A 55042-nucleotide genomic window follows, 5' to 3' on the forward strand; every position below is an offset into this window, starting at 1 on the left:
CGCATGGTTGAGAAAATCCACGCACTGACGGACCGAACGGGGACATGGCAAGAAACCACAAAGCTGGTGGGCAAGGTGAACCGCACGCTGCGCGGATGGGCGAACTACTTCAAGGTAGGCACCGTCAGCAAGGCGTATCGGGCACTCGACAGCTACGCAGCGATGCGGTTGCGCCGGTGGTTGCAGTTCAAGCACAAAACCAGGCGTCGCAAGGGCGGGACCTATCCACTCCCGCACCTTTACGGGCACTTTGGGCTCGTACGCCTGAGCAGGCTTGGGCACGACGTGCCGTGGGTGAAGGCGTGAAGTTTTGTCCGAGAGCTGGATGCGGGAAATCTGCCTGTCCAGTTCGATGAGCGGGGTGTGAAAACGGGGCCATGGTCGAACCAGTGAGGCACCGCCAAACGAAAGGGGCGGAAACAGATATGTTCGAACCTAAAGCTACCGCGTCACACCTCGACTCTACCCATCGCTTCATTTCGCTGCTGCACAGCGACCGAGTCGTGTCAGGAGCAAAGCAGACTCCAACATCGATGCGTCATGCCGCCAAGTTTATGAGTTCGGCGTCAGCACCGTCATCCTGAACGGCCCGCCATTGGCGGCGGCGTGCGCCACCGCGTTGTTGGCGTGGTCGAGGTCGAATGTCGTCACCTCGAACTGATCGAGCTGCAACAGTCCGGCCCGGATCAGATTGACCATGCCGAAGGTCGCCTCCGACGGACACATCCAGACGCCGTGGATGGTGATGCATTGGCGCATGATCCAGGGGTAGGGCAGGTCGAGCCCAGCGCCGCCCAGCATCCCGACACCGCCCATCAGCACGACGCGTCCGTAAGGCCGCACCGCCATCACGGCGGCGCGCACCGTCGTGGTCGTGACCGACGGCGGCATCAGGTCGAGTACGAGGTCGATCGGGCCTGGGGCTGCCTGCCGCATGCGCTGCCGATCATCCTCTTCGTTACCGCTGAGTTTCACCGGACGAACGCGCGGGCCGAAACGCCGGACAAGATCGGCCAGCATCTTTTCGTTGCGGCCCGGCGCGACCACGCAGGCCGCTCCCATCGCGAGCGCGACCGCGACCGCCGCGCTGCCGAAATGGCCCGTCGCGCCGGAGACCAGCACCGTTTCGCCGGGTTGCAACCGCGCCACGAGAAAGCCGCCATAGGGCACGAGGCAGGCGTTGAGCGCGCACCAGGCTGGCGCGTCGGCGGCGTCGATTGCGCCGATCCGCTTGACGTTCTCGGTCGGCAGCAAGGTCTGCTCGGCGAACGAACCGTGGCGGAAGTGCCGCTGCAATTTGAGGCCGCCTTCGCCGCGTGCGCTCCAGCCCTGCAGCGTGATGTCGGGCGAGATGCTGTCGTCACGCGAGCGGAAGGTCGGATCGCAGAACACCCAGTCGCCGACGGCCAGATGGGTCGCGTCGGGACCTGTGGCACGCACCCGCCCGATGCCGCCGGGGCCGGGCACTGCTGGCAGCTCGAGCAGATATTTGCGTGCGCCGCTGAACACCTCGTCGGTGTAGGACAGCACCGGCGCCGCCATCACGTCGACGATGACCTCACCCGTGCCGATGCGAGGGGCGGGCACGTCCTCGATCGCGAGCGCCGAACCGAATGACTTCAAGACTGCTGCTTTCATGGGTCTCATCCCTGGTTGAGACCAGATGATCGTCAGCGCGGTTGCGGTCAGCAAGACCTGGTATTATCCTAGGATTACTGGACCCACGTTTGATGGCAGGATCGCGATGGCGGGCACGCAGCAACGCGAGCTTCAAACTGAACTTGGCGATTTCCTCCGCTCGCGACGGCAGAAACTGACGCCGAAGCAGATGGGCATCGCCGCAGGCCGGCGCCGGCGCACGCCGGGCCTGCGCCGCGAGGAAGTCGCCGAGCTCGCCGGCATCGGCGTCGACTGGTACATCCGGCTCGAGCAGGGCCGCTCGGTCAGCCCCTCCGTCACCACGATCGACGCACTGGCGCGGGCGCTGCGCCTGAGCAAGGCCGAGCATGCCCATCTGCGCGCGCTGACCCGCGACGGTGATCGCCGGCCGTTCGCGCCGGAGGTTGTCCCGCCGGCGATCTGGCGGACCGTCGAGAGCCTGAACCAGCCGGCCTATGTCACCGGCCGGCGCTGGGACGTTCTCGTCTGGAACGCAGCCGCCGAGGACATCTTTGGCTTTGGCAAGCTGCCGGAGCCGGATCGCAACGTGCTGATCTGTGTGCTGGCCAACCCGGCGACACGGCGTCTGTTCGGCGCCGGCTGGGCCGACGAGGCGCGGCGGATGGTGGCCCAGTTCCGCGCCACCCACGACCTCTGGGCCGGGGATCCGGCGTTCCGCGAGCTTTTGGCGCGTTTGCGAGCCGGCTGTCCGGAATTCGAGGGCTGGTGGGGGGCGCACGATGTCCGCGGCGTCAGCGCCGGGTACAAGCTCATAAAGCACCCCCGGCGTGGCCAGCTCCGGCTGGAATATGCCAGCTTCCAGGCCAACGACGATCCGGCACTGAAGCTCGTCATTTACACAGAAGCTCCGGCAAAGCCCGTAGTCGCACGGTGATTTCGGTCACGGAGTTGTCAAAAAAGCGGAACAAAGCTGCCCCCGACAGGGTTTTCCCTCTACTTTTAGCGACAGGTCGAACCCAACGTTGAGAGCCTGCGTCGTAGGTTCCAGGAGGTACGATTTTCCGGAAACGTGTGCGATTGCACAATGTATGGGTGCATCGCACAATGAACATGCTGCGGAGTCACAACATTTAGACTTCCTGTCACGTCGCTGTGACCTATATGCTGAAGAAGGAGACCGAAGAGTCTCCGGGCGAAAAATAGCCCTTGGTTGGCGGGCGCCTTGAGGACGTCATGAAACGTGGAATTGCCGTTCTGCTTTCTCTCTCCGTGGTGGTCACTGCCGCGTACTTCACCGCGAGCAAGTGGGCGATCCGTCACGAGACCTTCACATTCAAGGATCCGACTCGCGATGAGCGCGTGGTCGCGGTCGACGTGGCGGTGCGCCGCGACAAGGTGATGCAGGCCGACGCCGGCATGATCACGCTGCCGGTGGCGATCCTCAATCATGGTAATACCGTCAAATTCACCGAATATTCCTTCCTCGCGAACGTGTTCGCGGCGCGCGGCTATCTGGCGGTCAGCATCCAGAACGACTTGCCCTCGGATGGGCCGATGGTGACCAAGGTCGGCGAGATCTTTGTCGGCCGGTTGCCGCAATATCAGCGCGGCATCACCAACATCAAATTCGCCATCGAAGAAATGAAGAAGGTCGAGCCGAACGCGGACTACAGCAAGCTGACGATGGTCGGCCATTCGAATGGCGGCGACATCGCAATGTATTTCGCCAAGCAGTATCCGGACGAGATCAAGAAGGTCGTGACGCTCGACAATCTGCGCGTGCCGTTCATGACCGACGGCAAGTTCAAGATCCTGTCGTTCCGCTCCCACGACTCGCAGTTCAAGCCCGATCCCGGGGTCGTGCCGGACGCGGAGGAATGCGAGAAGGCGGGTATCACCGTTGTGAACACCAACTTTCAGCATAACGACATGCGCGACACCGGCCCGGACGCTGCCAAGAACTCGATCCAGGCCATGCTCGATAAATTCCTCGCCGACACCGACAGCGATGTCGCGCCGGTCGACACCAGGAACGCGCCGCCGAAGATTTTGGAGCCGGGGCCGGTTTCGCTCTACGTGCCGGTCGAGAAGCCACAGACCTTGACCGACAAGGTCAAGAAGGCGCTGACCGTGAAGAAGACCGAGAAGGATCCATCCTCGGCGACGAATTGATTTTGGCTGCCCGGCGTCGGTCCGGGCAGGTCCGCCGGTTGCATTGACCAATCCAATATCCCGGCCCACATAAGGCTTGCTGAAACAAGCGAGCAGTGATGGCTGGCGAGCCAACCAAACCAACATCGGGAAACAGCGGGCGCGCGGCGGATGCGGCTGACGCGCGTAAGGCCGGTGCGTTACCGGAGGCGCGGACGTCAACGGCTGACGACATCGCCGCGTTCGTGGCGAAGGCGCACGCGATGTCGCCGCACCGTGCCGGCGCGCGCGGCAGGCTGGTGTTTGCGCTCGACGCCACCATGAGCCGGCAGCCGACCTGGGACATGGCCTGCGCGCTGCAGGCGGACATGTTCCGCGAGGCCGCCTCGCTCGGAAGCCTCGATATCCGTCTGGTCTACTATCGCGGCTTCAACGAGTGCCGTGCGACGGGGTGGATTTCCGATAGCGCGCAGCTGGCGAAGCTGATGGGCAAGATCGACTGCCAGGGCGGCAATACCCAGATCGGCAAGGTGCTCTCGGAAGCGCGGCGCGAAGCGGTCGCCGCCGGCGTGCGTGCGGTCGTGTTCGTCGGCGATGCGATGGAGGAACGCCTCGACGATCTCTGCACCAAGGCCGGCGAACTCGGCCTGCTCAAGGTCCCGGTTTTCATGTTCCAGGAGGGCGAGGACGCCGTCGCCGAGCAGGCATTTCGCGAGATCGCGCGGCTGACCGGCGGGGCATGGTGCAGGTTCGATCCCGGCGCCTCGGCTCAGCTCCGCGAGCTGCTGCGCGCCGCCGCGGCCTACGCCGCCGGCGGTCGTGACGCGCTCCTGCAACTGGCGAAGCGCACGCGCGGCGCGGCCACGCTGATCGGCCAGATGAAGTGAGCGATGCGCTGCGTCACGCGGTTGATGACGTCACGACTTTCGCAAGCGCCCTCAGCATTCCCGACATGTTGGCCGCCACGGTCTTGGTCTGCTCCGTGATGCCGTGCCGCTGCGCAAGCCAGGCAGGGTCATTGTAGGAAAGCCAGGTGTCGCCGGCTTCATCCTGCCAGACCAGCGCCTTCAACGGCAAGTCGATGCCGATCGTCTGCGCGGCTTGCATCAGCGGCGTGCCACCCTTCGCGTTGCCGAAGATCAACACCGCGGTGGGGCGGAGCGCAAGGCCCACGCTGGCCGCGCCCGCGGCGTGATCGATCTGCGCGAACACGGTGAGCCCGCTCGCCTGCAACTCGGCCTTCAGCCGATCAGTGGTTTCGTTCAGCCCGAAGCCGCTGCGTAGGCTGACCAGTCCCTCAACTGCCATAGCGTTCTCCCTCGGCTCCCGTCCCGCAGGCGACCTGGAGCGAATTATCTTACTGCGACGCTTCACGCTGCAGTGAGGCGAAGCTTCGCATGCTTTTTATCTCCGGGACGCCTATATTCCGCGCATGCCAACCCTGATCGTCGGCGTCGTCGCCGTTGTCGTCATTTATTCCGCGCTGCAGATGTTTCGTGCGGCCAATCCGGCTGCGCTTGCGCGCATGGTCAAGATCGGGGGCGGCGTGCTCGCGCTCGCGGTCGCGGCCTTCACCGGCGTCAAGGGCGAGCTTGCGGTCGCCATTCCGCTCGGCATCTTCGGCGCGGGATTGCTCGGCTGGTCGCCGTTCGGGAGCACAGGCTTTCCCAATCTCGGCGGCATCTTCGGCGGCGCGCAGCGTTCGTCGGGACAGAGCTCGCGGGTGCGCTCGCAATATCTCGACATGAGCCTCGATCACAACAGCGGCGTGCTTAAGGGCCAGATCGTGGACGGGCCGAACGCCGGGCGGATGCTCGACGAGTTCGATCTGCCGCGATTGCTGGCGATGGTCCCGAGCTTCGATGCCGAGAGCGTCGCGCTACTTGAAAGCTATCTGGACCGCCGGTTTCCCGCCTGGCGTCAGGACGCGCAGGGCGACCGGGCAGGGGGGCAACGCCGTGCGACGGCGACCGGCAAAATGACTGATGAGGAGGCCTATCAGATCCTTGGCCTGCAACCGGGAGCGACCCGCGACGAGATCGGCCGCGCCCACCGCGCCCTCATGAAGAAACTGCATCCCGACCAGGGGGGGTCGACGTACCTCGCTGCCCGGGTAAACGAGGCCAAGGATACTCTGCTTCGCACGCATCTCTAACTCGCTCCGCAACGCCACATACGCCACAAGCCGAGAGCTGCTTCCGTCTCTGATCGAACGCCCGGTGTCGCCTGCCGTTGTCCGGCATGGTCGATCGTCCCTTGGTGAGAACTTAACCGTAAAAGCTTGACGAGAAGTTTTCGCCGGCGCGCGACGCACGGCGACGGCTGATCAATTTTCTGGACCGTGCGCCAAAAGCAACAAGGCCGGCGCTTGCGGCGCCGGCCTTGTTGCTTTGAAATCTTGCAGATTTCAGATGATGTGGAAGCTCAGTTGCGAACGGTGATGCAGGAGATGTCGGCGCGCTTCAGCGCCTTGCATACCGCTTCGGCCTGGTCGCGCTCGAGGCCGGCGAAGCGGGCGCGGTAGAGCTTGCGATCGCCCTTCGAGACCACCGGCTCGGTGAACGGATCGGCCTTGCTGAGCAGGCCGCGGGCCGAATTGCGGGCAAGGTCGATGCGCTGCTTGGCCTGGTCCTCGGACTCCAGCGCGCCGACCTGAATGATCCAGCCGGTATGGGCGCCGGCCGCAGCCGACCTGATTGCGGTGTCCTGCTGGACGACGGGCTGGCTACGGGCGGGTTCGATCGACGCCATGGCCTGCGATGTGGCCGGCGCGGGCGCCTGCACGGCCGAGGCCGGCAGCACGCCGAGGATGCCCTTGCCGGTGCCGAAATTGGCCGGCTGCGGCGGCATCTCAGGCCTGGAGGTCTCGGTGGCCCGCGCCATCATCGCATTGGAGGTCTCGGCGACTTCGGCGCGTGGCGGGATGGTGCTGGTGATCGGCGGCGCCGACTGCGCCGGGCCGGCGGCGGCGAGTTTGATCTGGCCGGCCTTGACCTGCACGGTCTTCACCTTGACCGGCTTCATCGGCTCAGCCGAGCCTGGGATCGCTGCGATCGGCTGGGTCTGGATCACGCCTGAGGTCAACGGCGCCGGTTCGGGCTTGGCCTGCGGCTCCGGCCTTGCAGGCAGCGGCGGCAGGGAGGCGGCGGCCGCCGCGATCAGCGAGGGCTTGTTGGCCGGGCGCGGCGCGGGGGCCGGCATGGTGGCCACAGCAGGTTCGGAAGCGGCGGCCATGCTGTCGGACGCGCGCGGAGCGTCGTCGGCGTCGGCGACTTCGACGTTCGCGTCAGCCGGGTTGCGCTCTGTGATCGCGATAGCGGTGCGGGTCGTCGCGCCCTTGACGATATTCTCTGCGAGCAAATTGCGCATGATGGCGTCGCGCGAACCGCCGCTTCGGCCGCCGAGCACCACGCCGACCAGGAATCGGTTGCCGCGGTGGATCGAGGTCACGAGGTTGAAGCCGGAAGCGCGGGTGTAGCCGGTCTTGATGCCGTCGACGCCCTCGACGCTGCCGAGCAGATGATTGTGGCCGGTGATGGTGTGGCCGCGGAAATTGAACGCCGTGGTCGAGAAGTAGCGGTAGTAGCGCGGGAAGCGATCCTGGAGCGCGCGGCCCAGTGTCGACTGGTCGCGCGCCGTCGTCAGTTGCTCGTCGTTGGGCAGGCCTGAGGCGTTGCGATAGACGGTCTTGCTCATGCCGAGCGCGCGCGCCTTGCGCGTCATCATCCTGGCGAAGTCGTCCTCGTTGCCGCCGATCGCCTCTGAAATCACCACCGCGGCGTCGTTGGCCGAGCGGGTGATGAGGCCCTTGATGGCGTCTTCGACCCTGATGGTCTGGCCGGGCCGCAGGCCGAGCTTGGTCGGATCCTGTTCGGAGGCATGCTCGGAGACCGGCATCTCGGTATCGAGTTTGATCTTGCCGGCATCGAGACGCTCGAACAGCAGATAGAGCGTCATCATCTTGGTGAGCGAGGCGGGGTGGCGCAGGCCGTCGGGATTGCTGGAGGTCAGCACCGCGCCGGAATTGCCGTCGACGATGATCGACGCGAATTGCGGGCTGTAGCTCTCGCGCGCCTCTTCGCTGTGATGATGGCGGGCGTAGTGGCGCCGGTAACGGCGCGCCTCGGCGCTGTCACTGGTGATCAGGATCGCTGTGGTGAGGGTAACGAGCCCGAGAACGCCAACTCGCAACGCGCGCGAGGAAGCCAAGGTTGTGCGAAGCATTTACTTCCCCGTCCCAATTTCTATCTAGATCACCGGCTCGTGAGGCGAAATTGTGCCCGACGGCCGCCGATCCTTGCCTGTGCAACATACCGGTCCGGGCAGAATGCTCGGGCCGCGGTGGCCGCTCAGATCGCTGTTCTAGCTAAGATGCTGTTCACAAACAGTTTTCAGACTGTCTGTCGGAAGACGAACAAAGTCCAAGAATCAGGGTAGGCGGGCCAAGTTTCTAAAAGATTAAGCAACCGTTGCGTAGTCCCCCGGAGTTTATCGCAAATGGTCGAAATCGGGACGCGACGGTAAGGTTGATTGTGCATTGCACAATTCTTCTTGACTATTTTGTGCAGTGCACTATTCTATGGATGTCAGGGGGCCGGGAGCTTCCCGGCAATGGGAACGCACACGTTCAAGAGTCTGGGAAAAGGAAATCTCCATTATGGTCAAGATTGAAGACATTCAGAGCTACGGCAAAGAGCACATGGAATCGGTGACCGCTTCCGCAAGCAACCTGCAGAGCGGCGTCCAGGCGATCGCCACCGCCTACGGCGACTACGCCAAGAAGTCCTTCGAGGACACCAAGTCATTCGTCGAGAAGCTGTCCGGCGTGAAGTCGATCGACAAGGTGCTCGAGGCGCAGACCGAGTTCGTGCGCGCCTCCTACGAGACCTTCGTTGCGGAAACGCAGAAGATCGCCGGCCTCTACAGCGATTGCGCCAAGCAGACCTTCAAGCCCTATGAAGGCCTGGTTTCCAAGTTTACGCCGGCGGCCTCGCACTAATCATCACTGCCAGGCACTGACGACAAAATAAAAGCCCGGCTGGTTCAGCCGGGCTTTTTTTGTGAGGTGTGTTGCGGTGCTACTTCGCCACGCGCAGCTTGCTGAGAGCCGTTCCGATCGTGTTGAACGTCGTCACGATCTGGCTCGAGCTGGTCAGCATGTAGAACTTGTCGGGGCTGCTCGCACAGTTCTGCAGCACGGTCGAGGTAGGGTCCTGGGGCGAGTCCGTATTCACCTGGATCGTGTAGATCGTGTACATCGGATTGCCGTTGGTATCCTTCGCATTCTGCAGATTCTGGCACATCAGCGCCTGCCGGACGTCGATCGGATTGCCGTTCGCCTGCGAGCTGCCGTCGCCGTAAGCGGGCCAGCGGTCTTCCGTGTTCAGGCCGTCCGACAACAGGATGATGACCCGGTTGTATGTGGTGTTGGAATCCTCCGCCGGCGTGTTGAGCGGGCCGTTCGGCAGCAGCGACTGCCACCCCCACGCCAATCCGACCGCCTGATCGGTGCCGCCGGTCGGCTGCATCGCGTTGACTGCGGTCTTCAGCGCGCTCCAATTGTAGCTCAGCGGAATGATCGGCTCGAGCGGCGTCGAGGCGCTGCTGCTGCAATAGGACGAGTTGTTCTCGTAATACTCGTTGGCCGGAAACTGCGTCGTGACATCGTGTGTGTCCGGCAGCACGCCTGTTGCATCGTTGGGCTGGGTGCGGTCGGTGATGCAGCCGGTCCAGTTGGTGATGGGATTGGTGGACGCCTGCTGCCAGTTGTTCGTCACCGTGGGCGTCGGATTGGCTGCCGTATACTGGTTGTTTGTCCAACCAACAACGGCGCTCACCCGCGGCTGGTACGTGTTGTGTGCGGTGTCGTTCGGTCCGGGCTGCGTCCAGTCGTGGGTATAGATATATCCGGAGCACGATTTGACGCCGCCGGTGGTGCTGCAGCCGCAACCAGTGACGGGCAGACCGAGCGAATTCAACGGGCAGCTACAATTGTTGTTTCCCGTGCAAAATACCTGGGCGGTGGTGCCGACCTGTGTGCTGACCCAGCAGCCATTGTACAGCGTGTGGGAATTGTAATCGACGCTCGGGCAGATGTAGCCCTTATAGGTGCCGCTCGACGGAACCGTCGACGCGGACTGGGTGCTGGTCGGGCTCTGCTGGCAGGTGAAGCCGCCGCTGCTGTTGGTCCACGGGCATCTCGCGCCTGGTCCCACCGCATGCCAGTTGATCGGAAGCCCCGCCTGGAGGCTGTTACTGGAGCCACTGGTGACGGCATTGGCAGGCTGGGTGGTCGGCGGATTCAGCCAGTCGGTCCAGTCGATGTAGCTCTGGGTGTAGTTCGAGGCGCCGACATTGACGACCTTGGCGAACGGGATGACGGAGATATAGACGTCGCCGTTGGTCTTGCTGAGCGCACTGAGCTGGTCGATCAGGCCGCCGGATCCGGCCACGGCGTTGCGCAGCGCGGTGATCTTGCCGTTCTGGGCCATCGATCCCGTGTTGTCGAGGACCAGCGCGACGCGCATCTTGGCGTTGCCCCAGGTCGAGGTCGAGCTGCTGTTGAAATTGATGTTCGGGGAGTAGCCCGCAAATTTCAGGAAATCGGTGTTCACGGAGGCGGACCCCTTGACCAGGACGGTCGAGGTGCTGGAGCTGGAGGCCGCCGTGTAGGTTGCGCTGAAATTGACCGACTTGGCATCTGTGTTGGTGTAGAGCGCGGTAAAATAGGCCTGCGCCTTGGCAGCGACCTGCGAGGTCGTGATGGTGCCGCTGCTCAGGTCCTTTGCGACCATCAGCGCGGTGGAATCCAGCGCCGCCTGCATCGAGGAGCGGGCGCTGTTGGCGCGGGAGTAGTCGATTGCCACCCCCACGAAGCAGACGATCGGCACGGCTGCGATGGCAAACATGGCTGCGATGTTACCGTCGGTTGCCGCGGAGAATCGGGCGGCGGCGGCGCGGAGGCGACTGAGAAAAGCTGTTACAAGCATGATGCTCTCGTCGAAATGAATTGAGGGCGTCATCTCTACGCACGCCGCTAAACAGATGATGAATCCCGGCATCGAAACCGGGCACGGGCGGCCGCTGGCGATGAAAAGTAGGGCAAAAGCCGCCGATACCCTCAATGCCCGCTAAATCGGTTAGCGGACTCCTTTGTCAAACCCGGCAGAAATGATTAACCTTGCCGGGATTGCCGCGCCGGGAATCGGTCCGGTTTGGGTCCAGGTGCGTGCGGAGCTTCTGTGCTTGCGGCACGGCGCCGGCGGCCCCATATTCGTGGGGCCGATCCAGCCGCTGGATCGGACCGGGAGCGGCAATCTGGAAAGCGTTGCTGGGAGTTCCGCTATGGCTACTGCGGCAATGATGACCGCTGCGGCAATTGCGAAACGCCCCCGATACGCCAACCGGTTTCCCCTGGGGAATTCGAACGCTGAGCCATGCTGCAATCCACGTCCACAGCCTTTTCGTCTGAGTTGATTTCGTCCAGGCCGGCGGCATCAACCGCGCGCGCCCCGAGCATGAGCGGCGACGAGAACCGCAATAGCGGGGCCGGCGGCCCGTCGAGTTCGGTGATCACCAAGGTCAAGCCGAAGACCAAGCGTCCGAACCTGTATCGCGTCCTGATCCTGAACGACGACTACACGCCGATGGAGTTCGTCGTTCACGTGTTGGAGAGGTTCTTCCAGAAGGACGCGGAGGCGGCCAACAAGATCATGCTCCACGTTCACCATCACGGGATCGGTGAATGCGGCGTGTTCACCTACGAGATCGCCGAGACCAAGGTGACGCAGGTGATGGATTTCGCGCGCAAGCACCAGCACCCCCTGCAATGTGTGATGGAAAAGAAGTAGTTCGCCGGTAACGGCTGGCCCGCCGGAAACCGGAACGGGTCTTGCATTCTCAACAGGTGCGGCGCCGTCACTTGCCATGACGCCGGCGACGGACATCCCCGCATGATTGCGGGGCCCGGTTGCGCGACTCGGTTTTGCCGGAATTTAGAGGGAAACTAGCGCGTTTTCGAGCGAAGTCGATGCTGGTTCGCGCTGGGAAAACGCGTCAAAACAAGAATCTAGAGCCCCGTTCCGATTCAATCGGAGCGGAAACGGCTCTAGGATATGATCCGGAAAAATGCGTAGCGATTTTCCGAAAAGATCATGCTCAATCAAGCTGTCGGAACCAGCCCTTTCGCCACGATCCGACGTAACTATATCAAGGGGCATGACAAAGGTTGTTGTTGCCTGACCGGGTAATGGCGATCATGATGGCCGGGGGCCTTAGAGGACGCGAATGCCAACTTTTTCCCAAAGCCTTGAACAATCCCTGCATCGTGCATTGGCGATCGCAAACGAGCGTCACCATCAGTACGCGACGCTCGAACACCTTCTGCTGTCGCTGATCGATGACTCGGATGCGGCCGCGGTGATGCGGGCCTGCAGCGTCGATCTCGACAAGCTGAGGACCAGTCTCGTCAATTATCTCGAGACCGAATTCGAGAACCTCGTGACCGACGGCGCCGACGACGCCAAGCCGACCGCCGGGTTCCAGCGCGTGATCCAGCGCGCGGTTATCCATGTGCAATCGTCCGGTCGCGAGGAAGTGACCGGCGCCAATGTGCTGATCGCGATCTTCGCAGAGCGCGAGAGCCATGCGGCGTATTTCCTGCAGGAGCAGGACATGACGCGCTACGACGCCGTCAATTACATCAGCCATGGTATCGCCAAGCGCCCCGGCGTCTCCGAGGCGCGGCCGGTGCGCGGCGTCGACGAGGAAACCGAGACCAAGGGCAACGAGGACGCCAAGAAGAAGGGCGAGGCGCTCGATACCTATTGCGTCAATCTCAACAAGAAGGCGCGTGACGGCAAGATCGATCCGGTGATCGGCCGCAATGCCGAGATCAATCGCGCCATTCAGGTGCTGTGCCGCCGCCAGAAGAACAACCCGCTGTTCGTCGGTGAAGCCGGCGTCGGCAAGACCGCGATCGCGGAAGGCCTTGCCAAGCGGATCGTCGACAGCGAAGTGCCGGAGGTGCTGGCGGCCGCCACCGTGTTCTCGCTCGACATGGGCACGCTGCTCGCGGGCACCCGCTACCGCGGCGATTTCGAGGAGCGCCTCAAGCAGGTGCTGAAGGAGCTGGAGGCGCATCCGAACGCGATCCTGTTCATCGACGAGATCCACACCGTGATCGGCGCCGGCGCCACGTCCGGCGGTGCGATGGATGCATCCAATCTGCTGAAGCCCGCGCTCGCGTCCGGCACGATCCGCTGCATGGGCTCGACCACCTACAAGGAATACCGTCAGCACTTCGAGAAGGACCGCGCGCTGGTGCGGCGCTTCCAGAAGATCGACGTCAACGAACCGACGGTGGAAGACGCGATTGCGATCCTCAAGGGCCTGAAGCCCTATTTCGAGGATTACCACCGGCTGAAATACACCAACGAGGCGATCGAGGCTGCGGTGCAGCTCTCCTCGCGCTACATTCACGACCGCAAGCTGCCCGACAAGGCGATCGACGTGATCGACGAGTCAGGCGCGGCGCAGATGCTGGTCGCCGAGAACAAGCGCAAGAAGACGATCGGCATCAAGGAGATCGAGACCACGATCGCGACCATGGCGCGGATCCCGCCCAAGAGCGTGTCCAAGGATGATGCCGAGGTGCTGAAGCATCTCGAGACGACCCTGAAGCGCACGGTGTTCGGCCAGGACAAGGCGATCGAGGCACTGGCGGCGTCGATCAAGCTGTCGCGGGCAGGCTTGCGCGAGCCGGAAAAGCCGATCGGCTCGTATCTGTTCTCGGGTCCGACCGGCGTCGGCAAGACCGAGGTGGCAAAGCAGCTCGCGGCCTCGCTTGGTGTCGAGCTGATCCGGTTCGACATGTCGGAATACATGGAGCGGCACACCGTGTCGCGCCTGATCGGTGCGCCTCCCGGCTATGTCGGCTTCGACCAGGGCGGCCTGCTCACCGATGGCGTCGACCAGCACCCGCATTGCGTTGTGCTGCTCGACGAGATCGAGAAGGCGCATCCCGATCTCTACAACGTGCTGCTGCAGATCATGGATCACGGCCGGCTGACCGACCACAACGGCAAGCAGGTCAACTTCCGCAACGTGATCCTGATCATGACCACCAATGCCGGCGCGGCTGATCTCGCACGCCAGGCCTTCGGCTTTACCCGGTCAAAACGGGAAGGTGACGACCACGAGGCGATCAACCGGCAGTTCGCGCCGGAATTCCGCAACCGGCTGGATGCGATCGTTTCGTTCGCGCATCTCAATGTCGACGTGATCGGCATGGTGGTCGAGAAGTTCGTGCTGCAGCTCGAGGCGCAGCTTGCCGACCGTGAGGTCACGATCGAGCTGTCCGAGCCCGCCAAGGCCTGGCTGATCGAGAACGGCTATGACGAGCAGATGGGCGCGCGTCCGATGTCGCGCATCATCCAGGAGCACATCAAGAAGCCGCTGGCCGACGAGGTGCTGTTCGGCCAGCTCAAGGGCGGCGGCCATGTCCGCGTTGTCCTGATCAAGGACGAGGCGACAGCCAAGGACAAGATCGGCTTCGAGTTCGTCGAGGGTCCGGTGACGCCGAAGCCCGAGAAGCTTCCCGGCGGCGCCCGCAAGCGCAAGCCGAAGTCGGGCGGCGGCTCCAACGGCGGCGGCGGCTCCAAGGCGCCGCCATCGCGTGGGCCGCTGGTCAAGGCCTGACGCCTTCACGACGAGTGAAATCGAAAAGGCCGGCTGCAGAGCCGGCCTTTTTGTTTGCGGCACGCAACGGCCGATCAGAGCATGATGCTCTCAGATCAAATCTTGCGCCCAGAGCATGATCCGGAAAAATGTGTAGCGGTTTTCCGAAAAGATCATGCTCAAAACAAAGGGATAGAGCGGGATGACGATTCGAAGAAGAGTCATCCCGTTCTAGCGTCACTCGCCCTTCAGGCGCTGGCTCTCGTGGACCCGCACCCGTTCGGCGCCCTGGCTGCCCGCCGTTGACAGCCTCAGCATGCTGAGCGCAGCGCCGACCACGGCAAAGCCGACGCCGACCATGAGCGAGATCCTGGTGCCGTCAGCCGGAAAGCGCGCCAGCAGCAGCGCTACCAGCGACGCACCGATCGTCTGTCCCAGCAGGCGTGCCGTTCCGAGCATTCCGCTGGCCCCGCCCGAGCGCTCGCGCGGGGCTGCGGCGATCATGGTGCGGTTGTTGGGGGTCTGGAATAAACCAAAACCCACGCCGGCGAGCGCCATGCGCCAGATCACGTCGAACGGCGAGGCGGCGGCCGGCATCAGCGCCAATGTGCCGAGTCCCACCGCGAACACCAGCAACCCGATGCCGCCCAACAGGCCGGCCGGATAGCGCTCGACCAGCCAACCTGCAATAGGAGCTGCGAATCCGACCGCGATCGGCCACGGCGTGATCAGCAGGCCGATCTGCACCGCCGAATATCCGAAATGGCTCTCGAGATAAAACGGCATCGCGACAAAGGCCAGCATCTGGCCGCAGAAGGAGGCGATCGACGTGCCGATCGACAGCGCGAAAATCGGAATCCGCAGCAGGTCGACCGGCAAGAGCGGAGCGGCAAGGTGCGTCTGCCGCCGGACCAGCAACAGGCACGCGATCGCAGCGATGGCAAATTCGGACAGACAGAGATACAGCGCCTCGCCATGGCCGGCGCTGTCGATCGCGGCGATGCCAAGCCCAAACGTAACGGCGCTGAGCCCGGCACTTTGCCAGTCGAAGGCGTGGACGGCCGGCCTGGTGTGCGGCAGATAGCGCAAGCCCAAAGCCAGTGTCACGATCCCGAGCGGGAGGTTGATGGCGAACAGATAGGGCCATGTTCCGACCGCCAGGATGAACGAGGCCACGGTGGGGCCGACCGCGGCCGAGATGGCGACAACCAGCGCGTTGAGGCCGATGCCGCGGCCGAGCAGATCTCTCGGATAGGTGAAGCGGACCAGCGCGGCGTTGACGCTCAGGATTCCGGCGGCGCCAAATCCCTGCACGATGCGCGCCACCGTCAGCAGCGGCAAATTATGCGCCAGCGCGCAAAACAGCGAAGCCAGCGTGAAGAGCAGCAGCCCCGCCAGATAGACACGGCGATAGCCGATGATTTCGCCGAGTGAGGACAACGGCAACAGCGAAATCGTGATCGCCAATTGATAGCCGTTGACGATCCAGATCGAAAACGCGGGGCTCGCGTCGAGATCCCGGGCGATGGTGGGAAGCGCAACGTTGGCGATCGAGCCATCGATCACGGCTATCAGGAGGCCGAGCGCAATCGTGAAAATGGCCCAATTGCGTTGTGGCTGCGGCAGGCCGTCGGCATGCTCGATCGTTGCTGACGACATGTCGTAAACTGGCCTTCGGTTCCTGCATTTGCGGAGCTCTACCGCATGCTGGATTAGCCTGACCTTTGCAACCCCCGAAAATGCCGGGCCGCCTGCGGGAACGGGGCGTCAGGTCGTAAATTTGGCAGCCGCGAGAACGCGCGCAGCTCAGCCTTCGCCGAGCAATTGCTTGATGCGGCGCTGCAGCTGCCGCTTCTTGATCTCGCTCCTGCGCAGGCGCTCGTCGAGATCGCTGACCGGGGCGTCCGATGTCATGATGCGGAAGGCGAGGCCGACCTTGTTGGCCTGGCGCCAGATCATCCGGGCCAGGAAGGAGCGGCCCTTGCGCGCGATGGTGAGGTTCATCTCCTCCGGCAGCCTCGCTGCCGTGTCGAATTCGACGCAGGCGCCGGTGTCGCTGATGTTGCGGACCACGCAATCCATCGTAGAGCCGTGCTCGTTGACGGCAGCAACGCCGCCATAGAGCACCTTGTCACGTGCGCCCTGGCGCCGGTCCTGCATCGGAAATCCTCCAAATCAACGGCGGGACTGTATCGGGATGCGGCGCGATGAGAAGGGCGTCGGTGGAACCGGTTGGGATTAAAGTAAATTGATTGCATCCGCCGCGCTGCGGATTCCGCGCCAGTTTTTGCGGCGCAAACGCGCCGCAGGGCCGCCACGAGCCCGCCGCCGCAAGTCCTTGGCCGATCAGTTCGGCAGCCGGCTCTGCCGCCAGTCGCGCGGCGACAGGCCGTAGTGCTCGCGGAACACCCGGCCGAAATGCGAGAGATCGTTAAAGCCCCAGGCAAAGGCGATTTCGCTGACATGGCGATGCGCGTGGGCGGGCGAGGCGAGGTCCCGCTTGCAGTGTTCGAGCCGCTGCGCCAGCACGAAACGCTGGAACGAGGTCTGCTCGTCGGCGAACAGGCTGTTGACGTAGCGCGGCGAGATGCGAAGCGCGGTGGCGGCTTCTGTAAGGCTCAGCTCCGGATTGGGCAGGTGCGCGAGCACATGCGCCTTGAGCCGATACAGCAGCGCCGAGCGATGGGTCGAAGACGGCAGCGCGCCGCTGCCGAGCCGCTCGCTCATCGCCATCGCGAGCAGGTCTGCGGCCTGATCGGAGAGGCGGATCGCATTGTCCTGGTCAAGCCTGTCGGCGACGTCAGAGAGCGCGGCGATGAACTGATAGGCGAGCCGCTCGACCGGGCGGTCCGGCGTGAAGGCGGTTGCCGTGAGGTTCTGGGTGCCGGCAAACCGCCGGTGCAGCATGTCGCGCGGCACCTGAAAAATGGTTTGCGTGAAGTCGTCCGTGAACCGCAATTCGTAGGGCCGCGTCGTGTCGTAGAACGCGAACTCGCCGGGCTGGATCACGGTCTCGCGGCCGTCCTGCAGCACGGCGCCGGCGCCGTGCCGGCCCAATGCGATCAGGACGAAGTCCTCACTCGCTCGCGAGATCCGTGACGGCGTGCGGGTGACGCGCTGCCGGCCCGATGAGACGGTCGAGCACTTGACCGTGCCAAGCTGCGAGCTGGTGATCGCGCCGTGGAAGGCACCGCCGAGGTCGGACTTGCAGTCGAGCTGCACGAAGACATCGCAGACAATATCCTGCCAGAGCGCGAGGCGCCGGTGGGTGGGCGCGTCTTCCGTGGTGAACAGGGCCGGCATGATTTCCTCCCTTCACGAGTCGCAACGCTAGCCACTTAATCCTCTAGCCACTTCATCTTAAAGCAAAATCCGTACCGCATGCCCGCCGGCCGATTGGGGCCGGCAGTCGAGTTTTCCTTCCGTCCCAGTCGAACGGCGGTCCCGGTTTCCGGGCAGCATGATGTCAGAGGCCGACGGGGCCGATCAAGTGCCGAGACGGTAGCATTGCCGGCGGCAGGAGGACATCATGGGCATTGAACATCCGAAATATCGTGTCGCGGTGGTGCAGGCGGCCCCGGCCTGGCTCGACCTGGACGCCTCCATCGCCAAGACCATCGCGCTGATCGAGGAGGCCGCCGCCAAGGGCGCCAAGCTGATCGCGTTTCCGGAGGCCTTCATCCCCGGCTATCCTTGGTACATCTGGCTGGATTCGCCGGCCTGGGCGATCGGGCGCGGCTTCGTGCAGCGCTATTTCGACAACTCGCTCGCCTATGACAGCCCGGGGGCGGAAAAGCTGCGGCTTGCGGTGAAGAAGGCCGGCATGACCGCGGTGCTCGGCCTGTCCGAGCGCGAGGGCGGCAGCCTTTACCTCGCGCAATGGCTGATCGGACCCGACGGCGAGACCATCGCCAAGCGGCGCAAGCTGCGGCCGACCCATGTCGAGCGCACCGTCTATGGCGAGGGCGACGGCAGCGACCTTGCGGTGCATGACCGCCCCGGCATCGGCCGGCTTGGCGCGCTCTGTTGTTGGGAGCACATGCAGCCGCTGTCGAAATACGCGATGTATGCCCAGAACGAGCAGGTACATGTCGCGGCTTGGCCGAGCTTCTCGCTGTACGATCCGTTTGCTACGGCGCTGGGCTGGGAGGTCAACAACGCGGCATCGCGCGTCTATGCCGTGGAAGGCTCGTGCTTCGTGCTGGCGCCATGCGCGACGGTCTCCAAGGCGATGGTGGACGAGCTCTGCGACCGCGACGACAAGCACGCGCTGCTGCATGTCGGCGGCGGCCACGCCGCGATCTTTGGACCTGATGGCAGTTCGATCGCAGAAAAGCTTCCACCCGAGCAGGAAGGCCTTCTCATTGCCGATATCGACCTCGGCGCGATCGGGGTTGCGAAGAATGCCGCCGATCCCGCCGGACACTATTCGCGCCCCGACGTGACGCGGCTCTTGCTGAACAAGAAGCCGTCGAAGCGGGTCGAGCATTTTGCTCTGCCGCTCGACACTCTCGCCGGCGACGAGATCGACGCTGCCGCGAGCTGACCCAGAGCCCCGATCCGATGGAATCGGAACGGGGCTCCGGATTCTTGTTTTGACGCGTTTTCTTCACGCGAACCGGTATCCACTTCGCTCGAAAACGCTCTGCACAACCCAACCGGAGGCGACTGCCATGGAATCCGCCATTCCATCCCATCTGGAGACGGCACGGTCCCGTCACCGGCGCGTGCCTGACGACTACGCGCCGCCTTATCCGTCCTTCGTCGCGCGCCACAAGCCCGCGGTCTTGAGCGTGATCATGGCCTATTTCGGGGTACAGTATCGTGGCGAACCGACGGCCGCTGCGACCGAGGCGCTGGCGCAGATTGTCGCGCGCTTTGCCGCGGACAATGGGCCCACGCATTGGGACCGCGCGCAATATGTCGATCAGGCCGGCTTCACCAATGTCGTCTCGGTCGCCTATTGGGACGATGCTGCGCGCTTCGATGCCTGGTTCGAACAGGCACGCGAGGCCTGGACCGGCAGCGGCGCCTCAGATGGCGTCGGCCGCTTCATCGAGGTGCTGCGGCCGCATGTCGAGCGCTACGAAACGCTGTTCTCGTCGCTCGGGCGTCCCGAGGGTGTCGCGGTTCTCGCCGACGGGATGAGCGGCGAGGTGCAGGAGCACGCCTATTGGGGCGGCATGCGCGATCGCATCCCGCTGTCGCAGACCGACCCGATGGCGCCGAACGGAGAGCCGCGTGCCATCCGCGACGGTGCGCGCATCCGCGTGGTCGCACACGACAATCTCTGCCTGATCCGCTCCGGACAGGATTGGAGCGACACTGAAGATTCGGAACGCAAGATGTATCTCGACGATGTCGAGCCGGTGCTGCGCGAGGGCATGGATTTCCTGCGCGATGACGGCGGGCCGATCGGCTGCTACGCCAACCGCTACATGCGTGTCGTCGATGCGGACGGCCGGTTGACCGAAAAATCCTACGGCCAGAGCTGGTGGAAGAGCCTGGCGACGCTGGAGCGCTGGGCAGAATCGCACCCGACCCATGTCAGGATTTTCGGTGCCGCGATGAAGTACCTGTCGACGCTCGGGCCGAGCGCCAAGCTCAGGCTGTATCACGAGGTCACGGTCGCCGCCGCCGACGAGCAGTTCTTCGAATATCTCGGCTGCCACGAGCGGACCGGAATGCTTGGCGCGGTCCAGGCCGCCTGATGTCTGCTGTTGCGCTGATCGATCTATGGCCGCAGCCGGCTGCTCTGCGTTGTAATCGCCTGGGCCAGCTCGACGGCAGGACCGCGCCTGGTCCTGCGCGTCGTGCGGACCACGAATTCGACGTGGCCGAGCGGCGGCAGCGCTGCGGCTGTCACCTCCACGAGGCCATCGGGGAGCAACGACAGCGCTTGTGGTGTGACGCCGAGACCGGCGAGCGCCGCGGCGCGCAGCCCGCTGAGACTGCCGCTTGAACACACGATGCGCCATGGTCGCCGAAGCCGCTCCATAGCCTCGAGCACCACGCTGCGGGTGACGCTCGGTGGCACGTAGAGGATCAGGGGCAGGGGCTGATCGGGATCAAGCCGGAAGCCGGGCGCGCCGGCCCAAACCAGGCGGTCCTGCCAGATCAACTGCCCTTGCGTGTCGCCGGGGCGGCGCTTGCCCAGCACGAGGTCGAGCTCGCCAGTATCGAGTTGCTGGTAGAGCACGGCGCTCGGCCCGATCGTCAGTTCGAGATCGACCTGCGGGTGCCGGCGGACAAAGTCGCGCAGCAGGTCCGGCAGGCGCGAATTGGCGAAATCCTCGGCGGCGCCGAAGCGGATCTTGCCGCGGACCTGCGATCCTGCGAAGTAGTCGCGGGCCTGCGCATTGGCGTCCAGGATCGGGCGCGCGAAACCCACCATCGCCTCGCCGTCAGCCGTGAGCACCACCGAATGGGTGTCGCGCACGAACAGGCGGCGGCCGGTCTCGGCCTCGAGCTTGCGGATGTGCTGGCTCACCGTCGACTGCTTCAGGCCGAGGCGGCGGCCCGCCTCGGTGAAGTTCTGCGTCTGCGCCACGGTGAGGAAGGTTTCGAGCTGCGCCGGGTCGAGCATGGCTGGCACCTATCATTACATAACGTAGTGACAGTAACATCGGTAAGCGCAATTCACAATCGGCGGCTTCGGGCGCACCTTTCAGAGACGGAAAGGAACCCGCCATGAACACCACCCGGTTGCGATCATTTATCCCCGTCGATCCCTACATTGCCGCCATCGTCGGCATGGTCGGTCTCGCCACGCTGCTGCCGCTGCACGGGCAGGGGACCGTCATCGGCGGCTACGCCACCGAGGCGGCCATCGCCCTGCTGTTCTTCCTCCATGGCGCCAGGCTATCGACGACCGAGGCGTTGGTCGGCGCCCGGCACTGGCGCCTGCATCTGGTGATCTTCCTGTCGACGTTCGCGTTGTTCCCGTTGCTCGGGCTGGCGGCGCATGCGCTGGCGCCGCATCTGCTGACGCCGGCGCTGTGGGCGGGCGTGATCCTGATCTGCATCCTGCCGTCGACGGTGCAGTCGTCGGTCGCCTTCACTTCGATCGCGCGCGGCAATGTGTCGGCGGCGCTGTGTTCGGCGACCGCGTCAAACCTGCTCGGCATCGTCGCGACGCCACTGCTGGCGGGCGTCCTGCTTTCCAGCCATGGCGGGTTCTCCGGCAATGCCGCGCTCGACATCGTGGTCCAGCTGCTGCTGCCGTTCGTGGCGGGACAATTGTCGCGGCCGCTGATCGGGCGCTTTGTTGCCAGGCATCACACGCTGCTCGGCCTGGTCGACCGCGGCTCGATCCTCCTGATCGTCTACACCGCGTTCAGTGACGGCGTGAGCCACGGCATCTGGCACCAGGTCAATGCGACCCAGATGGTGACCGTGCTCGGCATCGATGCGATCCTGCTCGTCATGGTGCTGTTGATCACCAATTTCGGCAGCCAGCTGCTCGGCTTCTCCCGCGCCGACCGCATCGCCATCATGTTCTGCGGCTCTAAGAAGAGCCTGGCGAGTGGGTTGCCGATGGCCAGCGTGCTGCTCGCCGGGCAGTCGGTGGGATTGATCGTGCTGCCGCTGATGCTGTTCCATCAGATCCAGCTGATGACCTGCGCGGCACTGGCGCGACGTTACGCGGGCGCCACAGAAGGTGTTTCACGCGCTCCGGCCTCGTCGCTCGTGGAGGCGCATTGAGACAAGCCAGGGTCTACGCGACGCGCAGGCCCTTGGCGATTTCCTTCTGGGCGTCGAATTCGCGGCGCAGACGCGCCAGCTCCTCGGGGCTGAGGGCGTCGGCATTGCTGTAGTCGCGCTTCCAGGCATGATCCTCGCTCCAGCGCAGCGGCGACTGCACGGTGGTTTGCGCCGCAGGCGCGGTCTCCAGCACGCGCAGCGCCAGCTCCAGCGTGAAGGCCTGCGAGGCCACATCATGCGGCTTGCCGGCGGAGTTGCCGAGCGGGAAGTCGGAGAACAGGAAGCGCGGCACCGCGGCGTGCTCGACGATGTCCTTGGCGCAGCCCATCACGACGGTGGGGATGCCGTTCGCCTCGAGGTGCCGCGCGACCAGGCTGACGGTCTGGTGGCACACCGGGCAGTTTGGCACCAGCACCGCGACGTCGACAGCATCAGCACGGCAGCGCTCCAGAATTTCGGGCGCATCGGTCTCGATGGTGACGCGGTGGCTGCGGTTGGTCGGCGCCCCGAAGAAGCGCGGCGCGACCTCGCCGATCCGGCCGGCCTCGGCGAGGTGTTTGAGCTGCGCCAGCGGGAACCAGGTGCCGCTGTCCGTGGCCGAGGTGTGTATGCGGTCATAGGCGATGTGGGAGATCCGCATGTCGTGCGGCTTCGACGTGTCGCCGTCATAGACCGAATAGAATTTGGCGCCGCCATTGTATTTCGCGCCGGGGCCCTGGTCGCCTTTGGCGGGATCGAATGGTGCCGCGGTCGTGATGAGGGCGACGCGGGACTGCTTGAGCGGCTTCTGCAGCGGCTGGAACGGCGCGGAGGTGTAATGCGCCCAGCGATAGGGCGTCGTGTAGCCGATCGCCGTGTAATAGTCGCGGGTGCGCTTCATGTAGCCGATTGGGGCGTCGTCGTCGGGCGCGAAGCCGAGCTGGTCGTCGGAAGATGCGGCCATGTTACGCTCCCTTTTGCGCGCCATCATTGTCAGCCATAGCTAGACCAGGGGCTCGCGGTGTCAAGCCGCGCTGCGCGGAGCAGAATTGCGATGCGAACAGGCCTGTGCGCCGGACTGGGCATGCTTGCGATGCTGGCCTCGCCGATCGGCGCCGGCGCGGAAGACGCGCCCCGGTACGCGCGGCCGAGCGTCGAGGAGCTCGCGATTCCGCCGGAGAAGCCGGTTGACGGCGCGCACGAGAGCGACACCCGCGAGGCGATGTGCCTGATGATCGAGTCGGCGGCGCGGGCCAACGACCTGCCGCTCGAATACTTCGCCCGCGTGATCTGGCAGGAGAGCCGATTCCAGTCCGATGCTGTGGGGCCGGTCACCCGCAGCGGCGAGCGCGCGCAGGGCATCGCGCAGTTCATGCCGGGGACGGCCAACGAGCGCGGGCTGCTCGATCCCTTCAATCCGGTGCAGGCGCTGCCGAAATCGGCCGAGTTCCTGAGCGAGTTGCGCGGCCAGTTCGGCAATCTCGGCCTTGCCGCTGCCGCCTACAATGCCGGCCCGCGGCGGATCCAGGAATGGCTTGACGGTACCGGATACATGCCGCAGCAGACGCGCGCTTACGTGTTCGCGATCACCGGCTCCAGCGTCGACGACTGGGCTGCCGCCGGCCGCACCGGCAAGATGCCCGATCGCGCGCCGACGTCGAGCTGCCGCGAACTGATGGCGCTGTTGACGCGTGCGCTGAATCCATTCGTGGCCGGGCTCGAGCAGCACGTCACGCTGTCAGCCGCCAGACTCTGGGGCGTGCAGCTCGCCGCCGGCTTCAGCCGCGACAAGGCGCTCGCAATGTATGCCCGCGCCATCAAGCGGCTGTCCGCCGTGATCGGCGACCAGGACCCGAGCCTGTTGAGCTCCCGCCTGCGCACCCGCGGCAGCGCCACTTTCTACCAGGTTCGCATCGGCACCGACACGCGCCCCGAGGCCGACGGCCTCTGCAGCCGCATCCGCAAGGCAGGCGGGGCGTGCTTTGTGCTGAAGAACAAGGCGTGAGCTTTTGCGGTGACCGCATATTCCGCTACTGTCGCGCCCGAGAAATAACAACAGGGGAAACGGCATGAAATGGCTGGCGTCAGCATTCATCGTCGGTCTTGTCGCTGCACTTGCGACAGCGCCGCAGGGCCACGCCGCCGACTATCCGACGCGACCAATCAAGCTCGTCGTGCCCTATGCCGCGGGCGGACCGACCGATGTGCTCGGCCGTATCGTCGGTGAATATCTCGGGCGTGACCTCAAACAGACGGTCATCGTCGAGAACAAGGCCGGCGCGCAGGGTGCGATCGGCGCAGAAGCCGTGGCGCGCTCCGATCCCGACGGCTACACGCTGTTCGTGACGGCGGCCTCGATCTTCGTGCTCAATCCGCTGCTCTACAAGAAGCTCTCTTACGATCCCAGGGATTTGCGGGTGCTGGCTGTCATCACCGATGCGCCGATGATTATGGAAGTGAGCCCTTCGGTGCCCGCCACGACGATCGCCGAGTTCGTCGCCTATGCGAAGAAAAATCCGGGCAAGCTCAATTTCGGATCGGCCGGCACCGGCGGCACGGTTCATCTAGCTGGTGAGATGTTCAAGCAGATGGCAGGTATTGAGATGACGCACGTGCCCTATAAGGGCGCAGGACCTGCGCTGACCGACTTGCTCTCAGGCAATATCCAGCTGATGTTCGATACGCTCGGCACCGCGCTGCCGCCGGTCAGGTCAGGCCTGCTGCGCGCGCTCGGCGTCAGCTCGCCCCAGCGCGTTGCCGATGTGCCGGACGTGCCGACGATTGCCGAGAGCGGCTATCCCGATTATGCCGTCAGCGTCTGGTATGGTATTGCGGCGCCGTCGAAACTGTCTGACGACGTCGCTGATAAGATCAAGGCGAGCCTCGACCGGGCCTTGAACGACGAGGCATTTCGCGCTTCGCTGGTTCGGATCGGTTTTCCGCCGCTGCGTCCGAAGAGCCAGGCCGAGATCGATCAATTCGTGGACGCCGATCGCGCGCGCTGGGCGCAAGTGGTCAAGACGCTGAACATATCGTTGGACTGAGACATGGTACGTGAAATGGAATTGCGCCAGGGCGAGATTGCCGTCGACATGCCGTCGGCGCGTGATGCCGGCCTCGTCTTCATCGGCCGTATCCGCACCCCCTGGACCTCGCGGCTGGCGACGCCGCGGCAGGGACGGCATGACGGCCCGGTGTGCCGGCTCGAGATCTTCGAGCCCTGGACTGCCGCGCTCAAGGGCGTCGATTTCTATAGCAACCTCGAAGTGCTCTATTGGCTGCACCAGTCGCGCCGCGACATCGTGCTGCAGAGCCCGAAGAACAACGGCAACACCCGCGGCACCTTCTCGCTGCGCTCGCCGGTACGCCCCAATCCGATCGGGACCTCGATCGTGAAGCTGGTCGCCGTCGAGGGCAACGTCATCCTGGTGCGCGGCCTCGACTGCCTCGACGAGACGCCGCTGATCGACGTCAAGCCAGACAGGTGCGAGTTCACTCCGCTGGCGCCGCCGCAGGCAGGGGACTTTGAGACGGAGTAAGCCGTCATTCCGGGGCGTCGCGCAGCGACGAACCCGGAATCCATGGCGCCGCAGGTTCGGTCGCCAGTTGTTTCGGAGTTTGTGGATGAATGGATTCCGGGCTCGCGCCAAGTGGCGCGCCCCGGAATGACGACAGTGGGGTTACTTCAGCGCCGCGATCAGCTTCGCCGCATTCTCCTCCAGCACCTTGCCATCTTCCTTCTTGCTGGCGGGCGGCAGCAGCGCGACACCATCATGCCGCGGCATCACATGCATGTGCAGGTGGAACACGACCTGGCCACCGGCGGGCTCGTTGAACTGCTGCACGGTGATGCCGTCGGCGTTGTAGGCCTTCATCGCCGCAGAGGCGATCTTGTGAGCGGCCCGGGCGACATGGGCGTAATCATCGGGCTTGATGTCGAGGATGTTGCGGGCAGGGGCCTTCGGGATCACAAGCGTATGGCCTGGCGAGCGCGGCATGATGTCGAGGAATGCGAGCACGTGCTCGTCCTCATAGACCTTGTAGCAGGGGAATTCGCCGCGCAGGATCTTTGCGAAGGGGTTTTGCGGGTCATAGGCGGTCATGGTTGCGGCTCCTCGGCTCAGGTCTTCTTTTTGGTGCTATCAGAAACGTCAGGCGTCGTCGTCGGTCTTCCTGAACGGGCCGGCGTCAGCGAGCTCGCGACCGACCTCGGCGACATAGTCGCGCTCGCGCTTGAGGTAATCGGCGATCGCTTTGCGCAGTCCGGGATCGGCGATGTAATGCGCCGAATGGGTAATCTGCGGCAGGTAGCCGCGTGCCAGCTTGTGTTCGCCTTGCGCGCCGGCCTCGACCACCTTCAGCCCGCGCTGGATCGCGAAATCGATCGCCTGGTAGTAGCAAACTTCGAAATGCAGGAACGGGTGGTGCTCGACCGCACCCCAGTTGCGGCCGAACAGCGTGTCCGAGCCGATGAAATTGATCGCGCCGGCGATCCAACGTCCGTCGCGTTTGGCCATCACCAGCAGCACGTCGCGGCTCATGCTGTCGCCGATCAGCGAGAAGAACTTTCGGGTCAAATACGGCCGGCCCCATTTGCGTGAGCCGGTGTCCATGTAGAACTCGAAGAACGCGTCCCACGCCTCCTCGGTAATGTCAGCGCCGGTCAAATGGTGGATGGTGATCCCGGCAGTAACCGCCTCGCGGCGCTCGCGCTTGATCGCCTTGCGGTGGCGGGAGTTCAGGGTGGCGAGGAAATCATCGAAGGTCTTGTAGCCGTCATTGTGCCAGTGGAACTGCTGGTCGGTTCGCTGCAGAAAACCGTGCTCGCCGAGGAATTTTGCCTCCTCCTCGCGGGCAAATGTCACGTGCACGGAGGAGGCCTCGGTGGCGTTGCAGAGCGCCCTTAAACCCCGCGCCAGCGCCGCGCCGATCTGGTCGCGGTCGACGCCGTCGCGGATCAACAGCCTCGGCCCGGTCGCGGGCGTGAAGGGCACGGAGACCTGCAGCTTCGGATAGTAGCTGCCGCCGGCGCGGTGATAGGCCTCGGCCCAGCCGCGGTCGAACACGTATTCGCCCTGCGAGTGCGATTTCAGATAGCAGGGCACCACGCCGACGATTTTGCCATCGAGCTTCGCCACCAGATGCCGCGGGCCCCAGCCGGTCCGCGCGCAGGCCGAATTGGAGGCTTCGGCGGCAGCGAAAAAGGCATGGGAAACGAACGGGTTGTAGGCCGGCTTTGAGGTCGTCTGGCAATCTCTTGCTGAACCGGGCGAGCCCAGCGTATCCAGATTATCAAGACTGTCGGGATTCGGCTTGGGATTGGCGCAGGCGTCCCACTCCGCAGCCGTAATGTCGCTGATATCAGGAACAGCTTCGAGGGTGATTTCAGATGACGCCATCGAGAATTGAGACCGGTCCCATCTTGCGATCAATGATCGCGCGCGGCGACCAACCCTAGCCAAGATCGTGCATCGCAGCGACGACTTCAAGGCTGCAAGGGGCATGTCAGGTTCCCGGGACGAACCCCTCGAAAATCATCTGGTCGGCGTGGCGCGCCGCGCGCTCGCGCTGTTCTGTGGTGCGTACGGTCCAGGCCAGCAGCGGGCAGCCGAAGACATTTCGCGCGATCCAGGGCGCCGGCGCCGGGAGTTGGTTGACCCAGAAGGCGACGAAATGCGGCTCGGTGCGGAAGCCGTGGCGCAGATGGAGCATGCTGTCGCGCTGCGCCTCCGTCAGTTTGGCCCAGGAGCCGTCGTCATCATAGGTGCGCTGGGCAGTGATGCCGCGCGGCAAGGCGGGCATGATCTCGCGCAGCGCCAGCACTTGGTCGGGGTCAAAGGACATGCCGACCACCGGGCCGGAATAGGATGACAGCACCTGCACCATCCGCCGCACCAGCTTGCGGTCGCCGTCGAAATGGCTCTTCACCTCGACAATCAGCGGTACGCGGCCGGCCACCAACGCGCAGAGATCGCCGAGCGTCATCATCTGCTCGGGCGTATTCTTGAACGTGACCGCCTTCAGTTCCGCCGCGGTTTTGGTCAGCAGCGCGCCCGAGCCTTCGGTGAGGCGGCCGAGTGCATCGTCGTGATGAACCATTGCCTCGCCGTCGGCGGTGAGCTGGATATCGCACTCGATGGCGAAATTGCCGGCCACCGCGGCTTGCGCGGCGGCCGGCATGTTCTCGATGATGCCGCGTGCGGCGTTGTGCAGGCCGCGATGGGCGACTGGCCGCTGGGTCAGCCAATCAGGCGCGCGCATCGATATCAGGCGACTTCGAAGATGCCATCGACTTCGACCGCCGCATCCGCGGGCAGCGAGGCGACGCCGACCGTGGTGCGGGCGTGACGGCCCTTGTCGCCGAAGGCTGCGACCATCAGGTCGGAGGCGCCGTTCAGCACCTTCGGTCCGTCGAGGAAGTCGGGTGTCGAATTGATGAAGCCGCCGAGCCGGACCACGCGCACCACCTTGTCGAGATCGCCAAGCGCGGCCTTGACCTGCGCCAGCAGGTTGATCGCGCAGCCGCGCGCCGCGGCCGCGCCTTGCTCGAGGGTGACGCCGGCCCCGAGCTTGCCCTTGGCGATCAGCTTGCCGTCGGCGCCGAAGCAGACCTGGCCGGACACGAACAGCAGGTTGCCGCTGCGGACGAAGGGCACATAGTTCGCGACCGGGGAGGCGGGCTCCGGCAGCGTGATGCCCTGTGCCGTCAGCTTCTGTTCGACCGTACCTGCCATGTTCTTGTTCCCGGTTGGATGATTTGTTGCCTGAACGCGCTCAGGCCGGGCATTGTTTCGCGCATCGCGGCGTTGGTTGCAAGCGAGGGGGCTTCGCGAACATTTCTGCCGATCTGTGCGAAATCACACGGAAAGGTGCCGAAAAAGTCGGCATTGCCGTACCCGCCCGTTACCTTTTTGTGACATCGCCCCAGTTGCGGCGCAATAGGGCCGTCTCTATTGTGGCAAGTCGCCGCGGCATCGAGGAGAAGCCATGATCCTGCCATTCCGGAATCCGTCGCGTGCCCTGGCGCTGACGTTCGCCGTCGTTGCAGGATCCGGCTGGGCGCACGGGCCGGCCGCCGCCGCCGCCAGCGGGGTGTTTCTCTCGCACCAGGCGCTCTACGAACTGAGCCTGGTCAAATCGCGCGGCAACAACGCGATCAGCGATGCGCGCGGGCGCATCCTCTACAATTTCTCGGGCAGTTCCTGCGAAGGCTACACGTCTGAGTTCCGCCAGGTGTCCGAACTCGACAGCGGCGAGGGCAAGGTGACGCTCTCCGATCTGCGCTCGACGTCCTGGGAGGATGCCGCGGGCAAGAGCTACCGGTTCAAGATCGACACCCGCATGAACGACAGCGATGCCGCGCCGGTCGACGGCGTGGCCGAGCGGGTCGGCGACCACATCACCGTGAAGCTCACCGAGCCGGTAAAGAAGACCTTCGATCTCGACGGCAACACCGTGTTCCCGACCGACCAGATCCAGCACATCATCGCCGCGGCCCGCGCCGGCAAGTCGGTGCTCGAACTCACCGTCTATGACGGCTCCGACAATGGCGAGAAGATCTACAACACGCTGTCGGTGATCGGCCAACCGATCCCGGGCGACCACGCCCCCGCATCGCCCGATCCGTCGACGTCGAACGACGTGATGAAGTCGATGACGCGCTGGCCGGTGACCGTGAGCTATTACGACCGCGACGCCAGGGCGAAGGACGGTGAGCAGACGCCGGTCTATGCGATGTCGTTCGAACTCTACGAGAACGGCGTCTCCCGCGCGCTGGTACTGGACTACAACGATTTTGTGATCTCGGGCGCGATGGGCAAGTTCGACGTCAAGGATTCCAAGCCCTGCAAGTGACGACGAAGCGTGATGGCGCTCTAACCACGTCATTGCGAGGAGCGCGTAGCGACGAAGCAATCCATCGTCCCGTATGCGCTGAAGCATGGATTGCTTCGCTTCGCTCGCAATGACGGAACGCTTGGTTCCAATCGTGGACCCGGCTACGCTCCGCCTCAATCAAACACGTCAGGGAGGCACAAACATGAGCAAGCTCGACCATCTTCGCCCCAGCGGCCTTCACCACAATCCGGCCTACTCCCACGTCGTCGTCGCCTCGGGCGCACGCACGATTTATATCGCGGGACAGGTATCCACCGACGACGAGGGACGGCTGGTCGGTCCCGGTGACCTCGCCGCACAGACGACACAGGTGATGCACAATATCGGCCTGGCACTCAAAGCCGCCGGCGCGACCTACACCAACATCGTCAAGATCACCACCTTCGTCGTCGGCTATAAGCCAGAGTTCCGTCCGATCATCGGCAAGGCGCGCTCGGTGTTCTTCGAGGGCATGGAGCCGCCGGCCTCTACGCTCGTCGGCGTCTCCGCGCTCGCGGCTCCGGAATGGCTAATCGAGATCGAGGCGGTGGCGGTGGTGGATTGAGTTCGCTCTCTCCACGTCATTGCGATGATGGTTGAGCAGCGAGTTCAACTGCGTAGGGTGGGCAAAGGCGCGAAGCGCCGTGCCGACCATCCAACCCATGCTCGCGAAGGTGGGCACGCGGAGCCTGTCATCGGGCGCGCATTCGCGCGACCCGTTGGCTTTCCCACCCTACGATTTCCCACTGCTGCGCCTACTCCTCCGCCGGTTTCTCCGGCCCGTCATAGGCAATGCCCCTGATCACGGCGGCACTGCCGAACTTCTTGCGCAGGCTGTCGATCGCGCGTTCGGCGTGGGCGGAGCGGCGGTCGAGCATGTCGGCGTCATTGGCCTGTGTGCCGGGCCGCAGCGCGCTGACGCCGGTGCCCATCAGGCGGAAGGCGGTGCCGTCGATCTCCTTCGCCAGCATCTCGCGCGACACGGCAAAGATCTTGGCGGCGAGCTGCGTCGGGGTCTGGATCGACTGCGAGCGGGTGCGCTGGCGGAAGTCCGCGGTCTTCAGCTTCAGCGTGATGGTGCAGCCGGAGAGATCGCTGGCCTTCAGCCGCGCCGAGACTTTTTCGGACAGTATCCAGAGCAGTTTTTCCAGTGTCGCAAAATCGCGGATGTCGGTCTCGAACGTGGTCTCGCTCGAGATCGCCTTGGCGCCGCGATCGGCCACCACCGGGCGATCGTCGATGCCGCGCGCCAGCCGCCACAGCCGGCGGCCTTCGCTGGCGAACTGCTTCATCAGCTCGGTCTCGTCGGCGCGCTGCAGGTCGGCGATGATTCGGAAGCCGCGCTGCACCAGTTTCTCCTGCGTCGCCGGTCCGACGCCATAGATGAAGCCGACCGGCTTGCCGGCCAGCATCTCGCGAGCTTCCCCCTGGTCGAGCGTGGCAAAGCCGCGGGGCTTGTCGAGATCGGAGGCGATCTTGGCCAGGAACTTGTTGCAGGACAGGCCGACCGACACCGTGATCCCGATATCGCGCTCGACATCACGCGCGAATTTCGCCAGCACCTTGGCCGGGATCATGCCGTGGACGCGCTGGGTGCCGGACAGATCGAGGAAGGCCTCGTCGATCGACAGCGGCTCGACCAGCGGCGTCGGCGCTTGCATGGCGTGGCGCACCTCGCGCCCGACCCGGACATATTTCGCCATGTCCGGCCGGATCACGGCCGCGCCCGGGCAGAGATCGAGCGCCTTGAACATCGGCATCGCCGAGCGGACGCCGTAGGTGCGGGCGATGTAGCAGGCCGCCGACACGACGCCGCGCTTGCCGCCGCCGATGATGACCGGCCGGTCGGCGATCTCAGGATTGTCGCGCTTTTCGACCGTGGCGTAGAACGCGTCGCAGTCGATATGCGCCAGCGCCAGCGCGGGGAGGGTGCGATGGCGCACCAGCCGCGGTGAGCCGCAATGGCTGCACCGCTTCGCCTTGAGGTCGAGATCGCCGAGGCAGTCTCGGCAGAAACTGAGGGGGCCGTCGAAAGTTGGCGCCGCCGCCGTCACGGCACGTCGCGCTCCCACTGCGGATCACCCAGCGCCTGATGGGCGGCGGCAATGTTGGTCGGGTGCAGTTCCGAGGCCGCAGCGAAGGCCTTCACTGTGGCATCGTCGCGCATCACGAAATCGAGCACGCTCGCGAGAAATTGAGGATCGGACGCCGCGTTCCGCAACGTCTCCGGCCCGATTCCACTCTCGGCCAGAAACAACCCTAGACGTTCAGGATCGCTGGCAATGAAGCTCAGCGCCTGAATCGCAACGATTTCAGCGACTTCCCGAGGGTTGTGAACAGGCTTTTTCAAAGCGCCGGTTTGCCTTTCCGTTAACTTATGGTCTCTAATGAGAGGCCCATCATGCCCGAGTCTTCCAAGCGTATTCAAGCAACGGAAACCACGCTGCGGAAGTTGTACTGTGGGGTTAACGGGTTAGAGCGATTCTGGCGCTAGTTTGAATTCACATTTTCAACGCGCCCCAAGCGCGGTGCGTGATGCACCGCAGGCGGGCCCGTTCTCGAGATTTGGGAGGGACGGGATGGCCAAAACCGTCCTGATCGTGGAGGACAACGAGCTCAATATGAAGCTCTTTCGCGATCTGTTGGAAGCGCATGGCTATCAGACCTCGGGCACCAGCAATGGTTTCGAGGCGCTCGATCTCGTCCGCAAGCTGCGCCCCGATCTGATCCTGATGGATATCCAGTTGCCGCAAGTGTCCGGCCTCGAAGTCACGCGCTGGATCAAGGACGATCCCGAACTGCGTGCGATTCCGGTGGTCGCGGTCACCGCCTTCGCGATGAAGGGTGATGAAGAACGTATCCGCGAAGGCGGCTGCGAGGCCTATTTGTCCAAGCCGATCTCGGTCGGGAAATTCATTGAGACTGTCCGACGCTTTATCGGATAGGGGAGTAGTGGTTCGATGTCCGCGCGTATCCTCGTCGTCGATGACGTTCCGGCGAACGTCAAGCTGCTGGAAGCCCGGCTGTCGGCCGAATATTTCGATGTGCTGACCGCGGCCAACGGGACCGAGGCGCTGGACATCTGCACCCGCGCCGAGTGCGACATCATCCTGCTCGACGTCATGATGCCCGACATGGACGGGTTCGAGGTCTGCCGCCGTCTGAAGTCCAATCCGGCGACCCATTTCATTCCCGTCGTCATCGTCACCGCGCTGGACAGTCCCTCCGATCGGGTTCGTGGCCTCGAGGCTGGCGCCGATGATTTCCTGACCAAACCGGTGTCCGACGTCGTGCTGATCGCGCGGGTGCGTTCGCTGACCCGGCTGAAGATGATGACCGATGAGCTGCGCACGCGCGCCATCACCTCGCTCGAGATCGGCATGCAGGCGCCCGAGCGCAGCGCGATCGCCGACAAGGGGATGGGCGGCCGCATCCTGCTGGTCGACGACCGGCCGTCGTCCTATGAGAAGCTGGCGCCGATCCTGTCCGCCGAGCACACCGTCGATGTCGAAGTCAATCCGTCGGAAGCGCTGTTCCATGCAGCCGAGGGCAACTACGACCTGCTGATCGTGTCGCTCGGCCTCAACAATTACGACGGCTTGCGCCTGTGCAGCCAGGCGCGCTCGCTGGAGCGCACGCGCCAGGTCCCGATTCTCGCGATCTCGGATGCCGACAACAACGCGCGGCTGATGCGCGGGCTCGAGATCGGCGTCAACGACTATCTGCTCCGCCCGGTCGACAAGAACGAGCTGCTGGCGCGGGCGCGGACCCAGATCCGCCGCCGCCGCTACACCGACCATTTGCGCGACAACGTGCAGAACTCGATCGAAATGGCGATCACCGACGCGCTGACCGGGCTGCATAACCGCCGCTACATGGAAAGCCATCTCGGCACGCTCGCCGAGCAGGCCTCGACGCGCGGCAAGCCGTTGGCGCTGATGATCCTCGACATCGATTACTTCAAGGCGATCAACGACACCTATGGTCACGACGCCGGCGACGACGTGCTGCGCGAATTCGCGGTCCGCATCCGCAAGTCGATCCGCGGCATCGATCTCGCCTGCCGCTACGGCGGCGAAGAATTCGTGATCGTGATGCCGGAAACCGACCTGCACGTCGCCGGCATGGTTGCCGAGCGGCTGCGCCGCTCGATCGCCGGCGAGACCTTTGCCGTCGACAAGGGCAACAAGCGGATCGACGTCACGATCTCGATCGGCCTCACCACGCTGGAACGCAAGGGCGAGCCGGTCGCCGACGTGCTCAAGCGCGCCGACACCGCGCTCTACCGCGCCAAGCACGACGGCCGCAACCGGGTGGTTTCGGCCGCGGCGTAAAGCGCGGCCGCCTAACGCCCGCGTTTCACCGCGTCATACGCCATCCGCTTGAACTCGAACGAGAACGGATGGACGAACGCCATCTGGCGCTGCGCCATCATCACGCCTGCGATATTGGCGTTCGGCGAAATCCACCATTGCGTGCCGGCCACGCCGCCCCAATAGAACTCGCCGGCCGCGTCGGGATGATCGATCGGCGAGGGCGTCTGGATCAGGCCGCCGGCGAGTCCGTGCACCTTGCCGGGCTGCTCGCCCATCATCGCGAAACGGATCCATTGTCCCGGCGTGAGCTGGTTGGTCATCGCCTGCGCAATCGTGTCCGGCTTGAGCAGGGTCGGTCCGCCCGGCAGCAGGCTGCGGATCAGAGCCACCATGTCGGGCAGTGTCGAAACCAGGCCGCCGCCGCCATTGAGCCTTGCGACCGGGCGCAGATAGGCGCCGGGGAACGGCGCATTGTCGGTGCGGGTAAGGCCCGGCTTCATCGGCTCCATCAGATCCGCGCCGGCGTAGTACGCGACGAGCCGGCCGTGATCCTTTTCCGGAACGACGAAGCCGGTATCGACCATGCCGAGCGGATCGAGAATCCGCGCCTTGATGAACTTGTCGAAGGTCTGGCCGCTGATGACTTCCACCAGCCGCGCCACCACGTCGATCGCGAGAGAATACTCCCACGACGTGCCCGGGTGATAGATCAGCGGCAGGTCAGCCAGCACCTCCACCATGTCAGCCAAGGTCGTGTTGGGATTGTGGACCCCGCGCTCGTTGAGAGCCTTGAAGATGACGGTGCCGGGGTCGAAGAAGCCGTAGCTCAGACCGGAGCTGTGGCTCAGCAACTGGCGGATGGTGATCGAGCTTTTGGCGGGCTCGGTGTCGTCGATCGACGTCGCGCCTGGCCGCAAGACCTTGCGATTGCCGAGCGGAGGGATGAATTTTCCGACGGGGTCGTCGAGCTTGAGGCGGCCTTCCTCGAACAGCAGCAGCGCCGCGCAGGAGGTGATCAGCTTGGTGTTGGAGAAGACGCGGAAGATGTGGTCGGTGCGCAGCGGAATCTGCGCTTCCTTGTCCGCCCATCCGACGCAGCTGACGTCGACGAGTTCGCGGCCGACCATGACCGCGGACGAGATGCCGGACAGCAGATCGTCGTCGATGTAGCGCTGCATGGCCGCGCGCGCCGGCGCAAAATCGTAGCCGGTGGCGGTCACCTTCAGGTCTTCCATGGTCGCTCCTCGTTGAATCGCTGCTGTCGCGCTTGTCCGACAATCTCGCCGGGCGGAATATCCTTCTGGCGATATCGTCGCGCGGTCAGTGCTAACAACCAAACCGGAGTTCGGGACGCAACCGAATTCAGCCGGCGCGCGTCTTCGCCGCGGGACTGGATTTGCCGACCGTCACCCCGGCATTTGCCAACAGCACTCGCGCGGCTTCCTTGGCCGCCCGCGCCATCGCCGGATCGTCGCGCACCAGGTCCTGGGCGATCGAGCCGTCCACAAGCAGCACAAGCTGGGTCGCAAGCCCCTCGGCATCGGCGACGCCGAGCTGTGTCAGCAGATCGCGAAACCAGACGCGGCGGCTTTCCTTGAAGGCAATGGCGATCTTCTTGACGCCGCGGTCGTCCGGTCCAAGCTCGGCCACCGCGTTGACGAACGGGCAGCCGCGAAAATCCTTGGCTGCAAAGCGCCGCTCCAGCGAATCGAAGGTCGCAAGGATCTGCTCTTCCGGCGGCTTGTCGGAGGGGCGAGGCTGCACGAAGCGGCGCTGCAGATAGGCTGCGATCAGCGCGTCTTTCGACGGGAAGTGGTTGTACAGCGTCCGCTTGCTGATCCCGATCTCGGCCGCGATGGTGTCGACGCCAATCGCACGAATGCCCTGCAGATAGAAGAGCTTGTCGGCGGTCTCGAGGATCCGCTCTTTCATGGTCTGTTTGGGAGGCGGGGAAGCCATGCGCCGGCCGTGATCCTCTTCGCTTGACAGGAGAGCCCATGTATAGACTGATTACACAGGTCTGTGTAACTAAAACATACGGGAATCGCAGGCCGCGGCGCGCGTGCCGCGCCGAAACGGGAGAACAAAAACAATGCCCCTGTTGCAGATCCTGCGTCCCACGCTTCCGATCCTGATTGGCGCCTCCATCATGCTCACGCTGAGCATGGGGCTGCGGCAGAGCCTCGGCATTTTCCTGCAGCCGCTGACCCACGACATCCACATCTCGGTGTCCGATTTCACGCTCGCGCTCGCCGTGCAGAACCTCGCCTGGGGCTTTCTGCAGCCGCTCGCCGGTGCGATGACGGTGCGCTACGGCTTCCGTCCGATCATGGTGGTCGGCGCGCTGCTCTACATCGCGGGCCTTGCGCTGATGACGACCGCGCACGGCCTGGTCAGTGTCATGATCGGCGGCGGCGTGCTGATCGGCACCTCGCTCGCCTGCACCGCGGCCGCGATCGCGATGTCGGTTGCCGCGCGCGCGGTACCTGCGACGGTGCGCTCGACCGTGCTCGGCATCGTCTCCGCCGCGGGCTCGCTCGGTGCGCTGCTGTCGGCGCCGATCGGCCAGATGCTCAATGAAGGATTCGGCTGGCGCATCGGGCTCGCCGCCTTTGTGGTGCTGTCGGTGTTCATGATCCCGGCCGCCTGGTACGCCGGCCGCGTCGACAACATTCCGCTGCCGAAGCCCGCCGCCGACGATATCGGCAACGCCACAGCTGCGACCGCGGTGAAGACCGCCTTCAGCAACGCATCCTTCGTGGTGATGACCTGCGCTTACCTGGTCTGCGGCATGCAACTCGTCTTCCTGACAACGCATCTGCCGTCCTATCTGGCGATCTGCGGCCTCGATCCGATGCTGAGCGCGCAGACGCTCGGCATGATCGGCGGCTTCAATGTGCTGGGCTCGCTGTTCTTCGGCTGGGCCGGCCAGCGCTGGAACAAGCTCGCGCTGCTCGGCGGGATCTACATCCTGCGCTCGCTGGCGCTCGCCTGGTACTTCATGCTGCCGGCGACGCCGGCCTCGACGCTGCTGTTCGGCGCCATCATGGGCTTCCTGTGGATGGGCGTCGGTCCGCTGGTCGCAGGCGCCGTCGCCGAGATGTTCGGGCTGCGCTGGCAGGCGATGATCCAGGGCCTTGCCTTCATGAGCCACCAGATCGGCAGCTTCCTCGGCGCCTACGGAGGAGGGCTGATCTATGACACGCTCGGCTCCTACACCATGGCCTGGCGTATCGGCGTCGCACTTGGCCTCGCCGGCGGTATCATCCAGGTGGCGTTCGCGCTGATCCGGCCCTCGCAGCCGCCGGTGCTCAGGACGGCCTAGCTGCTGATCCAAACGAATTCGGCGGTTGCCGCATGAAATGGCAGCCGTCGATCTCAGCCTATTTTTCAATCAGTCGATTGCTGCAATAACATGCAAGGGATCGCCGGGGGCGCTCTCCGTTGGCATTGAACTTATAACATTTTCAATAGGTTGTTTCGCCGTCGTCGATGGCATGATTCTTGATTGATTCTGGCTAATAAATGGAGGCGGAAACCATCGCTGAGGTTTCCGGCTTGGGGACCCAAGGGAAAGGCTGGCCGCCATGAGGCTGGTCGCCGTCAATCTCCGGCCATCCGAGCCCGACGGCTTTTGCCGCGCCGCCGAGCAAGAGGCCCTTGTGCCTCATGTCGGACTTCATGCTGCCGCGACCTCCGCGATCACCGCCGCGCGCATTGTGGCGCCTCGAAATACCCCGAGAACCGGACAGGCCGTGACCGCGCCGCTCGCCAGCACGAGCGAGATGCGCATGTGCACACTTGAGAGCCCGATCAGGCAATTCCGAACACTGACATCACTTGCGATGGGAGGAAGATGATGGAGTTAAGGACATACACGCGCCAAAAGCTCGTGAGAATCGTGGTTGCTCTCTTGGGAGTAGCGTTGCTGTACCTGCTGTTCAGCGATCTTGCGCTGGCTGAGGACGCAGCGCCGCCGGTTTGCGGCGGCAAGATCCTCGAGAAGTGCACACCAAATTCCGGCGACACCGCGTGGATGCTCACATCCGTCGCACTCGTGTTGATGATGACGATTCCGGGTCTGGGCCTGTTTTACGGCGGCATGGTGCGCAAGAAGAATGTCGGCGACACCGTGATGACCAGTTTTGCCGTCACCTGCCTGGTCACGATTCTGTTCGCCGTTGTGACCTACAGCCTGGCATTTCGTGCCGGCACTCCGTTCATCGGAGGCCTCGACCGCATGTTCCTCAAGGACATCCTGAGCGACATCGGCAAGGGCGGGATCGGCAATCCCAATCCGCTTGCTGCGACCATTCCGGAGAGTGTCTACATCTGCTTCCAGATGACGTTCGCCATCATCACGCCGGCGCTGATTGCCGGTGCGTTTGCCGAGCGCATGAAATTCTCCGCGATGCTCTGGTTCATCGGCCTTTGGGCCATTCTCGTCTACGCACCGATCGCGCACTGGGTCTGGGGACCTGACGGGATATTTTCCGCGGGCAACGATGCCGCCTATGTCAAGGTTCTCGATTTCGCCGGCGGCACCGTGGTGCACATCAATGCTGGTGTGGCCGGGCTGATGTGCGCCATCATGCTCGGCAAGCGCGCCGACACAGGACCGGCTCACAACATGGTGCTGACGTTCATTGGCGCCTCGCTGCTCTGGGTTGGTTGGTTTGGCTTCAACGCCGGCTCCGCCGTGACGGCAGGGATGCAGGCCGGCATGGCCATGCTGGTGACGCAGATCGCCACCGCCGTTGCCGGCTTCACCTGGATGCTGGTGGAGTGGGCGCTGAAGGGTAAGCCGACCGTCGTCGGCATCTGCTCGGGCGCAGTCGCCGGCCTGGTTGCGATTACGCCGGCCTCCGGCTTTGTCGGGCCGGTCGGCGCCTTCGCCATCGGCATCGGCGCGGGTGTGTTCTGCTACTGGGGATGCACCGGGCTGAAGCGGATGTTCAGCTATGATGACGCGCTGGATTGCTTCGGCGTCCATGCAATCGGCGGCATCGTCGGCGCGCTGCTGACCGGGGTGTTCGCGGTCGAGCAATATGGTGGAACGGCGGGCGTTCTGGAGGGAAACCCCGGTCAGTTCGTCAATCAGTGTATCGGCGTCGCAACCGTATTCGTGTATGATGCCGTCGTGAGCCTGATCCTCCTGTACGTGATCAATCTCTTCGTCGGCCTGCGCGTGACGCAGGACATCGAGCGCGAGGGTCTCGACCTCGCGCTGCATGGTGAAGTCGTGCAGTAGCACTGGGGCGGCATTCCGCGGAGCCGGCGATTGCTGCCGGCCCCGCGGTTCAAAGCTGTTCGAGGTAGTCCCATGAACTGGTTCTATTGGAACACAGCGTGGTCGCTGTTCTTCAGCCTCGTTTGGTTCATGACCATCACACACAATCCCGATGCGCGCATCGCGGATGCGCATCTGCGCGATGAGGCATTCGGCGGCTGTGAAGGTCAAAGACTGGAACGGGTCGATGCCAGGGACGCCCGGGGCTCCGTCGTGTCTGCACCTTCCCGGCGCTCGCCGTTGAGGCGGCGCTGGGCACGGATAGCGCGTGCCTGCGGCGGCCGTTAGCTCCGGTAGTAGCGCCACATTCTGAGGAACGTCCGGTGGATTTCATCGGGCGCGCGGTCGAACGGCTCGAGGCTGATGCGCACCACGCCACGGTGATCCATCCGCCATGGCAGCCGCATCAGCAGGCGATAGGCCGGCCGCTTGCGCCAGTCGGCGACGAGCGCGCTGCCGAGCGGCGTGTTGAGCGCGATCTGCAGCTCATGGACGGTCATCGCGCGCTCGGCGATCTCGAGGAGATCGATGCGTTCGATGGCCCGCCACCGGATCAGCCCGAAGGCCTGGATGAAGATGCCATATTGGTTGGCGCCAATGGTCGGGCGGCCAGCTTCCAGCAAGGGGATGTTGTAGTAGGTGAAACCGGCTGCCGCCGCGGCGAGCACAAGCCAATAAAGCGCACCCGTGATCCATGTGGCCGTGACGAAGATCGCGGCCAGCGCCGCCGTGACGTAGACGGGGAAGTAGGTGTCCTCGCGCCCGTAGGCGACCGAGTAGCCACCGACGTGTCCTTCCTGCAAGGTTGCGCTCATGTGAACCCTACGCCCGGGCCTGCCTTGGAAGGCCTCGGAAGCATAGGGGATGACGCGCGACTGCAAAACAAAAACGGGGCCGCGAAGGCCCCGTTTTGAGATCAGCGTCCAGCGATCTTACTTGATCTTGGATTCCTTGAACTCGACGTGCTTGCGCGCCACGGGATCGTACTTCTTCTTGACCAGCTTGTCGGTCATGGTGCGCGAATTCTTCTTGGCGACGTAGTAGAAGCCGGTATCGGCCGTCGACACGAGCTTGACCTTGATGGTGACCGCTTTGGCCATGTGCAAAACCTCGAAAATGCAGGGATATCGGGAGCCGGCCAAATCGGCCCGCGTTTGGCCGGGAAACTAGCCGCAAACCGCCCAAAGTCAAGGATTTCCCGGCCGAAACAGCAGCGATTCCGGCCAATTAACCCTCGAAGAACCGGTTTTTCGGCCGCGGCAGGCCCAAATTCTCGCGCAGCGTCTTGCCCTCGTATTCTTTGCGGAAAATCCCGCGCTTCTGCAGTTCCGGCACCACCCTGTCAACGAACTCGAACAGTCCCTGCGGCAAATAGGGGAACATGATGTTGAAGCCGTCGCTGCCGCGGCCCGTCAGCCATTCCTCCATCTGGTCGGCGATGGTTTGCGGCGTGCCGACGAAGGCAAGCCCGCCATAGCCGCCGACGCGCTGGGCGAGCTGGCGCACGGTGAGCTTGTCGCGCGCGGCGACGTCGACCATGCGCTGCCGGCCGCTCTTGCTGGCGTTGGTTTCGGGAATCGGCGGCAACTGCCCGTCAGGATCGAAGCCGGAGGCGTCGGTGCCGAGGATCACCGAGAGCGACGCGATCGCGCTCTCATAATGCACGCGGCTGTCGAGCAGCGCGCGCTTCTCCTTGGCTTCCTCGACGCTGTCGCCGACCACGACGAAGGCGCCGGGCAGGATTTTCAGATGCTCGGGATCGCGACCGATTTTCTCCATGCGGCCCTTGATGTCCGCATAGAGTTTCTGTCCATCTGCGAGGCTACCGCCGCCGGTGAAGACGGCCTCCGCCGTCTCGGCCGCAAGCTGCCTGCCGTCCTCGGACGCACCGGCCTGCACGATCACGGGCCAGCCCTGCACGGGGCGGGCGATATTTAGCGGACCGCGCACCGAGAGATATTTGCCCTTGTGATCGAGCACATGCATCTTTGCGGGATCGAAGAACAGCCCGGACTCGACGTCGCGCACAAAGGCGTCGTCGGCGAAGGAATCCCAGAGACCAGTGACGACGTCATAGAACTCGCGGGCGCGCTTGTAGCGCTCGGCATGCTCCATGTGGTCGTCGAGGCCGAAATTCAGCGCCGCATCGGGATTGGACGTGGTGACGATGTTCCAGCCGGCGCGGCCGTCGGAGATGTGGTCGAGCGAGGCAAAGCGACGGGCGATGTGATAGGGCTCGTCGAAGGTGGTCGAGCCGGTGGCGATCAGGCCGATATGCTCGGTGACGGCTGACAGCGCCGACAGCAGCGTGAACGGCTCGAACGAGGTCACGGTGTGGCTGCGCTTCAGCGCATTGACCGGCATATTGAGCACGGCCAGATGGTCGGCCATGAAGAAGGCGTCGAACTTGCCGGCTTCCAGCTTGCGGATCAGCTGCTTGATGTGGCCGAAGTTGAAATTGGCGTCCGGCCAGGCCCCGGGATAGCGCCAGGCGCCGGTGTGGATGCTGACCGGCCGCATGAACGCGCCGAGCTTGAGTTGACGCTTCGCCATTGCCCCGTTCCGTCGTTGATGTCGTTAGCGGAACAGATAGGGAGGCCGTGCACGACGCGCCATTGGGAAGATTATTTTGTTTTTGCGTGCTCTCCCGACACTGTCATTCCGGGGCTCGCGAAGCGAGAACCCGGAATCTCGAGATTCCGGGCTCGTCGCTTCGCGCCGCCCCGGAATGACGAGCTAGACATCTACGCCCCGAGCACATCCTTCTGCATCTTGCCGCCGTAGAAATGGAAGAACGGCACGGCCGCGTCGTGGCGGAGCGGGCCGGTGGCGAGACGGCGGTCGAGCTCGGCGAGCACGTTCTTGGTCATGGCGTGCGCATCGGCGAGCGGCTCGGAGCCGATCTCGACCCAGACCAGCTTGACCAGTTCGGCATCGGCATGCACGACGCCTTCGACGCGGTGCGCGATCGTCGAGGCATCCGCGGTGAAGAAGCGGGTGTCGAAACGGCGGACGCGGCCGGGCGGCGTGATCGCGCGCGCGATCAGGAACAGGCCTGAGGGATCAGGCAGCAGGCCGGCTTCGGCGAATGGCGCCCAGGGACCTTCAAGTTTCGGGCCGTCGAGTTTTGCAGGCTTCTCGACCTTGCGGCCGAGGCAGAGACCGGTTTCCTCGCAGGCCTCTCGGATTGCGGCATTGGCGAGCGCGCGCGCACGGCCGGCCGTGATCTTCGGGCTGCCCTTCAACAGATTGGCTTCGAGCTCGGGCGTGATTGATGCTGCGACGGGAACGCGGTTGTCGGCCTTGTCGACGCGCCCGCCGGGGAAAACATATTTGCCCGGCATGAACACGACGTTGTCGTGGCGCTTGCCGACCAGCACTTTCGGCTTCGCACTGGTGCGATCGATCAGGATCAGCGTCGCTGCATCCTTGGGCCGGAAGTAGGGATGATGATCGGCTTCTTTTCCTTCTTGGACGGCGGCGGTAGCTTCAGTCATTTCATCCCCATCAGGTTCTTCTTGTCGTCCGGTTTAGCTAGACCGGAGGGGTGTCGCTAGGGGCATTTTCGTCAAAGCCACCCATGCGCAACGCCCATTGCAGCCCGATCACGGCGCCCTTCACCGGTTGCAGCAGCGCCAGCGATGCGAACAGCGTGAATGGCAAATAGATCGAAAGCTGCAGCCACACCGGCGGCGAATAATCGGTCTCGATCCACAGTGCGGTCGGGACCACGATATGGCCGACGATGATGATGACGAGATAGGCGGGCAAATCGTCGGCGCGATGTGGCGTGAAATCAAGGTCGCAGACCGGGCAGCGGCCATCGCATTTGAGGAACGCGCGGAACAGTTTGCCCTGACCGCAGCGCGGGCAGCGGCCGCGGAAGCCGCGCTTCATCGCAGTCCATACGTCGCGCTTCTCGGGCTGCGTGGTATCGCGGGTCCAGACAACCGTTGATGGGGTCACCGTTTCCATCACTTGCCTCGTTTCGATTTGCCGGGCTTTTGCTTCCCCGGCTTGCCGCCCTTCTTGTTGCGCGCATTCTTTCCGTGATCCGCCTTGGCAAATCCCTTGGCAAATCCTTTGGCAAATCCTTTGGCAGGTCCCGTGACACGCCGCTCGGGCGTTGCGCCATCGCGCCCGCGTCTTCCGCCACGCGGAATGGCCTGACCATCAGATAATAGCTCAAACCGCAGCGCGCCCGCCACTGGAGCTGCCTCGACCAGGCGCACGTCGACGACGTCGCCGAGCCGGTACATGGTTCCGCTGCGCGAGCCGATCAGCGCGTGGCGGGTTTCGTCATGGTTGAAATATTCGCTGCCGATGGTGCGGATCGGGATCAGGCCGTCGGCGCCGGTGTCATCGAGCTTCACGAACAGGCCGGCACGGGTGACGCCGGAGACGCGGCCCTGGAAGGTGGCGCCGATGCGATCGGCGAGGAAATGCGCGATCAGCCGATCGGCAGTCTCGCGTTCGGCCTTCATGGCGCGGCGTTCGGTGACGGAGATTTGCGCCGCGATCTCGGCGAGTGTCTCCAGCGTTTCGTCCTGCGGCAGCGCGCCTTCGCCGAGGCCCAGCGCACGGATCAGCGCGCGATGCACGATCAGATCGGCGTAGCGGCGGATCGGCGAGGTGAAATGCGCATAGCGGCGCAAGTTCAATCCGAAATGGCCGTAATTCTCGGCGGAATATTCCGCCTGCGCCTGCGAGCGCAGCACCACCTCGTTGACCAGCGGCTCGTAATCCTCGCCCGAGACCTGCGCCAGCACGCGGTTGAATTGTGCGGGCCGCAGCGCGCCGGATTTGGTGAAGGGCAGGTCGAGCGTCTTCAGAAATTCCTGGAGATTGTGAACCTTCTCCTGGCTCGGCTCGTCATGCACACGATAGATCAGCGGGAGGCTTTTCTTCTCCAGCATCTCGGCAGCAGCGACGTTGGCGAGGATCATGAACTCCTCGATCAGCCGGTGCGCATCCAGCCGCTGCGGCACGACCACGCGGTCGACGCTGCCGTCGGGTTTCAAGAGGATCTTGCGCTCGGGCAGATCGAGGTCGAGCGGGTCGCGCTCGTTGCGTGCGAGCTTGACCAGCGCGTAGGCCGTCCACAGCGGTTTGAGGATCGGATCGAGCAGGGGGCCGGTGGTGTCGTCCGGCCTGCCGTCGATCGCGGCCTGCGCCTGCGCATAGTTGAGTTTCGCGGCCGAGCGCATCAGCACGCGATGGAAGGTGTGCGAGCGCTTGCGGCCGTCGGCGCCGATCACCATCCGCACCGCGAGCGCGCCGCGCGGCTCGCCCGGCACCAGCGAGCACAGATCGTTGGAGATCCGCTCCGGCAGCATCGGCACCACGCGGTCGGGGAAGTAGACCGAGTTGCCGCGCTGGAGCGCATCGCGGTCGAGCGCCGAGTCGGGCCGCACATAGAAGGCGACGTCGGCGATCGCGACATGGACGATGTAGCCGCCCTTGTTGTTCGGATCTCCGTCCAGCTCCGCATGCACGGCGTCGTCGTGATCCTTGGCGTCCGGCGGATCGATGGTAACGAGCGGCACATCGCGCCAGTCCTCGCGGCCCTGCAGCGTCGCGGGTTTTGCCTCCTCGGACTCGCGGATCGCGGCGGGTGAGAACACCTGCGGAATGTCGTGGGTGTGGATCGCGATCAGGCTGATCGCCTTCTCGCTCGACAGCGAGCCGAGGCGATCCTTGACGCGGCCGGAGCCGAGCCCGTAGCCGCGGCTGCGCACCAGATCGACGCTGACGAGATCGCCGTCCTCGGCGCCGCCGGTATCGGCGTTGGCGATGTTGAGCTCGCGGCCGGCCTGCTTCTTGTCGACCGGGATCAGTCGTCCGCCGCCGTCAGGGTTGCGGCGGAAGATGCCGAGGATGCGGCTCTTCGTGTGGTCGATCACCTTGATGACGCGGCCGCGGTAGGGCGTGCCGTCGCGTTCGTCTGATACATCGACGTGTAGCAGCGCGCGGTCGCCGACGCCGGCGGCGGTGCCGGGCTTCGGGCGCCGCGGGGTCTCGATGCGGATTTTAGGTGCGGGGCCGTTGTCTTCCGAGTCCCACTCGGCGGGCGTGGCGATCAGCTCGCCATCGCTGTCGCGGCCGGTGATGTCGGCGAGCACGGTCGGCGGCAGTGCGGCCGGCTGAAGGATCTTGCGGCCGTGCTTGGCGACCGTGCCGTCGTCGGCGAGTTCGCGCAGGATCTTCTTCAGCTCGGCGCGGTCGGCGTTCTTCAGGCCGAACTCGCGGGCGATCTCGCGGGTACCGACCTTGCCTGGATTGGCGCGAATGAAAGCGACGATGGCGTCCCGGGCCGGAAAGCCATGGTCGTGTTTTGGTTTCACTTATCCTCTTGCCTTGCCGGCGCTCTTCTTCGCGGGTGCTTTGGTTGGTGCCGCGGGCTTCGCGGCCGAGGTCTTGGCGGCTGACGAGACCGGAGCGCGCGCCTTGCTGATCGCGTCAGATTTCGGCTTTGCGGCGGACTTCTTCGCCGCGGCCTTCTTGGCAGGCTTGGCCTCGGCGTCGCCATCAGGCTTCGCTGATTTGGCCGGCTTCGCGGCTTTCGTCTTCTTGACCTTCTTGCCGCCGCCCTTGGCGGCGCGCTCGTCGATCAACACGATCGCATCGGCAAGCGTCATCTCGTCGGGCGTCTTGTCGTTCGGGATCGTCGCGTTGACGCCACCAGCGGTGACGTAGGCGCCGTAGCGGCCGTTCTTCAGCGCGACTGCGCCGAGCGAGGGGTGATCGCCGAGCGGCTTGCCGGGATCGGCGCCGAAGCGGCGGCCGCTCGGGCCCTTGGCGACCTTCTCCGCAATCAGCGTGACAGCGCGGTTCAGCCCGATGTCGAACACCTCGTCGCCGGACTCGAGGCTGGCATAGGTCTTCTCATGCTTGACGAACGGTCCGAAGCGGCCGAGGCCGGCCGTGATCGGCTCGCCGGTCTCCGGATGCTTGCCGATCTCGCGCGGCAGCGACAGCAGTTTCAGCGCAAGCTCGAGGTCGACATCGCCGGGCGAGGTGCCCTTGGGAATCCCCGCGCGCTTCGGCTTCTCGCCTTCGGCGTAATCCTTCTGCTCGCCGCGTTGGATGTAGGGACCGAACCGGCCGGCCTTCACCACGATATCGAGATCCGTTTCGGGGTCCTTGCCGAGGATGCGGTCGGCACTCTCGGCGTTGTCGGCCGCGAGCGGACGGGTGTAACGGCATTCCGGATAGTTCGAGCAGCCGACGAAGGCGCCGAACTTGCCGGCTTTCAGATTGAGCTTGCCGGTGCCGCAGGTCGGGCACTGCCTGACGTCGCCGCCATCGGCGCGCGGCGGGTAGATGTGCGGGCCCAGCATGCCGTCGAGCGCGTCGAGCACTTCGGCGACCCTGAGGTCCTTGATGTCGTTTACGGCGCCGATGAAGCCGGTCCAGAAATCCTTCAGGACCTGCTGCCAGGGAATCTCGTTGTTGGAGACGCGGTCGAGCTGCTCCTCCAGATCGGCGGTGAAGTCGTACTCGACGTAGCGCGAGAAGAAGTTTTCCAGGAACGCGACCACAACGCGGCCCTTGTCCTCGCCGTGCAGCCGCTTCTTCTCCAGTTTGACGTAGCCGCGGTCCTTCAGCACCTGCAGGATTGAGGCATAGGTCGAGGGACGGCCGATGCCGAGCTCTTCCATCCGCTTCACCAGCGAAGCTTCCGAGAAGCGCGGCGGCGGCTCGGTGAAATGCTGGGTGACGGCAAGGCTCTGGCGCTTCACGGCCTCGCCCGCGCTCATCGCGGGCAGGCGGCGGGACTCATCGTCCTCCTCGTCGTCGCGGCTTTCCTGATAGAGCGCGAGGAAGCCATCGAACTTGATGACCTGACCCGAGGCGCGCAGCTCCAGCGTGCGGGCGCCGGCCTTGGCTTCGATATCGACGGTGGTGCGCTCGAGCTCCGCCGATTCCATCTGGCTTGCGATGGTGCGCTTCCAGATCAGCTCATAGAGCCGCGCCTGGTCGGCATCGAGCCGGCGGCCGATCGAGGCCGGGCGACGCGACAGATCGGTCGGGCGGATCGCTTCGTGCGCTTCCTGGGCGTTCTTGGCCTTGGCCTGGTACTGGCGCGGGGCATCCGGCACATAGGCGTTGCCGTAGTCCTCGCCGATCACCTTGCGGGCCTGGGTGATGGCGGACGGATCGATCTGGACGCCGTCGGTACGCATATAGGTGATGAGGCCGGTGGTCTCGCCGCCGATGTCGATACCTTCATAAAGACGCTGCGCGATGCGCATGGTGTGCGCCGGGGCGAAGCCGAGCTTGCGGCTGGCCTCCTGCTGCAAGGTCGAGGTGGTGAAGGGCGCCTGCGGGTTGCGCCGCGCCGGCTTGGCCTCGACGGTCGCGACCTTGAACAGCGCGGCCTCGATCGCCTTTTTGAGATCCTCGGCTTCCGCGCCGGTGCCGATGTCGAGGCGCTGGATCTTCTTGCCATCGGCACCGACCAGGCGCGCTTCGAAGGCATCGCCACGCGGCGTCAGTAGGGTGGCGACCAGCGACCAGTATTCGCGGGGGACGAACTTCTCGATCTCGAGCTCGCGGTCGCAGACCAGCCGCAGCGCGACCGACTGCACGCGGCCCGCCGAACGCGCGCCGGGCAATTTGCGCCACAGCACGGGGGAGAGCGTGAAGCCGACCAGATAGTCCAGCGCGCGGCGCGCCATATAGGCGTCGACCAGCGCGCCGTCGATCTGGCGCGGCGCCTTCATGGCGTCGGTGACCGCCTGCTTGGTGATGGCGTTGAACACCACGCGCTCGACCTTCTGGTCCTTCAGCGCGCGTTTCTCCTTCATCACTTCAAGCACGTGCCAGGAGATCGCTTCGCCCTCGCGATCAGGGTCGGTTGCGAGAATCAGGCGGTCGGCGCCCTTCAGCGCCTTGGCGATATCGTTGAGCCGGCCGGCGGCCTTGGCATCGATCTCCCAGATCATCTGGAAATTGGCGTCCGGATCGACCGATCCGTTCTTGGCCGGGAGGTCGCGAACATGGCCGAACGACGCCAGGACCTCGTAGGAGGACCCCAGATATTTGTTGATCGTCTTGGCCTTGGCCGGCGACTCCACAATGACGATATTCATGTCATTCCAATGGTTTACAGGAAAATTTGAAGGTCGGTTCCGCTAGACTCGCGGTCCGCCATGTCGGGGCGAACATGGGTGCTGGGGCGGTCCCTGTCAAATCGACAGATATTGAAGGGGCAGTTTTCGGTGTCAGAATCCTATCCCCAGAGTTGAAAAATACGCCCTAGAGTTGCGGCCGGAAACAGCGTATCTCTCTTTACACAGGTGCAGGGGAAGTAGCCTTCTTGAGCAGGACAGAAGGCGGCCGGAAGCGCAAAGCGTCCGGCCGGCGTCGATCGGCGGACGACGATACACGTGGCGAGGGCAGCCCGGATGACGCCCTGGTCCTGATCGCAGCAGCCGCGACCCAACTCGCCGGACTGGCCCAGCGCAACAAATTCAGGGTGCTCGACCACTTGCTTGCGATGGCGCGGCTGGAAGCCGACGAACAGATGCGGGTGCGGAGCAGGCGGAAACTGTCGTGAGGTGGTGTCATCGCCCGCGAAAGCGGGCGATCCAGTATTCCAGAGGCGCCTGTGCTTGAGCCGATGGGCCGCGGCGTACTGGGTCGCCCGGTCCCATGTGCGCAATTGCGTACAGGCCGGGCGATGACAGCCGTGGATGGGACGCAGCCTCGCATTCTCGCGACATGATTTGCCCGAGCTTTCGCGGGAGGGCTTGCCATGTCGGGCAACTCAGTGATCCGGGTTATGCGGGCACAGAGCAACGCTATGCGCTTACGCGTTTGCGTTTCGCCGGCCGCGGCTTCAGCGTGATTGCGCCGGCATCAAGCATGCGGCCGTCCTGCGAATACAGCGCGAGCTTCTTCACCGGCTTGCCGGTGTCGCGGTCGACCATGATCGTTGCGATCTCGTCCGGATGCTCGTCGAACTCCTCGGTCCATTGCCGGAGCGCGACCAGGATCGGGAAGATGCCGCGCCCCTTCGGCGTCAGCACATATTCCTGGTAGACGCTGCCGTCGGAGGCGGGGACCATCTTCAGAATGCCACGCTCGACCAGCGTGCGCAGCCGGCTCGCGAGGATGTTCTTCGCCAGGCCGAGGCTCTCCTGGAATTCGCCGAAGCGACGCCGGCCGAGGCTGGCGTCGCGGATGATCAGCAGCGACCACCAGTCGCCGAACACGTCGAGCGCGCGTGCGACCGGGCAACCGTCACCTGCAAGACTGGTTCGTTTCACGCGAGGTCTCCGGAAAGCTTCTTGTTTGAGCATGATCTCTTCGGAAAACCGCTTCACACTTTTCCGGATCATGCTCGATCATCACGGCCTTGTGTAGTTGCAATATTAAACCAGATATCCTAGTTAGGCAATGAAGTTTAATAATGCAACCACTGAGGAGGCGGACGTGAGACTCGCAAACAAGACGGCGTTGATCACCGGCGGCAATAGCGGCATTGGCCTTGCGACGGCAAAGCTGTTCGTCGCCGAAGGCGCCAGGGTCGTGATCACCGGGCGCAACAAGGAAACGCTCGGGGCCGCGGCGAAGGAATTGGGGCCGAACGGACTTGCGGTGGTGGCCGACGCCACCGACGTCGCGGCGCTCGAAGCCGCGGTGAAGCAGGGTGCGGAGAAATTCGGCAAATACGACGTCGTGTTCGCCAATGCCGGCATTCCCGGGCAGACGCCGCTCGGCGGCACCACGCTTGCGGCGTTCGAGAACGTGATCCGGACCAACCTCACCGGCGTGTTCTTCACGGTGCAGGCGGCTGTGCCCTATCTCAACGACGGCGCGTCCATCATCCTCAACGGCTCGGTGATCTCGGTGCTCGGCAATCCCGGTTATTCCGCCTATGCGGCGAGCAAGGCCGGCGTGCGCGCGATGGCGCGGGTGATGGCCTCGGAACTGTCGCCGCGCAACATCCGCGTCAATGTGGTGGCGCCGGGCGCGGTACGCACACCGATCTGGGGCGCCGCGACCGCGACGCCGGAAGCCGAAAAAATCTTCGAGGCGCGGATCGGCAAGACCACGCCGCTCGGGCGCATGGGTGAACCCCATCACATTTCGAAGACGGTGCTGTTCCTGGCCTCGGACGATTCAGCGCATTTGCAGGGGCAGGAACTGTTCGTCGATGGCGGTGCGACGGCCTCGCCTGCGGGCGCGCCGATCTATCGCGGCTGAATCATCGCTTAATATAAAATCAGCCGGTGTGATCCGCATCACGCCGGCTGAACATTTGCGCATGTAGGGTCGCGCGAGCCAAATCAATTGAACCTTTGACCGACCACCGGGACTCCTGAATGGGCCGGGATTTTTTCAGTGCAGATTCATTTGGAGTTGCCATCATGCCCAAAGCAATTGCGCCAAAATCTGCCCCCATCCCGACATCGGTTCCGGTCTCATCCGCCTCCGAAAGTTCAGATACGTCTCAGCTTGTCACGATCGCATTGTTTTCAGGCATCGGTCTGTTGATTTCACTCGTCGCCGTGATTTGCGGAATCCAGGGCGCCTGGTTCTGACTTCGTCGACCTGACAGCCCGCCGTCGCCGAAGCGACGGCGGGCATTTTTGGCGTCAGGCTGCGTTCAGGCTGCCTGCGGCCAGCAGCGCGCCGGCGACGGCCTTTTCGCGATGCTCAGGGCCGATCTGGATGCCGTCCGCGGAGATGAATACAAGATTCTTGACGCCGATAAAGCCGAACACCCCGCGCAGATAAGTCTCGAGATGCTCGAGCACGGCCATCGGTGTGCCGGCGCCGTAGAAGCCGCCGCGCGAGATCGCGACGATGACGCGCTTGTTGCCGGCCAGCCCCTCGACGCCATTAGCGCCGTATTTGAAGGTCTTGCCCGCAACCACGACGCGGTCGATCCAGGCCTTGAGCTGGCTCGGAATCGTAAAATTGTACATGGGCGCGCCGATCACGACGATATCGGCGGCCAGGAACTCGTCCAGCACGGCTTGTCCGGCAGCGATGTCGTCGCGCAGCGACGGTTCCGGCGTGGCACCCTGGCCGGCGGCGAGGTGGGAGCCAGTGAGGTGGCCAAGCGGGGCCGTGGAGAGGTCGCGATAGGTCACGGCGAGGCCGGGATTGGCCTGGCGCAGCCGCTCGACGGCGGCGGCGGAGACCTGGCGGCTAACGGAGTGGGGGCCGAGGACGCTGGAATCGAGATGCAGGAGTTTCATGGCAGGTGTCACCTTTGGTATATATTTGTAACTGGCGCTATATGAGTGACTGTCGTAAATCTCCGCAAGAACGCACATTTTTGAAACCAGAGCACAGCAATGAGACCCGAGAACATCCGTGTGCCTGCCCTGCCGCCGCTGCCGGGACCGGCAGGTGACCACAGCGATTGCCGCGCGGTGGCCTCGGTGCTGGCGCGGGTCGGCGACAAATGGAGCGTGTTCGTGATCATGGTGCTGATCGACGGGCCACGGCGCTTCAACGAACTCAAGCGCACAATCGCCGGCATCTCGCAGCGGATGCTGACGCTCACCTTGCGCGGGCTGGAGCGCGACGGCCTGGTGACGCGCACGATATTCCCGACCATTCCGCCGCGGGTCGATTACGAATTGACTGATCTTGGTCGCGGACTGGCGGAGCCGGTGAAGGCGCTCGGCCAATGGGCCTTCGCGCATCTGCCGGAGATCGAGGGCGCGCGCACGCGGTTCGACGGGCGGAATCACGGCTGACTCTCCCCGCAAGCGGGGCGAGGCGGACTCCAAGCTAAATCATCGACACCAGTCCGCCGCCGTGGCGCTCGAGCTTGCCGGCTAGGTCGAGCTCCAGCAGCACCGCGCGTGCAACCGCGGGCGATACATCCGCCATCCGGATCAGATCGTCGAGGCTGATCGGGGTCGGGCCGAGCAGATCGATGATCCTGTCGCGGTCGGGCGCGCCGGTGGAAAAATCCAGCGGATCGTCGTCTTCGCGCGCGGACAACATGATCGGCCGCTCCATGATCGGTGCGACGGCGTTGATGACGTCGGCGGCTTCGGTGACCAAGGTCGCGCCCTGTTTGATCAGGTCGTTGGTGCCGGCGGCGCGCGGATCGATCGGCGAGCCCGGCACGGCAAACACCTCGCGGCCCTGTTCGGCCGCCATCCGCGCGGTGATCAGCGAGCCCGAGCGATGCGCGGCCTCGACGATGACAACGCCGAGTGAAGCGCCCGAGATCAGCCGGTTGCGGCGGGCGAAGTCGCGCGCCCGCGGCACATGGCCGAGCGGCATTTCGGAGATCGCAGCACCCTGGTCGAGCAGCGCCGTCAACAAGTCGGTATGCTCCGGCGGATAGATCCGGTCGTGGCCGCCGGCGAGCACCGCGACCGTGCCGCTGGCGACGCTGGCGCGATGCGCCGCCTGGTCGATGCCGCGGGCAAGGCCGTAGATCACGATAAAGCCGGCGTCGCCGAGATCGCGCGCGAGGGTGCCTGCAAATTTCAGTCCGGCGCCGGTGGCGTTGCGCGAGCCGACGATCGCGATGATCGGCCGCGTCAGCACATCGATCGCACCGCGCACGCCGAGCAGCGGCGGCGCATCGTCGATGGCGGCAAGGCACGGCGGATAGGGGGCTTCATCGGGCGCGACGAGATCGACGCCGAACTTTTCGCAGGCGGCGAGTTCGGCGGCGGCGTCCGCCTCGCTTCAGATGCGCCCCGGTCCCGATGCGCCGCCGCGGCGCGCGAGATCGGGCAGCCGCTCCAGCGCGCTCGCCGCATCGCCGAAATGGCGGAGCAGCGATGCAAAAGTGCGCGGGCCCGGTATTATGGCGCGAACGCCACAAGGGTCCGATCAATCTTAGACATCGGCAAATCGCCTAAGGACGATCACGACGGCGAGGACCAAGCCAACCACGCCGCCAGCAGTTCCGGCCAGACCAGAACCAAAGGCGCCACTTACATCCCGGTCGGATAGAGCGAATACCACCATCTCAGCCGCAAGGGCCGTTCCCAGCGTCATAGCAACTACGATTGCGGCGCATTTAAAAAATTCGATCACAAATCGAAGTGCCATATCTTCCTAAATCTAAAGCTCTAGTGCTGGGTACTGGCCTGTTTCCGACACTCGTGGCCTAATTTGGATTTGAGGGTGGCCTGTCTTGAGTTGACCGGGCTTCACGGAAGCCGCTCCAATGACAAGAGGCAGCAGCAACCCCAAAGGAAGCACTTTAACGTATTCACGCATGGGAATCCCCCCGGCCATCCTAGCCTATGGGCGGGATTCCCTGAAACTTCAGGTAGTGGATCCGCCCCGAGTCATGCAGGACCCCTTGTGGCGTTTGCGCCATAATACGGCGCGGGCCGACATTGTCAGAGCGGATCAATCTGAGGCGGTTGAGCCGTTCGGCGTCGGAGATTTTGTGCGGGCGGTCATGCATGCGAGGTGCAGCTTGGCCCAACCGGAGATTGCGATCAACCGGCCCATTGGCTTGCCCGCACGCGAACCGCTGCGTACAAACGGCGGATAGCAGCAGGATGCAGTGCCCATGATCTCACTTGCCGACCTTCAGCAACGCATCGAACGGGGCGCGCTTTCGCCCGATACCGCCATCGGCCAATCGCTGGAGGCGATCGGCGCGCAGGACAAGACCATCGGCGCCTTCGTCCGCACCGATGCGAACGCCCGCGCGCAATCGTCCGGGCCGCTCCGCGGCATCGCGGTCGGCATCAAGGACATTATCGATACCGCCGATTTCCCGACCGAAATGGGTGCACAGATCTACCGTGGCAATCGCCCGCGCGCCGATGCGCCGGTCGTGATGGCCCTGAAGCGCGCCGGCGCCACCATCGTCGGCAAGACCACGACCACGGCGTTCGCGGCGAACGATCCGACCGCGACGCTCAATCCGCATAATCATGGCCATACGCCGGGTGGATCGTCGGCCGGCTCGGCGGCGGCGGTAGGCGCCGGGATGATCCCGCTGGCGTTGGGGACACAGACCGGCGGCTCGGTGATCCGGCCGGCCTCGTTCTGCGGCGTCGCCGCGATCAAGCCGAGCTATCGGCTGCTGCCGACGGTCGGCGTGAAATGTTTCTCGTGGACCCTCGATACGGTCGGGCTGTTCGGCGCCGGCGTGCGCGATGTCGCGGCCGGGCTATCGGCGATGACCCACCGGCCGGAGCTGCTGGTGCCGGCGAGCGTTGCAGCGCCGCGGATCGGCGTGGTGACGCAGGCCTTTGCCGACGCACCGGAGGCGTCGGGCGCGGCGGCGCTGCAGAAGGCGTCGCGTGCGGCGGAAAAGGCTGGCGCATTGGTGCGCGAGCTAGCGATGCCGGAGATCGTCGCGGAGGCGTGGCGCATCCATCCCATCGTGCAGGAGTTCGAGGCGCATCAGTCGTTGGCCTGGGAGTACGGGCAGAATTATGATGCGATGCCGCCGCTGCTGCGTGGCCGGCTCGAC

Annotated in this window: 53 protein-coding genes and 1 pseudogene (1 of these 54 cut by a window edge); 25 read left to right on the top strand and 29 right to left on the bottom strand. The window is 64.3% G+C overall.

Annotated features, from left to right (window positions below):
- Positions 1 to 306: group II intron maturase-specific domain-containing protein (locus UP10_RS20945; RefSeq protein WP_044589192.1), on the top strand; the 306-nt coding region annotated here is incomplete at its 5' end.
- A gap of 246 nt (positions 307 to 552) precedes the next feature.
- Here UP10_RS20945 and UP10_RS20950 read toward each other — a convergent pair.
- Positions 553 to 1638: a zinc-binding dehydrogenase gene (locus tag UP10_RS20950; protein WP_044589193.1), complete on the bottom strand. Its 1086-nt coding sequence runs from the start codon at positions 1636 to 1638 to the stop codon at positions 553 to 555.
- A 106-nt stretch (positions 1639 to 1744) separates the two neighbouring features.
- Here UP10_RS20950 and UP10_RS20955 point away from each other — a divergent pair, with 106 nt between their 5' ends.
- From UP10_RS20955 to UP10_RS20965, 3 genes are all read left to right on the top strand, one after another.
- The gene (locus tag UP10_RS20955; protein ID WP_044589304.1) at positions 1745 to 2554 is read left to right on the top strand and encodes a helix-turn-helix transcriptional regulator; all 810 of its coding nucleotides are present in this window, start codon (positions 1745 to 1747) and stop codon (positions 2552 to 2554) included.
- A 299-nt stretch (positions 2555 to 2853) separates the two neighbouring features.
- Positions 2854 to 3792: an alpha/beta fold hydrolase gene (locus UP10_RS20960; protein WP_044589194.1), complete on the top strand. Its 939-nt coding sequence runs from the start codon at positions 2854 to 2856 to the stop codon at positions 3790 to 3792.
- Between the two features lie 98 nt (positions 3793 to 3890).
- Positions 3891 to 4658 carry a hypothetical protein gene (locus UP10_RS20965; RefSeq protein WP_044589195.1) on the top strand — a complete coding sequence of 256 codons (768 nt, stop codon included), beginning with the start codon at positions 3891 to 3893 and terminating at the stop codon, positions 4656 to 4658.
- A gap of 13 nt (positions 4659 to 4671) precedes the next feature.
- Here the strand turns inward: UP10_RS20965 and UP10_RS20970 are convergent, their stop codons facing one another.
- Positions 4672 to 5079, bottom strand: a complete 408-nt coding sequence (locus tag UP10_RS20970; RefSeq protein WP_050043763.1) for a DUF302 domain-containing protein — start codon at positions 5077 to 5079, stop codon at positions 4672 to 4674.
- Between the two features lie 124 nt (positions 5080 to 5203).
- Between UP10_RS20970 and UP10_RS20975 the strand changes: the two genes are divergently transcribed.
- Positions 5204 to 5926 carry a DnaJ domain-containing protein gene (locus UP10_RS20975; RefSeq protein ID WP_044589196.1) on the top strand — a complete coding sequence of 241 codons (723 nt, stop codon included), beginning with the start codon at positions 5204 to 5206 and terminating at the stop codon, positions 5924 to 5926.
- Between the two features lie 269 nt (positions 5927 to 6195).
- Here UP10_RS20975 and UP10_RS20980 read toward each other — a convergent pair whose 3' ends face one another.
- Positions 6196 to 7995, bottom strand: coding sequence for a D-alanyl-D-alanine carboxypeptidase (locus UP10_RS20980; RefSeq protein WP_044589197.1), 1800 nt, complete (start codon positions 7993 to 7995; stop codon positions 6196 to 6198).
- 433 nt (positions 7996 to 8428) lie between these two features.
- Between UP10_RS20980 and UP10_RS20985 the strand changes: the two genes are divergently transcribed.
- A complete protein-coding gene (locus UP10_RS20985) occupies positions 8429 to 8770 on the top strand; it encodes a phasin family protein (protein WP_044542602.1) in 342 nt (113 codons plus the stop codon).
- Positions 8771 to 8849: 79 nt separating this feature from the next.
- Here the strand turns inward: UP10_RS20985 and UP10_RS20990 are convergent, their stop codons facing one another.
- Positions 8850 to 10760 (bottom strand): TadE/TadG family type IV pilus assembly protein, encoded by a 1911-nt coding sequence (locus tag UP10_RS20990; protein ID WP_044589306.1) that lies wholly within the window; start codon positions 10758 to 10760, stop codon positions 8850 to 8852.
- 528 nt (positions 10761 to 11288) lie between these two features.
- Between UP10_RS20990 and clpS the strand changes: the two genes are divergently transcribed.
- Positions 11289 to 11621, top strand: a complete 333-nt coding sequence (clpS, locus tag UP10_RS20995; protein WP_044589198.1) for an ATP-dependent Clp protease adapter ClpS — start codon at positions 11289 to 11291, stop codon at positions 11619 to 11621.
- A gap of 436 nt (positions 11622 to 12057) precedes the next feature.
- A complete protein-coding gene (gene clpA, locus UP10_RS21000) occupies positions 12058 to 14469 on the top strand; it encodes an ATP-dependent Clp protease ATP-binding subunit ClpA (RefSeq protein WP_044589199.1) in 2412 nt (803 codons plus the stop codon).
- Positions 14470 to 14685: 216 nt separating this feature from the next.
- On the opposite strand, the gene UP10_RS21005 is transcribed toward clpA, so the two are convergent.
- The 3 genes from UP10_RS21005 to UP10_RS21015 form a co-directional block, all read right to left on the bottom strand.
- Complete coding sequence (locus UP10_RS21005) at positions 14686 to 16107, bottom strand: MFS transporter (protein WP_044589200.1); 1422 nt, start codon at positions 16105 to 16107, stop codon at positions 14686 to 14688.
- A gap of 147 nt (positions 16108 to 16254) precedes the next feature.
- Positions 16255 to 16608, bottom strand: coding sequence for a PilZ domain-containing protein (locus UP10_RS21010; protein ID WP_044542599.1), 354 nt, complete (start codon positions 16606 to 16608; stop codon positions 16255 to 16257).
- Between the two features lie 186 nt (positions 16609 to 16794).
- Positions 16795 to 17751, bottom strand: coding sequence for an AraC-like ligand-binding domain-containing protein (locus UP10_RS21015; protein ID WP_044589201.1), 957 nt, complete (start codon positions 17749 to 17751; stop codon positions 16795 to 16797).
- 226 nt (positions 17752 to 17977) lie between these two features.
- Here UP10_RS21015 and UP10_RS21020 point away from each other — a divergent pair, with 226 nt between their 5' ends.
- Together UP10_RS21020 and UP10_RS21025 are read left to right on the top strand one after the other, a co-directional pair.
- Positions 17978 to 18994, top strand: a complete 1017-nt coding sequence (locus tag UP10_RS21020) for a carbon-nitrogen hydrolase family protein (protein ID WP_044589202.1) — start codon at positions 17978 to 17980, stop codon at positions 18992 to 18994.
- Between the two features lie 127 nt (positions 18995 to 19121).
- Positions 19122 to 20159 carry a phenylacetaldoxime dehydratase family protein gene (locus UP10_RS21025; protein WP_044589203.1) on the top strand — a complete coding sequence of 346 codons (1038 nt, stop codon included), beginning with the start codon at positions 19122 to 19124 and terminating at the stop codon, positions 20157 to 20159.
- Positions 20160 to 20182: 23 nt separating this feature from the next.
- Here the strand turns inward: UP10_RS21025 and UP10_RS21030 are convergent, their stop codons facing one another.
- Positions 20183 to 21034, bottom strand: coding sequence for a LysR family transcriptional regulator (locus UP10_RS21030; RefSeq protein WP_044589204.1), 852 nt, complete (start codon positions 21032 to 21034; stop codon positions 20183 to 20185).
- Positions 21035 to 21138: 104 nt separating this feature from the next.
- On the opposite strand from UP10_RS21030, the gene UP10_RS21035 reads away from it, so the two are divergent.
- On the top strand, positions 21139 to 22152 hold the full coding sequence (locus UP10_RS21035; RefSeq protein ID WP_044589205.1) for a bile acid:sodium symporter family protein: 1014 nt from the start codon (positions 21139 to 21141) through the stop codon (positions 22150 to 22152).
- Positions 22153 to 22165: 13 nt separating this feature from the next.
- Here the strand turns inward: UP10_RS21035 and UP10_RS21040 are convergent, their stop codons facing one another.
- On the bottom strand, positions 22166 to 23095 hold the full coding sequence (locus tag UP10_RS21040) for a glycine/sarcosine/betaine reductase selenoprotein B family protein (RefSeq protein WP_044589206.1): 930 nt from the start codon (positions 23093 to 23095) through the stop codon (positions 22166 to 22168).
- A gap of 120 nt (positions 23096 to 23215) precedes the next feature.
- Here UP10_RS21040 and UP10_RS21045 point away from each other — a divergent pair, with 120 nt between their 5' ends.
- The 3 genes from UP10_RS21045 (at position 23216) to tsaA (ending at position 25670) form a co-directional block, all read left to right on the top strand.
- Positions 23216 to 24136: a lytic transglycosylase domain-containing protein gene (locus UP10_RS21045; protein WP_044589207.1), complete on the top strand. Its 921-nt coding sequence runs from the start codon at positions 23216 to 23218 to the stop codon at positions 24134 to 24136.
- Positions 24137 to 24200: 64 nt separating this feature from the next.
- Positions 24201 to 25175, top strand: a complete 975-nt coding sequence (locus UP10_RS21050; RefSeq protein ID WP_063775390.1) for a Bug family tripartite tricarboxylate transporter substrate binding protein — start codon at positions 24201 to 24203, stop codon at positions 25173 to 25175.
- Between the two features lie 3 nt (positions 25176 to 25178).
- Positions 25179 to 25670 (top strand): tRNA (N6-threonylcarbamoyladenosine(37)-N6)-methyltransferase TrmO, encoded by a 492-nt coding sequence (tsaA, locus tag UP10_RS21055; RefSeq protein WP_044589208.1) that lies wholly within the window; start codon positions 25179 to 25181, stop codon positions 25668 to 25670.
- 141 nt (positions 25671 to 25811) lie between these two features.
- Here the strand turns inward: tsaA and UP10_RS21060 are convergent, their stop codons facing one another.
- The 4 genes from UP10_RS21060 to UP10_RS21075 form a co-directional block, all read right to left on the bottom strand.
- Positions 25812 to 26234 carry an HIT family protein gene (locus UP10_RS21060; RefSeq protein ID WP_044589209.1) on the bottom strand — a complete coding sequence of 141 codons (423 nt, stop codon included), beginning with the start codon at positions 26232 to 26234 and terminating at the stop codon, positions 25812 to 25814.
- A 48-nt stretch (positions 26235 to 26282) separates the two neighbouring features.
- Positions 26283 to 27530: a GNAT family N-acetyltransferase gene (locus UP10_RS21065; protein WP_044589210.1), complete on the bottom strand. Its 1248-nt coding sequence runs from the start codon at positions 27528 to 27530 to the stop codon at positions 26283 to 26285.
- Between the two features lie 106 nt (positions 27531 to 27636).
- Positions 27637 to 28392 carry a glycerophosphodiester phosphodiesterase gene (locus UP10_RS21070; protein WP_044589211.1) on the bottom strand — a complete coding sequence of 252 codons (756 nt, stop codon included), beginning with the start codon at positions 28390 to 28392 and terminating at the stop codon, positions 27637 to 27639.
- Between the two features lie 5 nt (positions 28393 to 28397).
- Positions 28398 to 28865 (bottom strand): RidA family protein, encoded by a 468-nt coding sequence (locus UP10_RS21075; protein ID WP_044542763.1) that lies wholly within the window; start codon positions 28863 to 28865, stop codon positions 28398 to 28400.
- A 253-nt stretch (positions 28866 to 29118) separates the two neighbouring features.
- On the opposite strand from UP10_RS21075, the gene UP10_RS21080 reads away from it, so the two are divergent.
- Both UP10_RS21080 and UP10_RS21085 read left to right on the top strand, forming a co-directional pair.
- Positions 29119 to 29985 (top strand): cell envelope integrity EipB family protein, encoded by an 867-nt coding sequence (locus UP10_RS21080; protein WP_082077204.1) that lies wholly within the window; start codon positions 29119 to 29121, stop codon positions 29983 to 29985.
- 184 nt (positions 29986 to 30169) lie between these two features.
- The gene (locus UP10_RS21085; RefSeq protein WP_044589212.1) at positions 30170 to 30571 is read left to right on the top strand and encodes a RidA family protein; all 402 of its coding nucleotides are present in this window, start codon (positions 30170 to 30172) and stop codon (positions 30569 to 30571) included.
- A gap of 190 nt (positions 30572 to 30761) precedes the next feature.
- Here the strand turns inward: UP10_RS21085 and UP10_RS21090 are convergent, their stop codons facing one another.
- Both UP10_RS21090 and UP10_RS21095 read right to left on the bottom strand, forming a co-directional pair.
- Positions 30762 to 32078 (bottom strand): DNA polymerase IV, encoded by a 1317-nt coding sequence (locus UP10_RS21090; protein WP_044589213.1) that lies wholly within the window; start codon positions 32076 to 32078, stop codon positions 30762 to 30764.
- Complete coding sequence (locus UP10_RS21095; RefSeq protein WP_044589214.1) at positions 32057 to 32356, bottom strand: DUF3572 domain-containing protein; 300 nt, start codon at positions 32354 to 32356, stop codon at positions 32057 to 32059. Before UP10_RS21095 ends, UP10_RS21090 begins: the two co-directional genes overlap by 22 nt.
- A gap of 229 nt (positions 32357 to 32585) precedes the next feature.
- Between UP10_RS21095 and UP10_RS21100 the strand changes: the two genes are divergently transcribed.
- The gene (locus UP10_RS21100) at positions 32586 to 32951 is read left to right on the top strand and encodes a response regulator (RefSeq protein WP_027538546.1); all 366 of its coding nucleotides are present in this window, start codon (positions 32586 to 32588) and stop codon (positions 32949 to 32951) included.
- 15 nt (positions 32952 to 32966) lie between these two features.
- Positions 32967 to 34340 (top strand): PleD family two-component system response regulator, encoded by a 1374-nt coding sequence (locus UP10_RS21105; protein WP_044589215.1) that lies wholly within the window; start codon positions 32967 to 32969, stop codon positions 34338 to 34340.
- Positions 34341 to 34351: 11 nt separating this feature from the next.
- On the opposite strand, the gene UP10_RS21110 is transcribed toward UP10_RS21105, so the two are convergent.
- Together UP10_RS21110 and UP10_RS21115 are read right to left on the bottom strand one after the other, a co-directional pair.
- The gene (locus UP10_RS21110; protein WP_156180194.1) at positions 34352 to 35557 is read right to left on the bottom strand and encodes a serine hydrolase domain-containing protein; all 1206 of its coding nucleotides are present in this window, start codon (positions 35555 to 35557) and stop codon (positions 34352 to 34354) included.
- 127 nt (positions 35558 to 35684) lie between these two features.
- Complete coding sequence (locus tag UP10_RS21115) at positions 35685 to 36281, bottom strand: TetR/AcrR family transcriptional regulator (RefSeq protein ID WP_044589216.1); 597 nt, start codon at positions 36279 to 36281, stop codon at positions 35685 to 35687.
- Between the two features lie 133 nt (positions 36282 to 36414).
- On the opposite strand from UP10_RS21115, the gene UP10_RS21120 reads away from it, so the two are divergent.
- On the top strand, positions 36415 to 37647 hold the full coding sequence (locus tag UP10_RS21120; RefSeq protein ID WP_044589217.1) for an MFS transporter: 1233 nt from the start codon (positions 36415 to 36417) through the stop codon (positions 37645 to 37647).
- Positions 37648 to 37840: 193 nt separating this feature from the next.
- On the opposite strand, the gene UP10_RS44475 is transcribed toward UP10_RS21120, so the two are convergent.
- Positions 37841 to 38005, bottom strand: a complete 165-nt coding sequence (locus tag UP10_RS44475; RefSeq protein ID WP_156180195.1) for a hypothetical protein — start codon at positions 38003 to 38005, stop codon at positions 37841 to 37843.
- Between the two features lie 173 nt (positions 38006 to 38178).
- Here UP10_RS44475 and UP10_RS21125 point away from each other — a divergent pair, with 173 nt between their 5' ends.
- Complete coding sequence (locus UP10_RS21125; RefSeq protein ID WP_050043764.1) at positions 38179 to 39573, top strand: ammonium transporter; 1395 nt, start codon at positions 38179 to 38181, stop codon at positions 39571 to 39573.
- Between the two features lie 323 nt (positions 39574 to 39896).
- Here UP10_RS21125 and UP10_RS21135 read toward each other — a convergent pair whose 3' ends face one another.
- The 7 genes from UP10_RS21135 to topA form a co-directional block, all read right to left on the bottom strand.
- Complete coding sequence (locus UP10_RS21135; RefSeq protein WP_044589218.1) at positions 39897 to 40427, bottom strand: hypothetical protein; 531 nt, start codon at positions 40425 to 40427, stop codon at positions 39897 to 39899.
- 117 nt (positions 40428 to 40544) lie between these two features.
- Positions 40545 to 40712 carry a 50S ribosomal protein L33 gene (rpmG, locus tag UP10_RS21140; RefSeq protein ID WP_027537094.1) on the bottom strand — a complete coding sequence of 56 codons (168 nt, stop codon included), beginning with the start codon at positions 40710 to 40712 and terminating at the stop codon, positions 40545 to 40547.
- 127 nt (positions 40713 to 40839) lie between these two features.
- Positions 40840 to 42165, bottom strand: coding sequence for an LLM class flavin-dependent oxidoreductase (locus UP10_RS21145; protein WP_044589219.1), 1326 nt, complete (start codon positions 42163 to 42165; stop codon positions 40840 to 40842).
- Between the two features lie 191 nt (positions 42166 to 42356).
- Positions 42357 to 43109 carry an NUDIX hydrolase gene (locus UP10_RS21150; RefSeq protein WP_044589220.1) on the bottom strand — a complete coding sequence of 251 codons (753 nt, stop codon included), beginning with the start codon at positions 43107 to 43109 and terminating at the stop codon, positions 42357 to 42359.
- A gap of 37 nt (positions 43110 to 43146) precedes the next feature.
- On the bottom strand, positions 43147 to 43587 hold the full coding sequence (locus tag UP10_RS21155) for a DUF983 domain-containing protein (protein WP_044589221.1): 441 nt from the start codon (positions 43585 to 43587) through the stop codon (positions 43147 to 43149).
- Entirely contained in the window at positions 43587 to 45956 is a 2370-nt protein-coding gene (rnr, locus tag UP10_RS21160; RefSeq protein ID WP_044589222.1) for a ribonuclease R, read from the bottom strand. The genes UP10_RS21155 and rnr overlap by 1 nt, the downstream gene beginning before the upstream one ends.
- Complete coding sequence (gene topA / locus UP10_RS21165; RefSeq protein WP_044589223.1) at positions 45957 to 48707, bottom strand: type I DNA topoisomerase; 2751 nt, start codon at positions 48705 to 48707, stop codon at positions 45957 to 45959.
- A 227-nt stretch (positions 48708 to 48934) separates the two neighbouring features.
- On the opposite strand from topA, the gene UP10_RS21170 reads away from it, so the two are divergent.
- Positions 48935 to 49174: a hypothetical protein gene (locus UP10_RS21170; RefSeq protein WP_044589224.1), complete on the top strand. Its 240-nt coding sequence runs from the start codon at positions 48935 to 48937 to the stop codon at positions 49172 to 49174.
- 244 nt (positions 49175 to 49418) lie between these two features.
- Here UP10_RS21170 and UP10_RS21175 read toward each other — a convergent pair whose 3' ends face one another.
- Positions 49419 to 49886: a winged helix-turn-helix transcriptional regulator gene (locus UP10_RS21175; protein WP_245321801.1), complete on the bottom strand. Its 468-nt coding sequence runs from the start codon at positions 49884 to 49886 to the stop codon at positions 49419 to 49421.
- 166 nt (positions 49887 to 50052) lie between these two features.
- Between UP10_RS21175 and UP10_RS21180 the strand changes: the two genes are divergently transcribed.
- Together UP10_RS21180 and UP10_RS43195 are read left to right on the top strand one after the other, a co-directional pair.
- Complete coding sequence (locus tag UP10_RS21180; RefSeq protein WP_044589312.1) at positions 50053 to 50826, top strand: glucose 1-dehydrogenase; 774 nt, start codon at positions 50053 to 50055, stop codon at positions 50824 to 50826.
- 119 nt (positions 50827 to 50945) lie between these two features.
- Positions 50946 to 51164: a hypothetical protein gene (locus UP10_RS43195; RefSeq protein WP_082070388.1), complete on the top strand. Its 219-nt coding sequence runs from the start codon at positions 50946 to 50948 to the stop codon at positions 51162 to 51164.
- A 54-nt stretch (positions 51165 to 51218) separates the two neighbouring features.
- On the opposite strand, the gene UP10_RS21185 is transcribed toward UP10_RS43195, so the two are convergent.
- Complete coding sequence (locus tag UP10_RS21185) at positions 51219 to 51827, bottom strand: FMN-dependent NADH-azoreductase (RefSeq protein ID WP_044589225.1); 609 nt, start codon at positions 51825 to 51827, stop codon at positions 51219 to 51221.
- Positions 51828 to 51926: 99 nt separating this feature from the next.
- On the opposite strand from UP10_RS21185, the gene UP10_RS21190 reads away from it, so the two are divergent.
- Complete coding sequence (locus UP10_RS21190) at positions 51927 to 52334, top strand: winged helix-turn-helix transcriptional regulator (protein ID WP_044589226.1); 408 nt, start codon at positions 51927 to 51929, stop codon at positions 52332 to 52334.
- 34 nt (positions 52335 to 52368) lie between these two features.
- On the opposite strand, the pseudogene dprA reads toward UP10_RS21190, so the two are convergent.
- Positions 52369 to 53406 (bottom strand): annotated as a pseudogene (gene dprA, locus UP10_RS21195) (DNA-processing protein DprA); the annotation flags it as partial.
- A 439-nt stretch (positions 53407 to 53845) separates the two neighbouring features.
- Entirely contained in the window at positions 53846 to 54019 is a 174-nt protein-coding gene (locus UP10_RS46715; RefSeq protein WP_502692227.1) for a hypothetical protein, read from the bottom strand.
- A 108-nt stretch (positions 54020 to 54127) separates the two neighbouring features.
- Here UP10_RS46715 and UP10_RS21210 point away from each other — a divergent pair, with 108 nt between their 5' ends.
- Positions 54128 to 55042, top strand: the 5' portion of a protein-coding gene (locus UP10_RS21210; RefSeq protein WP_044589229.1) for an amidase. The gene runs 327 nt beyond the window's last position; only the first 915 of its 1242 coding nucleotides appear in the window; the start codon lies at positions 54128 to 54130; the stop codon falls past the right edge of the window.

The organism is Bradyrhizobium sp. LTSPM299 (assembly GCF_000938235.1).
Taxonomy (GTDB): Bacteria; Pseudomonadota; Alphaproteobacteria; order Rhizobiales; family Xanthobacteraceae; genus Bradyrhizobium.

What these genes read in the sequence shown, in the direction of transcription:
- UP10_RS20950 (WP_044589193.1), bottom strand. Translation starts at nt 1,638, where the DNA reads ATGAAAGCAGCAGTCTTGAAGTCATTCGGTTCGGCGCTCGCGATCGAG.
- UP10_RS20955 (WP_044589304.1), top strand. Translation starts at nt 1,745, where the DNA reads ATGGCGGGCACGCAGCAACGCGAGCTTCAAACTGAACTTGGCGATTTC.
- UP10_RS20960 (WP_044589194.1), top strand. Translation starts at nt 2,854, where the DNA reads ATGAAACGTGGAATTGCCGTTCTGCTTTCTCTCTCCGTGGTGGTCACT.
- UP10_RS20965 (WP_044589195.1), top strand. Translation starts at nt 3,891, where the DNA reads ATGGCTGGCGAGCCAACCAAACCAACATCGGGAAACAGCGGGCGCGCG.
- UP10_RS20970 (WP_050043763.1), bottom strand. Translation starts at nt 5,079, where the DNA reads ATGGCAGTTGAGGGACTGGTCAGCCTACGCAGCGGCTTCGGGCTGAAC.
- UP10_RS20975 (WP_044589196.1), top strand. Translation starts at nt 5,204, where the DNA reads ATGCCAACCCTGATCGTCGGCGTCGTCGCCGTTGTCGTCATTTATTCC.
- UP10_RS20980 (WP_044589197.1), bottom strand. Translation starts at nt 7,995, where the DNA reads ATGCTTCGCACAACCTTGGCTTCCTCGCGCGCGTTGCGAGTTGGCGTT.
- UP10_RS20985 (WP_044542602.1), top strand. Translation starts at nt 8,429, where the DNA reads ATGGTCAAGATTGAAGACATTCAGAGCTACGGCAAAGAGCACATGGAA.
- UP10_RS20990 (WP_044589306.1), bottom strand. Translation starts at nt 10,760, where the DNA reads ATGCTTGTAACAGCTTTTCTCAGTCGCCTCCGCGCCGCCGCCGCCCGA.
- clpS (WP_044589198.1), top strand. Translation starts at nt 11,289, where the DNA reads ATGAGCGGCGACGAGAACCGCAATAGCGGGGCCGGCGGCCCGTCGAGT.
- clpA (WP_044589199.1), top strand. Translation starts at nt 12,058, where the DNA reads ATGCCAACTTTTTCCCAAAGCCTTGAACAATCCCTGCATCGTGCATTG.
- UP10_RS21005 (WP_044589200.1), bottom strand. Translation starts at nt 16,107, where the DNA reads ATGTCGTCAGCAACGATCGAGCATGCCGACGGCCTGCCGCAGCCACAA.
- UP10_RS21010 (WP_044542599.1), bottom strand. Translation starts at nt 16,608, where the DNA reads ATGCAGGACCGGCGCCAGGGCGCACGTGACAAGGTGCTCTATGGCGGC.
- UP10_RS21015 (WP_044589201.1), bottom strand. Translation starts at nt 17,751, where the DNA reads ATGCCGGCCCTGTTCACCACGGAAGACGCGCCCACCCACCGGCGCCTC.
- UP10_RS21020 (WP_044589202.1), top strand. Translation starts at nt 17,978, where the DNA reads ATGGGCATTGAACATCCGAAATATCGTGTCGCGGTGGTGCAGGCGGCC.
- UP10_RS21025 (WP_044589203.1), top strand. Translation starts at nt 19,122, where the DNA reads ATGGAATCCGCCATTCCATCCCATCTGGAGACGGCACGGTCCCGTCAC.
- UP10_RS21030 (WP_044589204.1), bottom strand. Translation starts at nt 21,034, where the DNA reads ATGCTCGACCCGGCGCAGCTCGAAACCTTCCTCACCGTGGCGCAGACG.
- UP10_RS21035 (WP_044589205.1), top strand. Translation starts at nt 21,139, where the DNA reads ATGAACACCACCCGGTTGCGATCATTTATCCCCGTCGATCCCTACATT.
- UP10_RS21040 (WP_044589206.1), bottom strand. Translation starts at nt 23,095, where the DNA reads ATGGCCGCATCTTCCGACGACCAGCTCGGCTTCGCGCCCGACGACGAC.
- UP10_RS21045 (WP_044589207.1), top strand. Translation starts at nt 23,216, where the DNA reads ATGCTTGCGATGCTGGCCTCGCCGATCGGCGCCGGCGCGGAAGACGCG.
- UP10_RS21050 (WP_063775390.1), top strand. Translation starts at nt 24,201, where the DNA reads ATGAAATGGCTGGCGTCAGCATTCATCGTCGGTCTTGTCGCTGCACTT.
- tsaA (WP_044589208.1), top strand. Translation starts at nt 25,179, where the DNA reads ATGGTACGTGAAATGGAATTGCGCCAGGGCGAGATTGCCGTCGACATG.
- UP10_RS21060 (WP_044589209.1), bottom strand. Translation starts at nt 26,234, where the DNA reads ATGACCGCCTATGACCCGCAAAACCCCTTCGCAAAGATCCTGCGCGGC.
- UP10_RS21065 (WP_044589210.1), bottom strand. Translation starts at nt 27,530, where the DNA reads ATGGCGTCATCTGAAATCACCCTCGAAGCTGTTCCTGATATCAGCGAC.
- UP10_RS21070 (WP_044589211.1), bottom strand. Translation starts at nt 28,392, where the DNA reads ATGCGCGCGCCTGATTGGCTGACCCAGCGGCCAGTCGCCCATCGCGGC.
- UP10_RS21075 (WP_044542763.1), bottom strand. Translation starts at nt 28,865, where the DNA reads ATGGCAGGTACGGTCGAACAGAAGCTGACGGCACAGGGCATCACGCTG.
- UP10_RS21080 (WP_082077204.1), top strand. Translation starts at nt 29,119, where the DNA reads ATGATCCTGCCATTCCGGAATCCGTCGCGTGCCCTGGCGCTGACGTTC.
- UP10_RS21085 (WP_044589212.1), top strand. Translation starts at nt 30,170, where the DNA reads ATGAGCAAGCTCGACCATCTTCGCCCCAGCGGCCTTCACCACAATCCG.
- UP10_RS21100 (WP_027538546.1), top strand. Translation starts at nt 32,586, where the DNA reads ATGGCCAAAACCGTCCTGATCGTGGAGGACAACGAGCTCAATATGAAG.
- UP10_RS21105 (WP_044589215.1), top strand. Translation starts at nt 32,967, where the DNA reads ATGTCCGCGCGTATCCTCGTCGTCGATGACGTTCCGGCGAACGTCAAG.
- UP10_RS21110 (WP_156180194.1), bottom strand. Translation starts at nt 35,557, where the DNA reads ATGGAAGACCTGAAGGTGACCGCCACCGGCTACGATTTTGCGCCGGCG.
- UP10_RS21115 (WP_044589216.1), bottom strand. Translation starts at nt 36,281, where the DNA reads ATGGCTTCCCCGCCTCCCAAACAGACCATGAAAGAGCGGATCCTCGAG.
- UP10_RS21120 (WP_044589217.1), top strand. Translation starts at nt 36,415, where the DNA reads ATGCCCCTGTTGCAGATCCTGCGTCCCACGCTTCCGATCCTGATTGGC.
- UP10_RS44475 (WP_156180195.1), bottom strand. Translation starts at nt 38,005, where the DNA reads ATGAAGTCCGACATGAGGCACAAGGGCCTCTTGCTCGGCGGCGCGGCA.
- UP10_RS21125 (WP_050043764.1), top strand. Translation starts at nt 38,179, where the DNA reads ATGATGGAGTTAAGGACATACACGCGCCAAAAGCTCGTGAGAATCGTG.
- UP10_RS21135 (WP_044589218.1), bottom strand. Translation starts at nt 40,427, where the DNA reads ATGAGCGCAACCTTGCAGGAAGGACACGTCGGTGGCTACTCGGTCGCC.
- rpmG (WP_027537094.1), bottom strand. Translation starts at nt 40,712, where the DNA reads ATGGCCAAAGCGGTCACCATCAAGGTCAAGCTCGTGTCGACGGCCGAT.
- UP10_RS21145 (WP_044589219.1), bottom strand. Translation starts at nt 42,165, where the DNA reads ATGGCGAAGCGTCAACTCAAGCTCGGCGCGTTCATGCGGCCGGTCAGC.
- UP10_RS21150 (WP_044589220.1), bottom strand. Translation starts at nt 43,109, where the DNA reads ATGACTGAAGCTACCGCCGCCGTCCAAGAAGGAAAAGAAGCCGATCAT.
- UP10_RS21155 (WP_044589221.1), bottom strand. Translation starts at nt 43,587, where the DNA reads ATGGAAACGGTGACCCCATCAACGGTTGTCTGGACCCGCGATACCACG.
- topA (WP_044589223.1), bottom strand. Translation starts at nt 48,707, where the DNA reads ATGAATATCGTCATTGTGGAGTCGCCGGCCAAGGCCAAGACGATCAAC.
- UP10_RS43195 (WP_082070388.1), top strand. Translation starts at nt 50,946, where the DNA reads ATGGGCCGGGATTTTTTCAGTGCAGATTCATTTGGAGTTGCCATCATG.
- UP10_RS21185 (WP_044589225.1), bottom strand. Translation starts at nt 51,827, where the DNA reads ATGAAACTCCTGCATCTCGATTCCAGCGTCCTCGGCCCCCACTCCGTT.
- UP10_RS21190 (WP_044589226.1), top strand. Translation starts at nt 51,927, where the DNA reads ATGAGACCCGAGAACATCCGTGTGCCTGCCCTGCCGCCGCTGCCGGGA.
- UP10_RS46715 (WP_502692227.1), bottom strand. Translation starts at nt 54,019, where the DNA reads ATGCATGACCGCCCGCACAAAATCTCCGACGCCGAACGGCTCAACCGC.